The sequence below is a fragment of the Curtobacterium sp. MMLR14_002 genome, from assembly GCF_001864975.1.
Classification (GTDB): domain Bacteria; phylum Actinomycetota; class Actinomycetes; order Actinomycetales; family Microbacteriaceae; genus Curtobacterium; species Curtobacterium flaccumfaciens.
On the sequence record NZ_MJGT01000002.1, the window covers coordinates 15,027 to 70,467 of the forward strand.

The 55,441-nt window shown below is 71.2% G+C and carries 56 protein-coding genes, 1 tRNA gene and 1 pseudogene (1 of these 58 running past the window's edge); 18 read left to right on the forward strand and 40 right to left on the reverse strand.

What is annotated here, in order from left to right; all coding sequences use genetic code 11:
- Positions 1–45: 45 nt before the first annotated feature.
- Entirely contained in the window at positions 46–534 is a 489-nt protein-coding gene (locus BIU91_RS02125; protein ID WP_071404029.1) for a hypothetical protein, read from the reverse strand.
- Positions 534–941 (reverse strand): hypothetical protein, encoded by a 408-nt coding sequence (locus tag BIU91_RS02130; RefSeq protein ID WP_071404030.1) that lies wholly within the window; start codon positions 939–941, stop codon positions 534–536. The genes BIU91_RS02125 and BIU91_RS02130 overlap by 1 nt, the downstream gene beginning before the upstream one ends.
- Before the next feature lie 148 nt (positions 942–1,089).
- Here BIU91_RS02130 and BIU91_RS02135 point away from each other — a divergent pair, with 148 nt between their 5' ends.
- A complete protein-coding gene (locus BIU91_RS02135; RefSeq protein WP_071404031.1) occupies positions 1,090–2,055 on the forward strand; it encodes an NAD(P)H-quinone oxidoreductase in 966 nt (321 codons plus the stop codon).
- Here BIU91_RS02135 and BIU91_RS02140 read toward each other — a convergent pair.
- From BIU91_RS02140 to BIU91_RS02175, 8 genes are all read right to left on the reverse strand, one after another.
- Positions 2,052–2,828: an amino acid ABC transporter ATP-binding protein gene (locus BIU91_RS02140; protein ID WP_071404032.1), complete on the reverse strand. Its 777-nt coding sequence runs from the start codon at positions 2,826–2,828 to the stop codon at positions 2,052–2,054. The two genes, BIU91_RS02135 and BIU91_RS02140, sit on opposite strands and share 4 nt — an antisense overlap.
- Entirely contained in the window at positions 2,825–3,703 is an 879-nt protein-coding gene (locus BIU91_RS02145; RefSeq protein WP_071404033.1) for an amino acid ABC transporter permease, read from the reverse strand. Before BIU91_RS02145 ends, BIU91_RS02140 begins: the two co-directional genes overlap by 4 nt.
- 4 nt (positions 3,704–3,707) lie before the next feature.
- On the reverse strand, positions 3,708–4,529 hold the full coding sequence (locus BIU91_RS02150) for an ABC transporter substrate-binding protein (RefSeq protein WP_071404034.1): 822 nt from the start codon (positions 4,527–4,529) through the stop codon (positions 3,708–3,710).
- Positions 4,530–4,772: 243 nt separating this feature from the next.
- Positions 4,773–5,564, reverse strand: a complete 792-nt coding sequence (locus BIU91_RS02155; protein WP_071404035.1) for a DUF3800 domain-containing protein — start codon at positions 5,562–5,564, stop codon at positions 4,773–4,775.
- A gap of 25 nt (positions 5,565–5,589) precedes the next feature.
- A complete protein-coding gene (locus BIU91_RS02160; protein ID WP_253183664.1) occupies positions 5,590–6,087 on the reverse strand; it encodes a cupin domain-containing protein in 498 nt (165 codons plus the stop codon).
- A complete protein-coding gene (locus BIU91_RS02165; RefSeq protein WP_071404037.1) occupies positions 6,084–7,469 on the reverse strand; it encodes an amidohydrolase family protein in 1,386 nt (461 codons plus the stop codon). Before BIU91_RS02165 ends, BIU91_RS02160 begins: the two co-directional genes overlap by 4 nt.
- Positions 7,466–9,172: an adenosylhomocysteinase gene (locus BIU91_RS02170; RefSeq protein ID WP_071404038.1), complete on the reverse strand. Its 1,707-nt coding sequence runs from the start codon at positions 9,170–9,172 to the stop codon at positions 7,466–7,468. Before BIU91_RS02170 ends, BIU91_RS02165 begins: the two co-directional genes overlap by 4 nt.
- Before the next feature lie 42 nt (positions 9,173–9,214).
- Entirely contained in the window at positions 9,215–10,180 is a 966-nt protein-coding gene (locus BIU91_RS02175; RefSeq protein ID WP_071404039.1) for a PrsW family glutamic-type intramembrane protease, read from the reverse strand.
- Positions 10,181–10,254: 74 nt separating this feature from the next.
- On the opposite strand from BIU91_RS02175, the gene BIU91_RS02180 reads away from it, so the two are divergent.
- Together BIU91_RS02180 and BIU91_RS02185 are read left to right on the forward strand one after the other, a co-directional pair.
- Positions 10,255–10,524, forward strand: coding sequence for a glutaredoxin family protein (locus BIU91_RS02180; protein ID WP_017888006.1), 270 nt, complete (start codon positions 10,255–10,257; stop codon positions 10,522–10,524).
- A gap of 103 nt (positions 10,525–10,627) precedes the next feature.
- Positions 10,628–10,903, forward strand: coding sequence for a GlsB/YeaQ/YmgE family stress response membrane protein (locus BIU91_RS02185; protein WP_027466577.1), 276 nt, complete (start codon positions 10,628–10,630; stop codon positions 10,901–10,903).
- Between the two features lie 221 nt (positions 10,904–11,124).
- On the opposite strand, the gene BIU91_RS02190 is transcribed toward BIU91_RS02185, so the two are convergent.
- Both BIU91_RS02190 and BIU91_RS02195 read right to left on the reverse strand, forming a co-directional pair.
- On the reverse strand, positions 11,125–11,718 hold the full coding sequence (locus BIU91_RS02190) for a TetR family transcriptional regulator (protein ID WP_071404040.1): 594 nt from the start codon (positions 11,716–11,718) through the stop codon (positions 11,125–11,127).
- Between the two features lie 77 nt (positions 11,719–11,795).
- A complete protein-coding gene (locus BIU91_RS02195; RefSeq protein ID WP_084740440.1) occupies positions 11,796–13,778 on the reverse strand; it encodes an MDR family MFS transporter in 1,983 nt (660 codons plus the stop codon).
- A 247-nt stretch (positions 13,779–14,025) separates the two neighbouring features.
- Here BIU91_RS02195 and BIU91_RS02200 point away from each other — a divergent pair, with 247 nt between their 5' ends.
- Positions 14,026–14,976 (forward strand): phosphotransferase, encoded by a 951-nt coding sequence (locus tag BIU91_RS02200; RefSeq protein ID WP_071404042.1) that lies wholly within the window; start codon positions 14,026–14,028, stop codon positions 14,974–14,976.
- Between the two features lie 71 nt (positions 14,977–15,047).
- On the forward strand, positions 15,048–15,437 hold the full coding sequence (locus BIU91_RS02205) for a hypothetical protein (RefSeq protein ID WP_071244081.1): 390 nt from the start codon (positions 15,048–15,050) through the stop codon (positions 15,435–15,437).
- 34 nt (positions 15,438–15,471) lie between these two features.
- Here BIU91_RS02205 and BIU91_RS02210 read toward each other — a convergent pair whose 3' ends face one another.
- Positions 15,472–16,929: an SPFH domain-containing protein gene (locus BIU91_RS02210; RefSeq protein ID WP_071404043.1), complete on the reverse strand. Its 1,458-nt coding sequence runs from the start codon at positions 16,927–16,929 to the stop codon at positions 15,472–15,474.
- Positions 16,930–17,105: 176 nt separating this feature from the next.
- Entirely contained in the window at positions 17,106–17,933 is an 828-nt protein-coding gene (nadE, locus tag BIU91_RS02215) for an ammonia-dependent NAD(+) synthetase (RefSeq protein WP_071404079.1), read from the reverse strand.
- A 454-nt stretch (positions 17,934–18,387) separates the two neighbouring features.
- Between nadE and BIU91_RS02220 the strand changes: the two genes are divergently transcribed.
- Both BIU91_RS02220 and BIU91_RS02225 read left to right on the forward strand, forming a co-directional pair.
- Positions 18,388–18,825, forward strand: coding sequence for a MarR family transcriptional regulator (locus tag BIU91_RS02220; protein WP_071404044.1), 438 nt, complete (start codon positions 18,388–18,390; stop codon positions 18,823–18,825).
- A gap of 249 nt (positions 18,826–19,074) precedes the next feature.
- Complete coding sequence (locus BIU91_RS02225; protein WP_071404045.1) at positions 19,075–20,502, forward strand: MATE family efflux transporter; 1,428 nt, start codon at positions 19,075–19,077, stop codon at positions 20,500–20,502.
- A gap of 203 nt (positions 20,503–20,705) precedes the next feature.
- On the opposite strand, the gene BIU91_RS02230 is transcribed toward BIU91_RS02225, so the two are convergent.
- Together BIU91_RS02230 and BIU91_RS18725 are read right to left on the reverse strand one after the other, a co-directional pair.
- On the reverse strand, positions 20,706–21,311 hold the full coding sequence (locus tag BIU91_RS02230; RefSeq protein ID WP_071404046.1) for a copper resistance CopC family protein: 606 nt from the start codon (positions 21,309–21,311) through the stop codon (positions 20,706–20,708).
- A 41-nt stretch (positions 21,312–21,352) separates the two neighbouring features.
- Positions 21,353–21,520 carry a hypothetical protein gene (locus BIU91_RS18725; protein ID WP_155896891.1) on the reverse strand — a complete coding sequence of 56 codons (168 nt, stop codon included), beginning with the start codon at positions 21,518–21,520 and terminating at the stop codon, positions 21,353–21,355.
- Between the two features lie 222 nt (positions 21,521–21,742).
- On the opposite strand from BIU91_RS18725, the gene BIU91_RS02235 reads away from it, so the two are divergent.
- A complete protein-coding gene (locus BIU91_RS02235; protein ID WP_071404047.1) occupies positions 21,743–22,456 on the forward strand; it encodes an alpha/beta hydrolase in 714 nt (237 codons plus the stop codon).
- A 91-nt stretch (positions 22,457–22,547) separates the two neighbouring features.
- Here the strand turns inward: BIU91_RS02235 and argG are convergent, their stop codons facing one another.
- Positions 22,548–23,990, reverse strand: coding sequence for an argininosuccinate synthase (gene argG / locus BIU91_RS02240; protein WP_042540079.1), 1,443 nt, complete (start codon positions 23,988–23,990; stop codon positions 22,548–22,550).
- A 104-nt stretch (positions 23,991–24,094) separates the two neighbouring features.
- Here argG and BIU91_RS02245 point away from each other — a divergent pair, with 104 nt between their 5' ends.
- A complete protein-coding gene (locus BIU91_RS02245; protein WP_071404048.1) occupies positions 24,095–24,547 on the forward strand; it encodes an HTH domain-containing protein in 453 nt (150 codons plus the stop codon).
- Between the two features lie 77 nt (positions 24,548–24,624).
- On the opposite strand, the gene BIU91_RS02250 is transcribed toward BIU91_RS02245, so the two are convergent.
- The 3 genes from BIU91_RS02250 to BIU91_RS02260 all read right to left on the reverse strand — a co-directional run bounded on the left by BIU91_RS02250 (position 24,625) and on the right by BIU91_RS02260 (position 26,623).
- Positions 24,625–24,696: transfer RNA gene (locus BIU91_RS02250), tRNA-Arg, on the reverse strand.
- Between the two features lie 13 nt (positions 24,697–24,709).
- Positions 24,710–25,813: an epoxide hydrolase family protein gene (locus tag BIU91_RS02255; RefSeq protein ID WP_071404049.1), complete on the reverse strand. Its 1,104-nt coding sequence runs from the start codon at positions 25,811–25,813 to the stop codon at positions 24,710–24,712.
- Positions 25,814–25,897: 84 nt separating this feature from the next.
- Positions 25,898–26,623 (reverse strand): GntR family transcriptional regulator, encoded by a 726-nt coding sequence (locus BIU91_RS02260; protein WP_171907755.1) that lies wholly within the window; start codon positions 26,621–26,623, stop codon positions 25,898–25,900.
- 176 nt (positions 26,624–26,799) lie between these two features.
- On the opposite strand from BIU91_RS02260, the gene BIU91_RS02265 reads away from it, so the two are divergent.
- From BIU91_RS02265 to BIU91_RS02275, 3 genes are read left to right on the forward strand one after another with little or no spacing between them, the layout of a single operon-like run.
- Positions 26,800–27,495, forward strand: a complete 696-nt coding sequence (locus BIU91_RS02265; RefSeq protein ID WP_071404051.1) for an HAD family hydrolase — start codon at positions 26,800–26,802, stop codon at positions 27,493–27,495.
- Positions 27,492–28,559, forward strand: coding sequence for an alcohol dehydrogenase catalytic domain-containing protein (locus BIU91_RS02270; protein ID WP_071404052.1), 1,068 nt, complete (start codon positions 27,492–27,494; stop codon positions 28,557–28,559). Before BIU91_RS02265 ends, BIU91_RS02270 begins: the two co-directional genes overlap by 4 nt.
- Before the next feature lie 7 nt (positions 28,560–28,566).
- Positions 28,567–29,676 carry an alpha-D-ribose 1-methylphosphonate 5-triphosphate diphosphatase gene (locus tag BIU91_RS02275; protein WP_071404053.1) on the forward strand — a complete coding sequence of 370 codons (1,110 nt, stop codon included), beginning with the start codon at positions 28,567–28,569 and terminating at the stop codon, positions 29,674–29,676.
- Between the two features lie 48 nt (positions 29,677–29,724).
- On the opposite strand, the gene BIU91_RS02280 is transcribed toward BIU91_RS02275, so the two are convergent.
- The 12 genes and pseudogenes from BIU91_RS02280 to BIU91_RS02335 all read right to left on the reverse strand — a co-directional run bounded on the left by BIU91_RS02280 (position 29,725) and on the right by BIU91_RS02335 (position 41,633).
- Entirely contained in the window at positions 29,725–30,825 is a 1,101-nt protein-coding gene (locus tag BIU91_RS02280) for a TIGR03364 family FAD-dependent oxidoreductase (RefSeq protein WP_071404054.1), read from the reverse strand.
- Positions 30,822–32,567 (reverse strand): ABC transporter permease subunit, encoded by a 1,746-nt coding sequence (locus BIU91_RS02285; protein WP_071404055.1) that lies wholly within the window; start codon positions 32,565–32,567, stop codon positions 30,822–30,824. The genes BIU91_RS02280 and BIU91_RS02285 overlap by 4 nt, the downstream gene beginning before the upstream one ends.
- Entirely contained in the window at positions 32,564–33,400 is an 837-nt protein-coding gene (gene phnC / locus BIU91_RS02290; RefSeq protein ID WP_071404056.1) for a phosphonate ABC transporter ATP-binding protein, read from the reverse strand. Before phnC ends, BIU91_RS02285 begins: the two co-directional genes overlap by 4 nt.
- A gap of 35 nt (positions 33,401–33,435) precedes the next feature.
- Entirely contained in the window at positions 33,436–34,377 is a 942-nt protein-coding gene (locus BIU91_RS02295) for a phosphate/phosphite/phosphonate ABC transporter substrate-binding protein (RefSeq protein WP_071404057.1), read from the reverse strand.
- Positions 34,378–34,545: 168 nt separating this feature from the next.
- Positions 34,546–35,418 (reverse strand): EamA family transporter, encoded by an 873-nt coding sequence (locus BIU91_RS02300; RefSeq protein ID WP_071404058.1) that lies wholly within the window; start codon positions 35,416–35,418, stop codon positions 34,546–34,548.
- Between the two features lie 354 nt (positions 35,419–35,772).
- Positions 35,773–37,002: a PrsW family intramembrane metalloprotease gene (locus BIU91_RS02305; RefSeq protein WP_084740446.1), complete on the reverse strand. Its 1,230-nt coding sequence runs from the start codon at positions 37,000–37,002 to the stop codon at positions 35,773–35,775.
- Positions 36,999–37,631, reverse strand: a complete 633-nt coding sequence (locus tag BIU91_RS02310) for a hypothetical protein (protein WP_071404059.1) — start codon at positions 37,629–37,631, stop codon at positions 36,999–37,001. Before BIU91_RS02310 ends, BIU91_RS02305 begins: the two co-directional genes overlap by 4 nt.
- Complete coding sequence (locus tag BIU91_RS02315) at positions 37,628–37,816, reverse strand: hypothetical protein (RefSeq protein ID WP_071404060.1); 189 nt, start codon at positions 37,814–37,816, stop codon at positions 37,628–37,630. The genes BIU91_RS02310 and BIU91_RS02315 overlap by 4 nt, the downstream gene beginning before the upstream one ends.
- 161 nt (positions 37,817–37,977) lie before the next feature.
- Positions 37,978–38,682, reverse strand: a pseudogene (locus BIU91_RS19270) (AIM24 family protein).
- A gap of 194 nt (positions 38,683–38,876) precedes the next feature.
- On the reverse strand, positions 38,877–39,371 hold the full coding sequence (locus tag BIU91_RS02325) for an HNH endonuclease (protein WP_027466591.1): 495 nt from the start codon (positions 39,369–39,371) through the stop codon (positions 38,877–38,879).
- Between the two features lie 352 nt (positions 39,372–39,723).
- Positions 39,724–40,695 carry a C40 family peptidase gene (locus BIU91_RS19420; protein ID WP_071404061.1) on the reverse strand — a complete coding sequence of 324 codons (972 nt, stop codon included), beginning with the start codon at positions 40,693–40,695 and terminating at the stop codon, positions 39,724–39,726.
- Between the two features lie 242 nt (positions 40,696–40,937).
- Positions 40,938–41,633, reverse strand: coding sequence for a metal-dependent transcriptional regulator (locus tag BIU91_RS02335; protein WP_071404062.1), 696 nt, complete (start codon positions 41,631–41,633; stop codon positions 40,938–40,940).
- Between the two features lie 184 nt (positions 41,634–41,817).
- Here BIU91_RS02335 and serC point away from each other — a divergent pair, with 184 nt between their 5' ends.
- Positions 41,818–42,933, forward strand: a complete 1,116-nt coding sequence (gene serC, locus BIU91_RS02340) for a phosphoserine transaminase (RefSeq protein WP_071404063.1) — start codon at positions 41,818–41,820, stop codon at positions 42,931–42,933.
- Positions 42,934–43,015: 82 nt separating this feature from the next.
- On the opposite strand, the gene BIU91_RS02345 is transcribed toward serC, so the two are convergent.
- Positions 43,016–43,840, reverse strand: coding sequence for a DUF3027 domain-containing protein (locus tag BIU91_RS02345; protein ID WP_071404064.1), 825 nt, complete (start codon positions 43,838–43,840; stop codon positions 43,016–43,018).
- A gap of 4 nt (positions 43,841–43,844) precedes the next feature.
- Entirely contained in the window at positions 43,845–44,222 is a 378-nt protein-coding gene (locus BIU91_RS02350; RefSeq protein ID WP_071404065.1) for a cold-shock protein, read from the reverse strand.
- 55 nt (positions 44,223–44,277) lie between these two features.
- Here BIU91_RS02350 and BIU91_RS02355 point away from each other — a divergent pair, with 55 nt between their 5' ends.
- The 5 genes from BIU91_RS02355 (at position 44,278) to BIU91_RS02375 (ending at position 50,643) form a co-directional block, all read left to right on the forward strand.
- Complete coding sequence (locus tag BIU91_RS02355) at positions 44,278–44,577, forward strand: hypothetical protein (RefSeq protein WP_128780559.1); 300 nt, start codon at positions 44,278–44,280, stop codon at positions 44,575–44,577.
- Positions 44,578–44,605: 28 nt separating this feature from the next.
- Positions 44,606–46,372, forward strand: a complete 1,767-nt coding sequence (locus tag BIU91_RS02360; protein WP_071404067.1) for a helicase-associated domain-containing protein — start codon at positions 44,606–44,608, stop codon at positions 46,370–46,372.
- Between the two features lie 48 nt (positions 46,373–46,420).
- Positions 46,421–48,118, forward strand: a complete 1,698-nt coding sequence (locus BIU91_RS02365; RefSeq protein ID WP_027466594.1) for a DNA repair helicase XPB — start codon at positions 46,421–46,423, stop codon at positions 48,116–48,118.
- 51 nt (positions 48,119–48,169) lie between these two features.
- Entirely contained in the window at positions 48,170–48,865 is a 696-nt protein-coding gene (locus BIU91_RS02370; protein ID WP_017888045.1) for a response regulator transcription factor, read from the forward strand.
- Positions 48,866–48,945: 80 nt separating this feature from the next.
- Positions 48,946–50,643, forward strand: a complete 1,698-nt coding sequence (locus BIU91_RS02375) for a HAMP domain-containing sensor histidine kinase (protein WP_071404068.1) — start codon at positions 48,946–48,948, stop codon at positions 50,641–50,643.
- Positions 50,644–50,794: 151 nt separating this feature from the next.
- On the opposite strand, the gene BIU91_RS02380 is transcribed toward BIU91_RS02375, so the two are convergent.
- From BIU91_RS02380 to BIU91_RS02405, 6 genes are all read right to left on the reverse strand, one after another.
- Entirely contained in the window at positions 50,795–51,520 is a 726-nt protein-coding gene (locus BIU91_RS02380) for an endonuclease domain-containing protein (RefSeq protein WP_139196513.1), read from the reverse strand.
- Positions 51,521–51,920: 400 nt separating this feature from the next.
- Positions 51,921–53,543 carry a chaperonin GroEL gene (gene groL / locus BIU91_RS02385; protein WP_071404070.1) on the reverse strand — a complete coding sequence of 541 codons (1,623 nt, stop codon included), beginning with the start codon at positions 53,541–53,543 and terminating at the stop codon, positions 51,921–51,923.
- A gap of 257 nt (positions 53,544–53,800) precedes the next feature.
- Positions 53,801–54,004: a cold-shock protein gene (locus BIU91_RS02390; protein ID WP_017888049.1), complete on the reverse strand. Its 204-nt coding sequence runs from the start codon at positions 54,002–54,004 to the stop codon at positions 53,801–53,803.
- 193 nt (positions 54,005–54,197) lie between these two features.
- Entirely contained in the window at positions 54,198–54,809 is a 612-nt protein-coding gene (locus BIU91_RS02395; RefSeq protein ID WP_071404071.1) for a LytR C-terminal domain-containing protein, read from the reverse strand.
- Complete coding sequence (locus tag BIU91_RS02400) at positions 54,806–55,162, reverse strand: DUF3263 domain-containing protein (protein ID WP_071404081.1); 357 nt, start codon at positions 55,160–55,162, stop codon at positions 54,806–54,808. The genes BIU91_RS02395 and BIU91_RS02400 overlap by 4 nt, the downstream gene beginning before the upstream one ends.
- Before the next feature lie 96 nt (positions 55,163–55,258).
- On the reverse strand, positions 55,259–55,441 hold the final stretch of the coding sequence (locus BIU91_RS02405) for a DUF2332 family protein (protein ID WP_071404072.1). 897 nt of this gene lie beyond the right edge of the window; the window shows 183 of its 1,080 coding nt (coding positions 898–1,080); its start codon lies off the right edge, out of view — the gene reads right to left on this strand; its stop codon occupies positions 55,259–55,261.

Below are 55,441 nucleotides of genomic sequence, written 5' to 3' on the forward strand. Positions count from 1 at the left end.
CAGGAGCGGCGGGGCGTCGTCGTGCGTGGCCGGGCGTGCGCCCGCTCAGCTCTTGGCGGGGCAGACCGCCGAGACCTGGTCGAGCGTGGTCTGCACCTCGGACTGGGCCTTCGTGACCTCGGTGGAGTCCTCGGCCGCGCCGGAGCGGATGGCCGAGCTGTAGCCCTTGGCCGCGCCGGAGAAGTCCTCGAACGTGTCGTGCACCTGATCGTTCGAGACCTTCGTCAGCGCCGAGTCGATGCGCTGGACGAACTCGTCGACGAGCGCCGCACGGGCCTTCGGCTCGGCCGGGGCAGAGCTGGAACCCTGCTCCTTGAGGAACGACGCGAGTTCGTTCTCGAGCAGCGAGCAGGCTTCCTGCTTGGTCTGGGCGGGTGCCGCTGCGGCGGTCTTCGAGGCCGACGGTGCGCTCGACGAGCCCGAGTCGCCCCCGGAGGAGCTGCCGTCGGACGAACCGCCGTCGCCGCCCGAGCAGCCGGCGAGCAGCGTGAGCGCGAGGCCGGCGGTGGCGAGCGCGGTGAGGGTACGGCGCATCAGGAGTTGCACTCCTTCTGGAACGCGTTGCCGGCGTCCTGCACCTTGGTGCTGGACTTCGTCAGGGCCGAGACGTCGGCCGACTGCGGGTCGTCGGCGATGTCCTCGATGTCGTCGACCAGGTCGCCGTACGCCTCTTCGAAGGCGTCGCCCTTGGCCTTCAGGTCGTCGTCCGACAGGTCGTCGACGCCGTCGGAGATCTTCTCGTCGAGCTCCTTGAGCTTCGTGACGGCGGCGTCCGGGTCGGACTGCAGGTTCGCGGCCTCGGACTGGACGCCCTGGGCGGCGGACTTGACGGTCTTCTCGAACTGCGTGCACTGCTCGGCCTTGGACGGCCCGGTCGAGCAACCGGCGAGCAGCGTGAGTGCGAGGCCGGCGGTGGCCAGCGCGATGAGCTTCTTGGGCATGGTGGAGAGTCCCCCTCGATCTGTCCGCACTCCCCCGGATGAGGTGCAGATCCGTCATCGAGCGTACAGGGAACATCCACAGGGAGACCGGCCGGGTTGTGGGCGACCGGCACCCGGCCGGAGGCACGTGGCGCGTAGCGTCGAGGGCATGCGAGCCATCACGTTCGACGACGCTTCCATGTCCGTCACCGACCTGCCCGACCCGGAACCCGGCACGGACGAGGTCCTGATCGAGGTCGCCGCGGCCGGCGTCAACAACGCCGACCTGCAGCAGCGCGCGGGGAACTACCCGCCGCCGCCCGGGGCCTCGGAGATCCTCGGGCTCGAGGTCTCCGGCACGGTGCGGGCCGTCGGTGCGGGCGTCACGACCGTGGCGGTGGGCGACCGGGTGTGCGCGCTGCTCTCCGGCGGCGGGTACGCGGCACTCGTGGTCGCGCCGGTCGCCCATGTGCTGCCGGTCCCCGAGGGCGTCGACCTGGTCGAGGCGGCCGGCCTGCCCGAGGCCGCCTGCACCGTCTATTCCAACATCGGCATGCTCGCCGGGCTCCGCCCCGGGCAGACGCTCCTGGTGCACGGGGGTACGGGCGGCATGGGGTCGCACGCGGTGCTGTGGGCGAAGGCCCTCGGTGCGACGGTGATCGCGACGAGCGGCGGCGACCGCAAGGTCGCCGCGTCCCGTGAGCTCGGCGCCGACCTGGTGGTCGACCACCGCACGGAGGACTTCGTGGAACGCGTCATGGCGTTCACCGACGGTGTCGGCGTCGACGTGGTGCTCGACGTCGTCGGACCGTCCTACCTGGAGCGGAACCTGCAGGCCCTCGCCCCGAACGGGCACATCGCGGTCATCGCCTCGGGCAGCGGCCGCACTGCCGAGCTCGACTTCGGGGTGCTGATGCGGACGCGCGCGACGATCAGCGGCACGACCCTGCGCGCACGGCCGCTCGCCGAGAAGGCCGCGATCGTCGAGGCGGTCCGCTACAACGTCTGGCCGCTGGTCGCCGACGGCCGGGTGCGCCCGGTCATCGACTCGGTGCTGCCCCTGGCCGAGGTCGAGGAGGCCCACCGCCGCGTGCGCGACGGCGAGGTGATCGGCAAGGTGCTGCTGACGCCCTAGGCGTGCACGCGGGCGAGGAACTCGACGAGCGCCGGGTGCTGCGGGTGGTCGAGGACGTCGGCGGGGGATCCCTGCTCGACGACCTCGCCGCGGTGCAGGAACACGATCCGGTCGGCGACGTTCCGCGCGAAGTGCATCTCGTGCGTCGTCATCAGGATCGTCGAACCCTGCCGCTTCAGCTCGGTGACCAGGTCGAGCACCTCGCCGACGAGCTGCGGGTCGAGGGCACTCGTGACCTCGTCGAGCAGCAGGAGTTCCGGGTCCGACGCGATCGCCCGGACGATGGCGACGCGCTGCTGCTGCCCGCCGGACAGGCGATCGGGGTAGGCATCGGCGAAGGAAGCGAGACCGATCCGGTCGAGCAGCCGGCGCGCGGTGTCCTCGGCCTGGGCCCGTCCGATGCCGTGCACCTGGCGGGAGGCGAGCGTGACGTTGTCGAGCACGCTCATGTGCGGGAACAGGTTGAACTGCTGGAACACCACGCCGATGCGCGCTCGAACGGCGTCGACGGCGACGCGCGGGTCGGCGATGTCCGTGCCCTGCAGCAGGATCTCGCCGTCGTCGATGCCCTCGAGCAGGTTGACCGTCTTGAGCAGCGTCGACTTGCCGGAGCCCGAGGCCCCGATGACGCAGATGACCTGGTGGCGGTGGACCGTCAGGTCGATCCCGCGCAGGACCTCGTGCTCGCCGAAGGCCTTGCGCAACCCGCGCAGTTCGAGGACCGCGGCGTCCGTACCGGACGCACCACGGGCCTCCAGGCCGGCCTCGCTCATACGGTCCCTCCGATCTGCTCGCGCCGCTGCTGGCGACGCGCGATCGCGTCCGTGACGCGGATCAGCGGCAGGCTGATCACCACGAACAGCAGCCCGGCGACGAAGTACGGCGTGAAGTTGTAGGTCTCGGCCTGCGCGATCTGGGCGGAGCGGACCGCGTCGACGGCCCCGAGGATCGACACCAGACCGACGTCCTTCTGCATCGACACGAAGTCGTTCATGAGCGCCGGGGTGACCTTGCGGATCGCCTGCGGCAGCACCACGAGCCGCAGGGTCTTGGCGTGCGAGAGCCCGAGCGACCGGGCGGCCAGGCGCTGGGAGGGGTGTACGGCCTCCATGCCGGCCCGGAGCACCTCGGCGATGTAGGACGAGTAGGTCAGGGTGATCGCGATCGTGCCCCAGACCTCGGCGGGGAGCCGCGGGAACACCCCGAGCCCGGGGATGCCGTAGCCGACCAGGTAGAGCACGATGATGAGCGGCAGGCCGCGGAACAGGTCCGTGTAGCCGGTCGCGAGCATCCGCAGCGGGAAGAACACCGGGTTGCGCAGGCCGCGGACGACCGCGAGCAGCGTGCCGAACACGGCGACGCCGATGGCGCTGAAGAACAGGATCCGGACGTTCAGCCAGAGGCCCAGCAGGATGTCGGGGAACGTGTCGACCGCGGTCTGCGGGTCGAAGAACGACTGCTGCACCGCTGCCCAGCCGGGGGTGTTCACGACGCCGAAGTACACGACGGCGAGCACGACCAGGGTGGAGACGACCGACACCACGACCGAGCGACGGCCACGCTGGCGGCGGTAGAGCCGACGCTCGAGCTCGACCTGGCTCGGCGCGGGTGCGGCGACCGGGGTGCCGGCCCCTGCTGGCAGGGTCATCCGGTTACTTCAGGACCGGCGTGCCGGTCTCCGACGACAGCCACTTGGTCTGCAGGTCCTGCAGGGTGCCGTCGTCGTCGAGGGTCTTCAGGGCCTTGTCGACCTTGCTCGTCAGCGCCGAGTCCTTCGGCAGGACGAAGCCGAACTGGTCGCCCTTGCCGTCGTCGGGGAACTGCGCGGACACGGTGCCGTCGTCGACCTGGGCCGAGGCCATGTAGAACGCCGTCGGCAGGTCGGTGACGATCGCGTCGATCTGCCCGGACTTGAGCGCGAGCACGGCGTCGTCGTTGGAGTTGAACACCTGCGGCGTGACACCGAGGACGTCCTTGACGCTCGCGATGCTCGTCGAACCGGTCGCGACGCCGATCGCGTCCTGATTGAGGGCAGCGATCGTGGTGTCGCCGGCGGCCTTCGACCCGGAGGTCGTCACGACCGCCTGGGTCGTCGTGTAGTAGGCGCTCGACATGTCGACGGCCTTCTTGCGCTTCGCGTCGATCGAGAACTGCTGGACGTTGAGGTCCCAGTCCTTCGGGCCCGGGGCAATGGCGCTGTCGAAGGTGCTGCGCTTCCACACGACGTCGGACTTGCTGTAGCCCATCTCCTTCGCGACCGCGTAGGCCACGGCGGACTCGAAGCCCTTGCCGGACTGCGGCTTGTTGTCCTCGACCCAGGGCGAGTACGCCGGGTCACCGGTGGCGATCGTGAGCTTGCCGTCGGTCACGGTGCCGTCGGCGTTGCTGCTGCCCCCGGCGGAGCAGGCCGACAGGGCGAGGGCGGCGACCGCGGCGGTGGCGACGGCGAGGGTGAAGCGGAGGGGACGGGTCACGGTCGGGCCTTCGTGCGAGGGGGTGGGGGCAGGTCGAAGTGTACTTCGCGGTGGGATACCAACGCGACTCCGGGCGTCCCCGGTGACCTCCTCTCGTGTCACACACCAGTCGACGGGTCCGGACCGGGCTGGTAATCTGGCGACGCAGGCTGAACCGGGCGCATGCTCGGCTGAGGTCTGAGATCAAGGGGCGTCCCAGCACGGGGCGCCCCCTTTCTGTTTCCTGGACACCCCCGAACGCCGTCACGGCCAGACGACGACGGCGTCGCGCCGTGCGTTCGTCACCTCGGTGCGCCAGACGGGTCGCAGCTCGTCCCACATCGTCTCGTCGCAGACGCTGCCGGTCTTCGTGCCGGGCGCCTGGAACCGCCGGAACCCTGCGTACGCGACCAGGTCGGCCGCCTGGACGAAGTACGACGACCCCGAGTCACGAGGGACCGGATCCTCGACGAGCAGCGGCGCACTGACGCGAGAACCGCCCGGCGCGAAGCTGTGCCGACGGAAGCGCCGGTGGATCGCGCGGACCGTCGCGTCGTCGCCCGCGTCGTGCACCAGGATGATCGGCTTGCCGGATTGCTCGGACCGGATCCGCAGACGCTGGAGCAGGTAGGTCCACGCTCGGTCCTCGGGCCGGTAGTCCATCGGCCGGGCTTCCTTGTCGATCACCACCGCGAAGACCCCCGATGCCACGACGGTCAACGCACCGAGCGACCTCCGGAACACGTCACGCCGCTGGCCGTCTCCGAGCCCGAGGTCACGCAGGTCTCCTCGCCCACGCAGCAGCACGTTCGCCTTGAGCTCATGGCGCAGGAGGATGCCGTAGGTGTCACGGATCTCACGACGGACCCCCGTCAGCCAGTCGAGCCGATCGGTCCAGTCACCGCCCGGGACGAGCACGCACCCCAGTGTGTAGGTACGAGTCGCGCCCGGAGACGCAGCCGGGTCACCCTTGTCTCCGGTCTCGTCCACGTACGCGAACTCGAACGGCGCGTCGAGCGCCGCGCGAGCGAGGGCAGGGACGCGACCGGACTCCATTCAGCCAACATACCAATGTGGTACGTCAGTCGGCCATCGTGAAGTCGTCGAACGAGAAGCCCGGCGACACCAGGCAGCTCAGCAGCACCTCGCCGTCGCCCGGGATCGTCCGCTGCCACACCCCGCCGCGCACGAACGCCTGCGCGTCGTTCACGCGGTCGCGCCCGGCGTCCGGGCCGAGCGTGATCGTCGCGCCGGGCTCGGGGACGTCACCGTCGCCGCCGAGCTGCAGGTCGACGGTGTCCGGCCCGTGCCACATCCAGATCTCGTCGCTCGTGACCCGGTGCCAGGCGGAGGCCTCGCCCGGGGGCAGCAGGAAGTGGATCAGGGTGGCGGCCGGACGGTCCCCTGCGGGGGTGGTGACCGTCGCCGGCGAGGTCCAGGTGCGGACGTACCAGCCGCCCTCGGGGTGCGGTTCCATGCCGAGGGCGATCGCGCGCTTCGGCACGTCGAGCCACTCGATCAGCTCACCGGTGACGGTTCGGCGCGCGGCCATTCCGGGGTGGGGTGCGGACTCGGTCATCGTTCCTCCTGGTGCGGTGTGGGGACGTCCATGTGCGGGGAAGCCGGTTCGGTGACGACGCCCGCCGCGGCGCGGACGACCCCACGGATCACGGTGGCGGCCGCCCGCCCGGCGCCGTCCTCGACGAGCTCGGCGAGCGCGTCCGGCACGGTCCGGGCATCGACGTCGAAGACCGCCAGGTCGGCGCGCGCCCCGACGGCGAGGTGCCCGATGCGGTCCGGCCCGACGGCGAGGCCCATCGCGTGCGCACCACCGAGGGTCGCCGCCGCGAGCAGCCGCTCGTGCAGGTCACGGTGCCCGTAGCCCTGGGCACGAGCGATGCGGTGGAGCGCGGTGACGTCGGCCATCAGGTCGAGGGACGGCGACGACGACAGGGAGTCGGTGCCGATCGCGATCGGGCTGCCCTCGCGCAGGTAGTCGGCGACGGGCGGCGGGTCGAGGCCGATGACGGCGTTGGAGCGGGGGCACAGTGCCACCGCGGTGCCACGCGCACGCAGGAGCGCCCGGTCGGCGGCGGTCATGTACACCCCGTGTGCGATGTGGCAGTCCGGCCCGAGCACGCCGAGGCGGTCGACGAACGCGGTCGCGCTGGCACCGAAACCCAGGGCCCGAAGCGCCCGGAACGACGGCACGTTCGCCAGGTGCCAGTCGTTCCCGTGGCCGACGCCGTCGACCCCGTCGAGCCCGGGGACCGGACCGAGGGCGGTGCGCTCCCCCTCGAACGCCGCTTCACCGAGGTGCAGGTGCAGTCGCAGACCGCGCTGCCGCACGATGTCGGGGAGCTCGAGCAGCGGGGCGACCTCGAGCGAGTACGGCGCGTGCGGGGACAGGCCGGCTCCGGGCGTCGTGGGGATCCGGTCGAGTTCGTCGAGCACCTGGTCGCGACCGTGCGACTGCCAGGCGTCGTTCTCCCAGTCCATCACCTCCCAGTACGCGATGCCGCCGAGGCCGGCGTCCTGCAGGGCGGTCGAGGCCTCGATGTCGGTGACGATGTCCGCGATGCTCGTGACGCCGGCCAGGATCGACGCCCGTGCGCCGTCCGCGGCTTCGGCCCGCCAGTCGTGCGGTTCGGCGTAGTCGACGTTGAACGCTGCGGCCCAGTCCTCGAATCCGCTGTACTGCCGTTGGCCGACACTGGCCATGCCGGTGTACTGGAGGTGCGAGTGCGCGTTCACGAGCCCCGGCAGGAGCGCGCCACGCCACTGCCGCTCGGTGAAGGTCGCGCCGGAACCGGTGAGCTGGTCGATGACCCACGACCGGTCGCCGACGTGCAGGATCCGGCCGTCCTGCACGGCGACCGCGCCGTCAGCGATCGGTGGCGCGGTCATCGGGACGACGACGCGCGCCGAGTGCACCGTGACCGGGTGCTGTCGGGCGCTCACGCCGGGTCTCCGAAACGGTGCGTCCGGACGTCCGGCTCGCGGTCCGCCGGGTGCTCGGCGGGGAGGCCGGGAGGCAGGGGTCGGCTCCCGAAGGCGGCGAGCGCCGTGCGGGCGGTCACGTCGTCGACCGCGGGGTCGATCGGCACGACGGCACGCTCCAGCTCGTCGCCGCGCTCCAGGAGCATCCGGACGGCGCCGAGCTGCACGGCGAACGACAGGTCCATGATCTCGACCGGGTTGCCCTCGGCCGCGGTGATGTTGATGCAGCCACCGTCGTCGAGCACGATCGGCCCACCGTCGACTCCGGGGAACACGAACCGCTCAGCCTTCGGCCCCACGTTCCGTCGCTCGGCCCCGGCGGCGAGGGCGTCGTCGACGGCGATCTCCTGGTCGACCCCACCGGCGACGGCGAGGACCGCACCGTCCGCGCAGGCACGGAGCACCTCGAGGTCGATGGTGTGCGACACCCCGGTGGCGCTCATCACGAGGTCGGCGTCACGCACCGCCTCGACGAGCGGGGCCACGGCGTACCCGGCGAAGCGCGCCTGCAGGGCGCGGACCGGGTCGGTCTCGGCGACCGTCACCCGGAACCCGAGGGCGGTGAGCACCAGGGCGACCCCCTCGCCGACGTGCCCGAACCCGGCGACCGCCGCCGCGCCTCCCGGGATCACCCGGTGCGTGCCGGACGCGAGCCCGTCGACCAGGTCGAGCACCGCGAACACCGTCGACTGCCCGGTGCCGTACCGGTTGTCGAAGAACGTCTTGGTGCGGGCGTCGTTCACCGCGATCACCGGGATGCCGAGCTCGCCGCGCGCTGCCAGCACACGCAGGGGCCGCAGGCCGCTCGTGGTCTCCTCGGCGGCGCCGAGCATCGTCGGCAGCAGGTCGGGGCGTTCCTGGTGGGCGAGCCGGATGACGTGCGAGCCGTCGTCGAGCAGGATGTGCGGCGCGGTGTCGAGCATCGCGAGGGCCAGCTGCTTCTGCTCGGGGAGCGTCGCCGTGCTGCTCGCGAACACCGTCAGGCCGGCGGACCGCAGTGCGTCGGCGACGGCGTCGTCGGTCTCGTCGGCGTGGGCGTAGACGACGACCTCGGCGCCGGCGTCACGGAGGAGCAGGCTCAGTACCGCCGTCTTGGGCTCGAGGAACATCGCGACGCCGATGCGGGTGCCGCGCAGGAGTCCACCGTCGCGGAGCTCCGCGGCGACCGACCGGGCGACCGGCATGGAACGTCGCGCCCAGCGCAGGCGGGCGTCCGCTGCGGGGTCGTCCTCGGGGTCGCGGCCAGTGGACACCAGGAAGACGTCGTCGGAGAGCACCGGGACGGCGAGGACGCCGGGGCGGGCGGGTGTGACGGGACCGAAGGCGTCCTCGTCGACCGCGGGCAGGTACCGGCCGGCGTCGATGACGACCAGGGTGGCGCCGCGTGGGCGGTCGGCGGCCTGCTCGACCGCGGCGGTCGATTCCTCGGGTGTGCCGAGGCACCAGAGCTGGTCGACGAGGTCGGACGGGTGCTGCTGGTCCGACTGATCGGCCTCGTGCGCGCCGAGTGCGGTCAGCAGGTGCCGCAGTGCCGCGGCGTCACGGGGGTCACCGCCGACGATGCGGAACCGTCGGGCGGCGACGAGCAGGTTGGTCGCGGCGGCGAAGCGCCGGACGGCCGCCGAGGCCCAGGCCAGCGTCGCGGGGTCGGGTGCTGGCGGCATGTGCCAATCGTAGGGCGAGCGGCAGCAGCGCTCCGGCGCGGGTCAGCGCAGGCGATCGGGTCCGGGCGTCCCGTCCCACCCGGCGGGTGCCTGCGTCGCGTCCCGCCCGACGGGTGCCGACAGCGCCTCCGTGCGTCCGCGGTGGTGCCGGAGCACCCCGACCAGCACGGCGACGCCGATGAGGCTCACGATCGCGAGCCCGATCACGTAGACGGTCGTCACGATCCCGCCGACCGCCGCCGGCACCATGCCGTACTGCGCGGCCGAGAACGGGACACCGGACACGACGAACGCGATCAGCGTGGCGATCGTGCCGTTCGCGTCCCACAATCCGTGCAGCACCGAAACGACCACGTACGCCACGATCGGCGGCCACGACCAGCGGAAGCGAGCGCGTCCGGTGGCGGCGCCGAACAGCACCGCACCGAGGATCGCGGTCCACAGCACGTGCCCGACCGGCGCCAGCACCGCGCGGACCACCTCGGTCTGCAGGAGCGACGCCAGGTCGATCCCCCGGGCCGTGATCGCCGCGTTGAAGGCGTAGCCGGCGGACTCGAACGCGGCGAACCCGGCCCCGATCGTCGCGCCGAGCAGCGCACCCTGCCTCGCCGTCTTCGGGCGGACGCGCCACCCCACGACGACGAGCAGGACGCCCTTCACGAACTCCTCGACGAAGCCGACGACCAGGTACAGCCCCGCTCCCTGCTCCAGGTCGGCCTCGAGCAGTGAGGCCCCGAGCACCCCGAGGATCCCGCCCACGAAGAACGCCGTGACGAGCTGCATGGTGCTGACCGTGCCGGTGACCCGTTCGATCACGAACAGCACGACGGTGAACGGCACGAGGAAGCTGCCGAGCAGGATGATCGTCGGCACGAGGTTCGTGTTCTGCGTCGACACCGTGACGATGATCGTGACGACCCACAGCACGAATCCGACGAGCAGGGTCTTCCACCACCAGCCGTGGCGGTGGTGGGGGTGTGCGACGGGCGCGTCCCAGGGCAGGCTCATGGGCACATCGTGCTCCGGGCAGGGCGAGGGGTGTCACGGGAATGCCCGGGGGCGCTCCGACGTACTCTCTGCACATGAGCGATGCGACGACTGCCCCCGACCGCGTGACCATGTTCGGTGCCGACTGGTGCCGCGACTGCCGTCGGTCCAAGGCGCTGCTCGACACCCTCGGCGTGGACTACGAGTACGTCGACGTGGAGCAGGACCTGTCCGCGGCCGACCGTGCCGAGGCGATCAGTGGCCGGAAGAACATCCCCGTCGTGGTGCTGCCCAACGGCAAGCACTTCGTCGAGCCGTCGGACGCCGAGCTGCGAGCAGAGCTCGAGGCCTCCGGGGTCGTCTGATCGGCGAACCCGACAGTCCTCCCAGGAAGCACGGAGTTTCGTCGGATGTCGGCCCTGACTCCGGCAACCATGCCGCGGCAACCGCACCCACGAGGAGGACACCGTGCTCGGTCTCATCATCAGCTTGATCATCATCGGACTCATCGCCGGCGCTCTCGCCCGGCTCATCATCCCCGGCAAGCAGAACATCGGCATCCTCATGACGATCGTCCTGGGCATCGTCGGATCGTTCGTCGGCGGGTTCCTCGGGTTCCTGATCTTCCAGCACGACCCGATGGACGGCTTCTTCCAGCCGGCCGGCATCATCGGTTCGATCATCGGCGCGATCATCGTGCTGTTCATCTACACCCGCGTCGCGGGCCGCGGCTCGCGCCGCTAGGCACGACGCTGCCGGTCTGACCGGCGAACGACCACAGTCACCCCGAACCGCGTTCCTGCGCGGTTCGGGGTGATTTTGCGTGTGCGGGCGGACTGCGCGCTGCGAACTGCGACCGGGTCGTGTCGCCCGCCACGGCCTGGAGGCGCGGTGCGGGTCCGACCCGCACCGCGCCTCCAGGCCGTGGTCGCCCCGCGCCGGGGGCGACGCGATGGTCACGCTGGTCAGGCGGTGGCGAGCCGCCCCATCTCGGCGACGACCGCGCGCAGCCGCGCAGCGAGCTCGTCGCGGGAACCGTCCGCCGACCGGTGGGCGGACTCGATCACGGCGGCCATCACGAGGGTGGTCGCGGTCCGCGCAGTGTCCTCGTCGACGCGCTCGGCGGCGACCGCCAGCACGGTCTGCCGTGCGTGCGCCATCCACTGCATCATCGCCGGGACCATCTCGGGGCGGGCTCGGACGAGCTCCTTCATGCGCCGGCGGTCCTGCGGCAGGGTGACCGTGTGCGCGACGAGGTCGCAGAGGTCGGCCACGAGCGGACCCGTGGCACCGAGGAACGCTGCACGCGCCGTGTCCGGGACCGTCGTCGCCGGCAATCCGAGGGCTGCTTCGGCCTTCGACGGGAAGTAGTTGAAGAACGTCCGCGGGGAGACCCCGGCGTCCGCGCAGATCTGCTCGACCGTCACCCCGGCGAGCCCGTGGTCGGTGACCAGGGCGAGTGCCGACCGGTGGATGGCGGACCGGGTCTGCTGCTTCTTGCGTTCACGCAGGCCGCAGTCGCTCGCGACGAGGTCCTCGGTGGTGGTGGGCTGGTGCACGTGCTGCGCTCCGTCCTGCTCTCGGGTCCGTGCGACGCCGGGCCTCCGCGTCGTGTGACGGGGAGGCCCGGCGTGGCTCAGACCTGCGACCGACCGCCCTGGACGGGGATCGAACCGGTGACCGGGGCGGTGGGCGAACCCATCGTGTCCGCGGCCCGCACGGCCTGCGCCTCGAGGTCGTCGGCGGTGCCGGCGTCGTCCGCCTGCTCCTGCAGGGCCGAGCTCTTGCGGAGCGGCGGCGCCTTGAAGAAGAAGCTCAGGACGAACGCGAGCAGGATCACCGCGAAGCCGACCCAGTAGACGGTCACGGCCGAGGCGTTGAACCCGGACATGAACGGCCGGGTCAGGGCAGCGTCCGCACCGTTCAGGTACGACGTGTCGCTCGTCTCGGCGTTCGAGTCACTCGAGTCGTTCGCGCCCTTGTCGATCTGCTTCGACAGTTCCGGTGCGAGCTGGTCCACCCAGTAGGTGCGCTGCGCCGAGTCCGACCAGTCGACGACGAGCCGGCCGTCCTGCACGCTTGCGTGCGCCTTGTCGGCGGCGGCGGTGAGTGCCTGCTGCTGCACGGCGTCGGGAGCCCCGGCGGTGGCCTGGGTCACCTGGTCGGTGGCGGTGTCGAGGCCGGACTGCACCTGCTGCTGGAGCGGGGTGACGATCGGGTTCCAGATCTGGTCCATGACGCCCTGGTTCGCCTTCGCGCTGGCGATCTCCGGGTCGAGCGCCGCACTGAGGGCGGGCTTCAGGTTCGACTCGTCCGCCGTGGCGTGCAGGATGTTCGTCGGCATGAGCGAGAACAGGACTGACAGCAGGACGGCGGTGCCGAGCGTGCCACCGATCTGGCGGAAGAACGTGGCGGACGAGGTCGCCACACCCATGTCACGCGGCTGCACCGAGTTCTGCGATGCCAGGGTGATGCTCTGCATGAGCTGGCCGAGCCCGAGGCCGATCAGGAACATGCCGATCATCAGGAACCAGAGCGGCTTGTCGATCGTCATGAACGTCAGGACGACGTAGCCGAGCGACACCAGGGCGGTGCCGATGACCGGGAAGATCCGGTACCGGCCGGTGCGGGCCACGATCTGCCCCGAGGCGATCGAGGCGATCATCAGGCCACCGATCATCGGCAGCGTCGCGAAGCCGGACTCGGTCGGCGTCAGGCCGGTGACGATCTGCAGGTAGAGCGGGATGGTGAGCATCGCACCGAACATCGCGAAGCCGACCAGGAAGCCCAGGATGGTCGCCATCGAGAACGTGCTCGAGCGGAAGAGCTTGAGCGGGATGATCGCGTCGTCCTGCATGCGGGTCTCGATCACCAGGAAGGCGACGAGGCCGAGCGCACCGATGACGTAGCAGGCGATCGCGCTGGCCGAACCCCAGCCCCACGTGCGGCCCTGCTCCGCGACGAGGAGCAGCGGCGCGAGGGTGACGATGACCGAGGTCGCGCCCCACCAGTCGATGCGCGGCTTGGCCTTGGCCTCGCCGAACTTCGGCAGGTGCAGGAAGGCGATCACCATGAGGAGCGCGGCGACGCCGATCGGCACGTTGATCAGGAAGACCCAGCGCCACCCGGTGATGCCGACGATCGAGCTCGCACCGGCGAACAGGCCGCCGATCAGCGGGCCGATCACGGACGAGATGCCGAACACGGCGAGGAAGTAGCCCTGGTACTTCGCGCGCTCACGGGGCGCGAGGATGTCGCCCATGATCGCGAGGGGCAGCGACATCAGCGCACCGGCACCGATGCCCTGGAACGCGCGGAAGGCGGCGAGCATGGTCATCGACGTCGACAGGGTCGAGAGCAGCGACCCGAGGATGAAGACGGCGATGCCGAAGATGTAGAGCGGGCGACGGCCGAAGACGTCGGAGAGCTTGCCGTAGATCGGCGTGGTGATGGTCGACGCGATCAGGTAGGCCGTCGTGACCCAGGCCTGCTGGTCGAGGCCGTGCAGGTCGTCACCGATCGTGCGGATCGCGGTGCCGACGATGGTCTGGTCGAGGGACGACAGGAACATGCCCGCCATCAGGCCGTAGATGACGAGCAGGATCTGGCGGTGCGACATGATCGGCTTGCCCGGCGTGCTCGCCGGGGAGTCCTGTCGTCCGCGCGACACCTCGACGGGTGCGGTGGCAGTGGACATGCGGAGTTCCTCACAGGGGATGTGGCGTGGTGGTCGTCGGCCTGGTCGGGACCCCGAACGGGTGTCAACCTTGCAGACTCTGCAACTTTACACCGCCAGCACCTTTGCTGCCAACGCAAAGTTGCCGAGCGTGCACGTTTGTGTACGGGTTCTCAGGTACCGTCAGCGCATGGGGCGAACCACCTGGACCGATGTACCGACGACGCTGCGGCAGCAGGTGGAGGGGGTGTTGGGCGGTCCGGTCGTGACCGCCCAGTCCCAGGCGAGCGGGTGGTCTCCCGGCAGCGCCGACCGGGTGACGACCGCGGCGGGACGACGGGCGTTCGTGAAGACCGTGTCGCGCTCGCGCAACGAACCAGCGCTCGAGCTGCACCGCCGCGAGGCCGAGGTCGTGGCCCAGCTGCCGACCACCGTGCAGGCGCCACGGCTGCTCGAGGCGCTCCACGCCACGGTCGACGGCGACGACTGGGTCGCGCTCGTGCTCGACGACGTCGCGGGCCAGCACCCGGGCGGGCACCTCGACGGCTCGGACACGACGGCCGTGCTCGACGCGCTCCACACGCTGCCGCCCGCGACCGGTGGGCTGGTGACGCTCCCCCGCATCGCCGAGGACCTGCGCGGTGAGTTCGGCGCCTGGGACCGGATGCTGGCCGACGACGCGGACGCCGTCCGTGTCGCCGAGGTCGTCCCGCCGCACGTCCTCGACGCCGGCTCCGCCATCGCCCGCGCGGCATCGGGCGCAGCTGCACTCGTCGACGGCGAACACCTCGTGCACGCCGACTGCCGAGCGGACAACCTGCTCGTCGACGACGCCGGGCTCGTCTGGGTGGTCGACTGGCCCTGGGCGAGCGTGGGCGCGCACTGGCTCGACCCGCTGACCTACCTGCTCGACACGCTCGTCCGCGGTGAGGACGCCGACGTCGAACGCCACCTCGCCACGCACCCGGTCTTCGCCGGGCTGCCCGCCACCACGATCGACGCCGTGCTGGCCGGGCTCGCCGGGCTGTTCTTCGAGCACGCCCTGCCCCCGGCGCCGCCGAACATGCCCACGATCCGCGACTTCCAGCGGCGCGAGGGCGTCGCTGCCGCCGAGTGGCTGCTCCGCCGCTGGGCCGCCTGACAGCGCGCCCGCCGGAGCGGGGGACGCGTCTGTCCAGGGAGCGCAGCGCACCGGAGCGTACGGTCCACCGCATGACTGATGAGCACCGCACCCCGCGTCCCGAAGACGACGCCGCGCGCCTCGGTCTCGTCGTCGTCGGAGAAGCAGCAGCCCTGCAGTCCGGCGACGAGGCGGCACTGGACGCGAGCGAGCAGAACATCCGCGACACGATCGACGAACTGGTCGACGAGCCCCTGACCCCGCGGCAGGAAGAGGTCGTCGAGCGACTCGCCGCGGCCGGCGGCACCCTGACCGCCGGACTCAGCGGTGCCCTCGCTGCCCAGAGCGGTCGCAGCGTCGACGACGTGCTCGAGGGTGCGGCCCGCAGTGTCGTCTGGCAACAGCGGCTCGCCGACGAGCGTGAGGACGCCGGCGCGCAGCAGCGCGACCCGCAGAACGAGAACGGGCACGACGAGGGCTGATCCCCCGTCGCGCCCGCTGCAGGGACCCGCTCGGTTACTCGGCCGGTTCGACCTGTGGCACCGACTGCTCGCGCACGACGGCACGGGCAGCGGCCTGACCCGTCGTGGTGCTCTTCACGATGTCGCTCAGGGTGAACCCGGCGGTGGCACCGAGCAGCGCATCGACCTCGCTGAACTGGCTGACGACGCTCTTCGACAGTGCACCGGCGCCGTCGGAGGACACCACGGTGAGCGTGTCGATGTTGCTCATCGGAGCAGCGAGCTCGCGGGCGATGCTCGGCAGTGTCTCGATGGCCTTGACCCGCAGGACGGCCTCGGAGTGCTGTGCGAGCGCGTCGGCCTGCGCCTTGGTCGCATCGGCCTCGGCCTGGCCCTTCGCACGGATCGCGTCGGCGGCGGCTTCACCCTCGGCGCGTGAGGCGTCGGCCGCGAGCTTCCGGGCGTCGGCCTCGGCCTTCGCCTCGGCTGCGACGGCCTCGGCGGAGATCCGGCGGGCCTCGGCCTGGGCGCGGGCGGTCTCGACCTGGGCCCCAGCGGCGGCTTCGGCCTCGACGCGGGTCTTGCGCGCCTGGGCCTCGGCGACGGCGGAGACCTCGGACTCGAGCTCGGCACGGCGCAGCTCGGCACGCTTCTGCGCGGTGATCTGCTCCTGCTCGACGACGCCCTGGGACGCACGCGCCTGGGCGAGCGGGCCGGCGGCAGCGGCTTCGGCGGACGCACGGTCGGCGTCGAGCTGCAGCGCGGCACGGCGGATGGCCAGGGTGTTCTCGGCCTCGGCGATCGCCTGGTCGGCGGTGGCGCGGGCTTCTCGCGCTTCGCGGTCTGCCTGGGCCTCGGCGTTCTCGGCCTCGAGCCGCACGCGTGCACGCTCGGCACGACCGAGGTCACTGATGTACTCGTTGCGGTCCGAGATGCCCTTGATCTCGAACGAGTCGACGTCGAGCCCCTGGCTGTGCAGGGCGTCCTTCGCGACGTCGAGCACGGCGACGGTGAGCTGGTCACGCTTGCGGATGATGGTCGACACGTCGGTCGCACCGATCGAGGCGCGGAGCGAGCCGGACAGGACCTCGCGCGCGAAGTCGTCGATCTTCTTCTCCTGCCCGAGGAACCGCTGTGCGGCCGCCCGGATCGAGGCGTCGGTCTCGCCGACCTTGACGAGCGCGACGGCCTCGACGTCGATGGTGACACCGCGGGAGTCCTGCGCGTTGACGTTGATGTCGATCGCACGCGAGCTGAGCGACAGCTTCGCGACCTTCTCGAAGAAGGGGCGGACGAGCACGCCGGCGCCGAGCACGACCTTGATGCCGGACTCGACGGTCTCGGTGCCGTCGGCGTTCTTGACCTTGCGGGAGCGCTTGCCGGTGATGATGAGCGCTTCGTCGGCACCGGCGTTGCGGTACACGACCTTGGCGTAGATCAGCGCGATCACGGCGAGGACGATGATCCCCACGATGATCAGCGGGACGGCTCCGAGCGCGAACAGGACTTCCATGACTCCCCCTCCGGACCAGGCGCCAGCCTGGATTCCGCATCTGTTGTTCCGTTGGCTCCCATCCTAGGAGCGCACGCGGGCAGCCGGGGCGCGCTGGGGAGCGTTGGGGACAACAGACGGGAGGCGCGGTGCAGGATCACCTGCACCGCGCCTCCCGGCCGGGGTTGCGTCTGCGCCTACGCGCCCGCACGCCACCACTCGTCGAAGGGCGTCGCCGGCACCTGGCGCTTGTGCTCCGTCGCGCGGTAGCGCGACTCGATCGCCTCGGCGACCTCGACCGGCACGTCGTGGCCCTGCAGGTAGGCGTCGATCTCGGCGTAGGTGAGTCCGAGGTTCGCCTCGTCGGTCTGCCCGGGCAGCTCGTCGAGCAGGTCGGCGGTGGGCGCCTTCTCGTACAGGCGGGCGGGTGCGCCGAGGTGCTCGAGCAGCTGCCGCCCCTGGCTCTTCGACAGCCCGGTGAGCGGGGTGAGGTCGACGCCGCCGTCGCCGTACTTGGTGAAGAAGCCCGTGACGGCCTCGGCCGCGTGGTCCGTGCCGACCACCAGCAGGCCGCGCTGCCCGGCGATCGCGTACTGGGCGACCATGCGCATGCGCGCCTTGACGTTGCCCTTGACGAAGTCGCTCAGCTCGACGCCCGAGGCCGCGGTGTCCTGCATGACCCCGTCGACCCCGTGCTCGATGTTCACGGTGACGCCCGGGTCGGCCGCGATGAACTGCAGGGCGAGCTGGGCGTCGTCCTCGTCGGCCTGCACGCGGTAGGGCATGCGAACGGTCGTGAACTCGGCGGGGTGCCCCTCGGCGCGGAGCGACTCGACCGCGAGCTGGGTCAGGCGGCCGGCCAGGGTGGAGTCCTGCCCGCCGCTGATGGCGAGGAGGTACCCCTTCGCCCCGGTCGTCAGCAGGTAGTCGCGCAGGAACCCGACACGACGGGCGACCTCCTGCTCCGGGTCGATGGTCGGCTGGACGTTGAGGTCCGCTGCGATGGCGGCTTGGAGTTCACGCACCACCCCAGTATCACGCCGATCCGGCTCCGTGGACCGGCGGGTTCCCGAAGACGTCGATCGGATCGACCGGGAGGTCCCGGGGCGGCGGTGACCCGATCACCACCGCCCCGGGGATCCGCGACGACCCGAACGCGTCGCGGACCCGGTGAGGCGGACGCCGGTACCCGCCGGCGCCCGTCCTGGTCAGGCGCGACGAACCCGTCGCGCCGGGATCGCGGTGGGTGGTCCGTGGTGTGGCACGGTGCCTCCTCCCCCGACGGGGTCTCCGCCGCTGATCCGCCCCCGGTGGTGAGCCAGGGGATGTGGGGCCCGTCGAACGGGCCGAGGGCGGCTGGTGAGGCCGCTTGCTGTGGAAGGTACCAGGATGCGAGCAGGGCTCGACGCCCCCGTTGTGGGGTCACGACTCGGACTGCCTTCGTTGACAGTTCGATGGCTAACAGTTAGAGTCCTGATCATGCAGGCACCGGACTTCACGACACCGCTCCAGCTCATGCGGTGGATCGGATGGGCACAGCGCAAGGGCGCCGAGGAGTGGGTCCGTGAGCGCGACCTCACCCACGAGCAGTCCTTCGTGCTCGGGTACCTGCAGGAACACCCCGGCGCCATCCAGCGGGACATCGCCGAGGTCACCCGGACCAGCGCGGCCAGCGTCTCGAGTCTCCTGCAGGGGCTCGAGCGGCGTGGCCTGATCGAACGACGACCGGACGCCACGAACGGGCGGACGAAGACGGTGCACGCCACCCAGGCGGGCATCGACCTCATCGCCGGGTTCACCGACGCGATGGTCGCCCTCGACGACTCCCTGCTCGCACCCCTCGACGAGGACGAACGCGTCACCCTGCGGCGACTGCTGCAGAAGGTGACCGCGGAACTCGCGCCGCCGACCCGCTAGCCGAACCACCGCACCACCCGCGCCACCGGCGCCACCCGCACCAGCGCACCACCCGCGCCACCGCACCGACCCGTTCCACGCACCACGCGCCTCCCGGCCGGATCCGCCGGCGCGCCTTCGCGACCCCGCGATCCCGCGCCTTCCCGACCCGCGACCCTGCGATCCCGCGACCCCCACCGGTCGCGCGCTCCCCCCTGCCGTGCCGGCGTCCGTCGGCGCGCCCACCGTCATGCCCGGAAGGGAACCGTCATGTCCTCCACCACCACCGCCGCGGCGACGAACCGCTGGTACCTCTCCGCTGCCCCGATCGCCCGAGCCCTGGTGCACCTGTGCGTGCCGATGGCCGCCGCGATGGTCGTCAGCGCCCTGTACAACGTCATCAACGCGGGCTTCATCGGCGCCCAGCACGACACGTCCCTGCTCGCCGCGATCACCTTCGGCACGCCCCTGCTCGGCCTCGTGATGGCCGTGGGCGGGGTGTTCGGCGTCGGCGGCAGCGCGTTGATGTCCCGGTTGCTCGGCGCCTCGGAACACGATCCCGATAAGGCGCGGGACATCAAGCACGTCGCCTCGTTCGCCCTGTGGGGAGCCGTCGTGACGGGCGCCGTGCTCGGCGTCGTCGGGCTCCTGCTGCTCCGCCCGCTCGTCGCCGTCCTCGGTGCCGACGCAGCAGCCGTACCCGCCACGAGCGAGTACGTCGCCGTGATGCTCGCGTTCGTCCCCGTCCTCGCCGCGTCCTTCGCGCTCGAGCAGATCGTCCGCTCCGAGGGCGCCGCGCGGCAGGCGATGATCGGCCTGGTCCTGTCCACGGTCGGCAACCTGGTGTTCGACGTCCTGTTCATCCTGGGGCTGCACTGGGGTGTCGGCGGCGCCGCACTCGCGGTGGGCCTGGCCAACGTGGTGTCGATCGCCTACTGGGTGACCTGGCTGCAGCGGAACAGCGAGAACGTCAGCTTCGCGCCGAAGTGGTTCACCCTGCGGGCGGACATCCTGAAGCCCGTGTTCGGCATCGGCGTGGGCGAGCTGCTGCAGTCCGCGTTCCTCATCGTCACGACACTCGTCCTCAACAACCTCGCCGCCGCCTACGGTGACGACCCGCTGGCAGCGATGGGCGTCGCGGTCCGCATCGCCCAGGTGCCGGAGTTCCTGGTGATGGGCGTGACCATCGGCGTGCTGCCGCTGCTCGCCTACGCGTTCGGAGCGGGCGACGCCGATCGACTCCGCTCCGGCCTGCGCGCCGCGGCCCTGACCGTCGGCGGCATCGTGCTCGTCTTCTCCGGCACCGTGTTCGTGTTCCGCGAGCAGGTCTTCACGATCTTCTCCGGTGACCACTCCGTGCTCGCGATCGGCATGACGATCCTGACGGCACAGCTCGTCGCCGCCGTCGTCAACGGGTTCACGGGGCTGCTCACCTCGCTGTTCCAGGCGACCGGGATGGTGATGCCCGCGATGGTGCTGTCGATGGCGCAGGGCGTGCTGTTCATCCCGATCGTGATCGCCGGCAACGTGTGGTTCGGTCTCGCCGGGATCATCTGGGCACTCACCGTCACCGAGGGCATCGTGTTCGTCGCCGCCGTCATCCTCTGGCTGGCGACGCGGGGCCGCATCGCCCGAGGCCTGGCCGAGGGCAGCGCGGCACGCGCCGACGCCGCGCTGGAGGCCGCTCCCGTGGCGTGAGGCGCGTCACCCCCGGCGTCACGCACGACGTGCGGACGGGAGGCCCGGTGCCGGTCCGGCACCGGGCCTCCCGTCCGTCGCGTGGTCACGTTCCGTGCGCCGCGTGCGCTGCGTGCGTGTGTGCGCTTCGTGAGCAGGAATGGTCGGGTGCGCGCGTGCGACCCGACCATTCCTGCTCACGAAGTGGGCTGGCGCTGCGCGCGCTACGCGCTACGGCCGCGACCGCGCCGCAGCAGCAACACGACGACCGCGCCGGCCACCAGGACGGCCCCGGTGCCGAGGCCGATCCACACGCCCGGCGCGATGCCCGGCGACGAGGACGGAGCACCGTCCGAGGCTCCGGTGGCCGTCGCGGTGGCACTCGACGTCGGAGCGGTGCTCGCCGTCGGGGTCGGGGTGGCACTCGTGCTCGGGGTCGACACGGGCGCTGCGGCCCGGTACTCGAACGCGAGCGTGCCCTCGATCGGGTGGCCGTCCGGCGACACGTACCGCCAGAGCACCGTGTAGCGGCCCTGGTCGAGGTCGACCGCGCGGCGCATGGTCGTCCCGGAGACCGTCACGTCACCCCTGGCGACGTCGGCACCGGAGGCGTCCGTCACCTGGATCCGGAGTCCGGCGTCGAGGCCGGCGAGCGGCGCCTCGGAGAAGGTCAGGTCGACGGACTCGAGCGGTTCGGTGACGACCGCCCCGTCCGCCGGGGTACTGCTGGTCAGGGCCGAGTGGGCCGACGCGGGTTGGACACCGACGAGCGTCAGCAGTCCCGCCGCGACGATCGCCAGTGCCGCCGCCGTGGTTCGGGCTGTGCGCATGCGCAGACTCTACCGACGGTCGAGCGGTAGCCCGCTGGGGGTCAGAGCTGCTCGCCGAGGAAGTCCGCGTAGGTGGGCTCGTAACGCGCTTCGCTGACGCTGACGAGCTGGTGGCCGGTTCCTTCGAGGCGTTCGGCGACGAGGGCGGCGAGGTCTTCGGGCGAGCGGAGGCCGTGGCGGTGCCAGGCGTTCTGGATGGTGGCGGTCATGGCGACCAGCCCTTCGTCGAGATGATGCGCATCTCGGATCCGTCCGGGCCGACCCGCTGTGCCAGACCTCACAGATCGTGAGGAGCATCGTGACGACGAGTCCCTGATGACTGACCCGGTACCGCAACGATACGGTCGCGCCCGATCGCCGTCGAGGCGGATGCGCTTCGCGGCTGACGGACGCGACGGACCGGCGCGGCGGGTGCGCTGTAGCGTCGGCCCATGGAGATCCTCTTCGTCCACGGCGCGCTCGTCCGCAACGGCGACTGGTGGTGGCAGCCCACCGCCGACCTGCTGTTCGAACGCGCCGGTGTCCGCAGTCGATCGGTGGCACTGCCGTCCTGCGGCGAGGGCCCGTCCGGCCGCCCCGAAGGCGGTCTCGCCGAGGACGCGGCAGTGCTCCGGGCCGCGCTCGACCACAGCGACGGCGCGATCGTCGTCGGGCACTCGTACGGCGGCACGGTCATCGCCGAGGCCGGCCAGCACGATGCTGTCGAGCACCTTGTCTACGCTTCGTCCTACCTGCCCGACGTCGGATCGGCCCAGGCCGGGATCATGTCGGACGAGCCCGACCCGGTGGCGATCGGTGATGCCGGGGACGGAACCCTGGCACTGGTCGGGTACGACGCCTCGTCGTTCGGCGCTCGGTTCCTGCAGGACGCCGTCTCCGAGGTGCAGCGGGCTGCGTGGGACCGCGTCACCGCACAGTCCGCTGCCGCGTTCGTCACGCCGACGACCGCCGCGGGCTGGCAGGGCGTCGACTCCACCTACCTGGTCTGCACCGAGGACCGGAGCACCACCGTCGGCCTCCAGCGAGCGCACGCGGCACGGGCGACGCGGAGCGTCGACGTCCCCACCGGGCACCATCCCTTCATCACCCGGCCCGACCTGGTCGTCGAACAGCTCGAACTGCTGCTCGGGAGCGCCGCGGCCTGAGACGTCGCGACGACGGACGGGAGGCCCGGTGCCAGCTGGCACCGGGCCTCCCGTCATCAGGGGGTCGCGCCCAGGGCACGGGTCCGCTCGATCAGTCGGTGCCGGAGTCGAAGGCAGCGCCCTCGGACGCGAGGTCCGTGCGACGACCCATCGCGTCCTCGGCGTCTGAGGCGACGATCGCGCCGCCGAGGATCTCCTCGGCCTCGCCCGCCTCGAGCTCACCGACGAGCTCGGCCGTCGCGCCACCGATGAGGCCGGCGGCGGCGTACTGCTCGAGCCGCGAACGGGAGTCCGCGATGTCGAGGTTGCGCATGGTGAGCTGGCCGATGCGGTCGTCCGGGCCGAAGGCGGCGTCGCCGACGCGCTCCATCGACAGCTTGTCCGGGTGGTACGACAGCGCCGGGCCCGTGGTGTCGAGGATCGTGTAGTCGTCGCCGCGACGCAGGCGCAGCGTGACCTCGCCGGTGACGGCGGAGGCGACCCAGCGCTGCAGCGACTCGCGGAGCATGAGGGACTGCGGGTCGAGCCAGCGGCCCTCGTACATCAGGCGACCGAGACGGCGACCCTCGTTGTGGTACGAGGCGACCGTGTCCTCGTTGTGGATCGCGTTGAGCAGGCGCTCGTAGGCGATGTGCAGCAGCGCCATGCCCGGAGCCTCGTAGATGCCACGGCTCTTGGCTTCGATGATGCGGTTCTCGATCTGGTCGGACGCACCCAGGCCGTGGCGACCACCGATGGCGTTCGCCTCGTAGACCAGGGCGACCGCGTCGGTGTACTCGACGCCGTTGATCGCGACGGGGCGACCGGCCTCGAACCGGACGCTGACGATCTCGGTCGCGACCTCGACGTCGTCACGCCAGGCGGCGACACCCATGATCGGCTCGACGATGTCCAGGCCGCTCGACAGCTCTTCGAGGCTCTTCGCCTCGTGCGTCGCGCCCCAGATGTTCGCGTCGGTCGAGTACGCCTTCTCGGTGGAGTCGCGGTACGGGAACCCGCGGGCGACGAGCCACTCGCTCATCTCCTTGCGGCCGCCGAGCTCCTCGACGAACTCGGAGTCGAGCCACGGCTTGTAGACGCGCAGGCGCGGGTTGGCCATCAGGCCGTAGCGGTAGAACCGCTCGATGTCGTTGCCCTTGTAGGTGGAGCCGTCGCCCCAGATGTCGACTCCGTCTTCCTTCATCGCACGGACGAGCATCGTGCCCGTCACCGCGCGGCCGAGCGGCGTCGTGTTGAAGTACGTCTTGCCGCCGGAGCGGATGTGGAACGCACCGGTCTGCAGGGCGACCAGGCCTTCTTCGACCAGGGCGCTCTTCGCGTCGACCAGTCGGGCGATCTCCGCGCCGTACTCGTGGGCGCGGCTCGGGACGGCGTCGATGTCCGGCTCGTCGTACTGGCCGATGTCGGCCGTGTACGTGCAGGGGATCGCTCCCTTCTCGCGCATCCAGGCAACGGCGCAGGAGGTGTCGAGACCCCCTGAGAACGCGATGCCGACTCGTTCGCCGACGGGGAGACTGCTCAGGACCTTGGACACGGGGTCAATCGTACGGGGCCAGCGGGCTCGACTACCGTCCGGGGCGACGGTTGTGGAGAACTGACCTGCCACCTGACCCGCCGTCACACCAGGAAGGGAACGAGATGACTGCCGAAGCCCTCGACGTCCGGGCGGAACTCCGCGCGCTGATCGAGCACCGTTCCGCCGCGCTCGACGCGATCGCCCAGATGACCGGGATCTCCGAGTCCACGCTCTCCGCGTACCTGGACGGCCCAGGGATCGAGCACCAGGGTCTGACCGCCCTCGGGACCGGGCTGACTCCCGACGAATCGCAGCGGCTCGCCGTCCTCGCAGCGATGCTGGCCGCAGCTCCGAGCGTGCCCGACGACGACCGCGTCCGCGGCATCCTCGAGGGTCTCACGCAGGTCACCGGGCTGACGGTCGCGAACATCGCGTCGCTCACGGGGATCGCGGAGTCCGACCTCGACGCGTTCTCGAGCGATCCGACCGGGGTGAGCGATGCGGTGAAGTACGCGATCGCGACCCGGACCTCGTTCCTCGTGAACGCCGCCAACCTCGCGACACCGAGGCACTGAGCGGCACCGAGACACTGGATCCTGCTGGTGCCCCTGGACGGCACTGCAGGGACCCGGACCCCTTCGACCTGCTGGTGTGCCCCTGGAGGGACTCGAACCCCCAACCGTTTCCTTAGGACGGAACTGCTCTTCCATTGAGCTACAGAGGCTGGCCCGACCACTCTAGCGGCGGAAGCCCTGCAGGAACGCGTGCAGTTCGTCGACGAACAGGTCGGGCTGCTCGAACGGCGCGAAGTGCCCGCCGCGGTCGAGTTCGTGGTGGAACACGAGGTTCGTGGTGCGCTCGAGCCACTCCCGCGGCGCCCGCACGATGTCGCCGGGGAAGATCGAGAACCCGGACGGCACCTCGACCCGTCGTTCCAGCTGCTCCGCCGGGATCGCCGCGTTCGCGTGGTACATCCGCATCGCCGACCCGATCGTGGCGGTGGCCCAGTACTCGGTCAGCAGCGCCAGTACCTCGTCGCGCGTGTAGACCGACCACAGGTCCCCGTCACAGTCGCTCCACGCCCGGAGCTTCTCGACGATCCAGGCGGCCAGCCCGGCGGGCGAGTCGTTCAGCCCGACGGCCGCGGTCTGCGGCTTCGTCCGGTGCAGCATGGCGTACGCGCCCTCGGCGGTGCGCCACCGATCGGTCGCGGCGACGAACTCCCGCTCGGCGGCGGACAACGTCGACGGGTCGAGGCCCGGCCAGGCGAGCCCGCCGTCGATGCGGTGCACGGCGACGACCCGGTCGGGGTGGTCGAGTGCCAGGTATCGGGCGACGTGTGTGCCGATGTCGCCGCCGGACACCGCGAACCGCTCGTACCCCAGGTCCGTCATCAGCGTCGCCCACATGCCGGCCACCTGCCGGGCGTCGAGGACCTGCGGCGGTACGTCCGAGAAGCCGTACCCGGGCATGTCCGGCACGACGACGTCGTACCCGGCGTCGACCAGCATCGGCAGCACCTTGCGGTACCGCCACCCGGAGTCCGGCCAGCCGTGCGCGAGCAGGACCGGCAGGGCGTCGGGCAGCTGAGCGCGGGCGTGCTGCACGTGGATGCCGATCCCGTCGACGACGACACGGCGCGAGGGCAGCGCGGCGAGCTCGGCACGGTGCGCGTCGAAGTCGAACCCGTCGGCCCAGTACTCGACGAGCGGGCGCAGGACGTCGAGGTCCACGCCGAGCGACCAGCCGACCCCGGCGGGCGCGTCCGGCCAGCGCGTGGCACGCAGCCGAGCGCGTAGGTCGTCGATGGTCGCGTCGTCGATGTGCGGTGTCTCGCCCATGTCGGCGACGCTAGTCAGCGCCACCGACGAACAGAAGGCCACACCGACGAACGGAAGAAGCCACCGACGGAAGGCCGCAGCCGATCAGGTCAGCGGTGCGTCCCGACCGGCCTCGAACAGCACCCGGATGGCGTCCGCCCGGATCCACCGCTCGCTCAGGCAGAGCGGTCGCTCGTCGTCGCGGTCCGACGTCAGGCTCTCGATGAACCAGCCGAGCGTGACCTCGTCGAGGTCCAGGTGCCGGGCGACGTCCTCGGACACCACGTCGGCGGTCGCACGGACCCAGCGGCGGTGCGGCGTGGAACGTCCCACCTGCCGGAGCACCTCGTACAGCGAGTCACTGACCTGCAGCGCCTCGGCGAGCTCGGGCACGATCGCCGGCGGGACCCACTCCACGCCCCACGCTGCCGGCAGCCCGTCGACCAGTGAGCGCCGGGTCAGACGGTGCACGGGCGCTCCCAGCTGCAGGTCGAGGGACTCCGCGATGCGCGGTGGGACTGGGACGAGTGCGCACGACAGCGTCACGCTCGACGGCTTGCCTCCGGCCGCACGGACGGTGTGGCTCCACGACGGTGCCGCCCGCGAACCGATCAGGTAGTCGATGCGGCGTGCGACGAAGCTGCCGACGCCCTTCACCCGGCGGATGCGGTTGCGCCGCTGCAGGTGCTGCAGCGCCGCCCGGGCGGCGGACCGCCCGACGCCGAACCGCGCCGCCAGCTCCGCCTCGCTGGCCACCCGCGAGCCGATCGGCAGATCGGCCAACTCGCCCTCCAGGGCGGCGGCGATGTCGAGGTATCGGGTCTCCGGCACGCTCGGACTGTAGCCGGTCCCCCTGGCGGACCGCATGCCTGTCCGGACAGGCCGTGACGAGCCTCCCGGCGTCGTTCACCTGGCGGACACCTGCGCACCGCCTGCCCGCCACGGCGCACTCCGACGCTGGTCGGACCGCGCCGGTCCCGGCGTGACGGCACGTACCCAGGAGTCCCATGATCTCGCTCGTCTGCCTCGACATGGCAGGAACCACCGTCGACGACGGCGGCGTCGTCCTCGACGCCTTCCGCACCGCGCTCACCGACGTCGGCCTCGAGCACGGGAGCGCCGAGCACGACCGCGCCGTGCAGTACGCCGTCGACACCATGGGCCAGTCGAAGATCGCCGTGTTCACCGCGCTGTTCGACGGTGACGGTGTCCGCGCCGAGGCTGCGAACACCGCCTTCGAGCGCGCCTACGCACGAACCCTCGACCGCGGCGTGCGGCCGGTGGACGGCGCCGTCGAGACGCTCGTCGCACTCCGCGCAGCGGGGCGACGGATCGCGCTGACCACCGGGTTCTCGCCCGCGACGCGCGACGCGGTGCTCGACCTGCTCGGCTGGCGGCCGCTGATCGACCTCGCGCTCTCCCCCGCCGACGCCGGCCGGGGGCGCCCGTACCCGGACATGGTGCTCGCCGCGGTGCTCCGGACCAGCACCGACGACGTCCGTGACGTGGCGGTCGTCGGGGACACCGTCGCCGACCTGCTCACGGGACACCGCGCCGGCGCCTCCGTCGTGGCGGGCGTGCGGACCGGGACGCACCAGGACGCGGACTTCGCGACCGTCCAGCACACCCACGTCCTCGACTCGGTCACCGAGGTGCCGTCGGTGCTCGCCGAGGTCGAGGACGCCGCCCGGGTCCTGGCGTGACGCCGGTGCGCGCCGACGCCCGGTACGCCGTGTGGCACGGCGTCGGCGCCCCGGTCACCGTCGAGTCGCTACCGTCGACGACGCTGCCGGACGGCGGTGTGCTCGTCGAGGTCGAGCTGGCCACCGTGTGCGGCAGCGACCTGCACACCGCGCTCGGCCACCGTCCGGGTCCGACGCCGAGTGTCCTCGGCCACGAACAGGTCGGCCGCGTCGTCGCGGTCGACGCCGTGCCGCCGACCACGGTCGAGGGGCAGCCGGTCCGGGTCGGCGACCGCGTCGTGTGGTCGGTGGCCGCGTCGTGCGGCGACTGCGACCGGTGCGCGTCGGGCATCCCGCAGAAGTGCCGCTCCCTGCGGAAGTACGGCCACGAGGCCGTCACCGCGGACTGGACGCTGAACGGCGGCTTCGCCACGCACTGTGTCCTGCTCCCCGGCACGGCGATCGCGGTCGTCCCCGCGCACGTGCCGGCGGCCGTCGCCGCGCCTGCCGCCTGCGCCACGGCGACCGTGGCCGCGGCACTCGACGCCGCGCAGCGACCGCTCGACGGCGCGCGGGTCCTGGTCACCGGTGCCGGCATGCTCGGGATCACCGCCGTCGCGATGGCCGTCGACGCGGGTGCCACGGTGACCGTCTCCGACCCGAACGCCGGCCGACGTGCCCGGGCGGTCTGCTTCGGCGCGGCGCGGGCCGCTGCCCCGGGTGACGCGATCGGGTCCTTCGACGTCGCGGTCGAGCTGTCCGGCCACCCCGACGCGGTCGAGGCGGCGGTGGACTCCCTCGACGTCGACGGTGTCGCCGTGCTCGTCGGAGCGGTCTCGACCAGCCGTCCGGTGACCATCGACCCGGAGCAGATCGTGCGGCGGCTGAACCGGATCGTCGGGGTCCACAACTACGCGCCCCGGCACCTCGCGACCGCGGTGGCCTTCCTCGCGCGCAGCGAGCTGCCCTTCGCGGACCTGGTCGAGCGGCCGGTCGGCCTCGACGCGGTCGGGCACGCCGTCACGACACCGCCGTCGGACGGGTTCCTGCGCCGCGGGGTCGCCCCCGCGGTCGCCGTGGTGTGATGGCTGCGTGACGACCTTCACCGCTGCCCGTGTCCACCGGGGCGACGGCGGGACGCCGGGCTCGTCCTTCGGCGTGCGCGACGGCGTGGTCGTCGACGTGTCGGACGGACCGGTGGTCGACCTCGGCGACGTCGACGTCCTGCCGGGTCTGGTCGACCTGCACGCCGATTCGCTGTCCCGCTTCGAGCAGCCGCGCCCCGGTGTGCCGGTCCCGCTCGCGCACGCGCTCGAGTCCTTCGCGGCCGACGCCCTGCTCGCCGGAGTGACGACCGCGCTGCTGTGCTGCTCGGTGGAGCACGCGACGGCTCCGGCGCGCAGCGCCGAGCACGCCGCCGCCGTCCTCGATGCGGTCGCCGCGTCCGACCTGCCGGTCGACGTCCGCGTGCACCTGCGCGTCGACGTCACCCACGACGACGCCGTGGCGGCGGCCGGGAGGCTCGTGGCGGCCCATCCGGATCGGGTCGCCCTGGTCTCGTACATGGACCACACCCCCGGCCGCGGCCAGTACTCGACCGTCGCCGCGTGGAGACGGGCCTACCGCGCGCTCGACCGCGCCGATGACGAGGAGCTCGACGCCCGCCTGGCGGCGTTCCACGCCGGCAGCGAGGGCATCAGCCGACGACGAGCGGCCGTCGCCGTGCTCGCGGACCGGGCCGGTGTGGTCGTCGCAGCACACGACGACGAGACACCCGAGGCCGTCCTCGAGGCCCGGCGGCTCGGCGCCCGGATCTCGGAGTTCCCGGTCACCGAGCGCGCTGCGGCCGCGGCGATCGACGCCGGGCTCGGGGTCGTCGTCGGTGCGCCGAACCTGTGGCGGGGCGGGTCGCACGGCTCCGGGCTGTCCGCTCGCGCGGCGATCGCGGCCGGTCGGGCCGACGTGGTGGCGTCGGACTACCAGCTCGGGTCGCTGCTGCCGGGGCTGCGAGTGGCCGCCACCGCCGGGGTCGCACCGTTCGCCGAGCTCGTCGCGACGGTCACCCGGAACCCCGCGGAACACGTCGGGCTTCCGGACCGGGGGCTCCTCGCACCGGGTCGCCGTGCGGACTTCGTCGCCGTGCGCGAGGACCGTGTGGTTGGTGTCTGGCGCGCTGGCCGGCAGCGGCTGTTCCGCGCCTGACGGTCTCCCCCGCCGAAGACCACCGGGGTCAGCCGAGAACCGCCGGGGTCAGCCGAGGACCGTCGGCGCGATGCCGAGGCCGGTCGTCATGCCGATGCCCGTGGTGACCGTCACGACGTCGACGCCCGGGACCGGCTGGTCGATGAGGAACTCCCGCCCAGGGGCCGAGGCGTAGACGCCCTGCCACCGGTCGACCACGGAGACCGGCGCACCGAACAGCCGCTCGGTCTCGGTGACGAGCAGCCGGAAGCCGTCCTCGTCCTGGAACGGTGGCGCATCGACCTCGCGCTCGTGTGTGTCCCCGACGATGACGCTGCCGTCCGGCGGTGACGTGTACATCTGGTTGAGGTCCCAGCGGATCCCCTCGGGCAGGTCGGCGGCGAGCCGGTCCCGCAGGGCACCCGCTCCGGGCATCGCGGCGAACCCCGAGTAGCGGAGCAGCGACCACCCGGTCAACAGCGGTGTGGCGAGCGGGAAGGCGAGCGGGATCGTCGCACGCAGCATGTGGAGCCGGCAGCGGACCAGACCGATCGACTCGGCGAGCTCCGGGAAGAGCTGGTCGAGGTCGTGGTTGGTGCAGACGACGATCCGGGTCCCCTCCACGATGCCGCGACCGGTGCGGACGGCGCCGGTGGTGACCTCGAGCGCAGGGGTCCGCCAGTGGAAGGTGACCCCCTGCCCGGCGAGCCAGCGCGCGATCGCGGGTGCCGCCTCCCGGGGGTCGACCTGCAGGTCGTGCGCGAGGTGCGCGCCGCCGAGGGCCGTAACGGGATCGACCGGCACCGCCGCTGTGATCTCGGCCGCGTCGGCCAGCCGCAGGTCCGCGCCGGAGTCGCGGTACTCCTCGAGCACCGCCAGCTCCTCGGGGCGACGGGCGACGACGTGGGCACCCCGTTCGCGCGCCGTGAACCCGGCGAGCTGCGCGAGTGCGAGCCAGCGGCGGCGTGCCTCCTGCGCGTAGCCGGCTGCTTCGCCGGTCTGCGGGGTGACGCAGGCGTGCCCGAAGTTCCGGACACTCGCACCGACGACCGCTGCCGCACGGTCGACCACCGCGACCCGGGCGCCCTGCCGGAGTGCCTCGTAGGCCATGCCGAGCCCGACGATGCCCGCGCCGACCACGACGACGTCGTACCGTTCCGACGCGCTCACCGGAACACCCGCCGCAGCCACATGGCCAGGCCCTCGGTGACGAGCACCGTGACCAGGATGAGCAGGACGATCGCGGTGACCGACGCGTAGTTCGACCCCTGCGCCGCGTTGAGGAGGTAGTAGCCGATGCCGCCGCCTCCGACGATGCCGAGGATCGTCGCCGCACGGATGTTCGTGTCGAGCAGGTAGAAGGAGTGCCCGAGCATCGCGCGGAACCCCTGCGGCACCGTCGCCGAGGCGTAGCGCTGCAGGCGCCCCGCGCCGGTGGCGGTGACGGCGCGCTCGGGCCCGGGAGCGACCTCTTCGAGCGAGTCCGCGATCAGCTTGCCGAGGAGCCCGATGCCACCGAAGGCCAGGGCGAGGGTGCCCGCCTGCGCACCGAGCCCCGTCACGACGATGAGCACGACCGCGAGGATGGTCTCCGGGATCCCGCGGACGACGACGAGCAGCAGCCGTGCGCCGCCCCGGACTCCGCTCCCGGGAGCGACGTTGCGGGCGGCCAGGGACCCGATGACGAGCGAGAGCAGCAGCGCGAGCACGGTCGCGGCGAGGGCGATCGCGACGGTGTCGAACATCGCGCCGAACATGATGCCGGCACCGTAGCTGCCGAAGGACGGCGGCCAGAACTGCACGGCGACGGCGGGGATCTTGCCCCACACGGTGACCAGGTCACCCCAGGCGATGTCGCAGACCACGACACTGCCGACGACGACGGACAGGGCGACCCAGCACCAGATCGCGTTCCGGACCCGGACGGGGGTCCACGGGCGGCGGAGGGTGCCCTCGACCGTCGCGGCGATGGGTCGCCGCGTGGACGGTGCGGACTCGGCTCGCTGCCGGTCCCGCCGACGCATCCACCGACGGGCAGCCGTGGCACCGATGCCGCGCCCGGCCGGGGCCACGCCGAGCATGGCGGCGCGCACCGAGCTGGAGACGATCTCCATCAGGACGCACAGGCCGAAGATGACGATCGCGTACCCGATGCCGAGTGAGTAGTCGAGCGACTTGAACGCGAAGGACATCTCGCGGCCGAGGCCGACGATGCCGACGTACCCGAGGATGACCGACCCGCGCAGGTTGATGTCGTTGCGGTGCAGGATCGTCGCGACCCACGACGGCAGCACCTGCGGGAGCACCCCGGCGGTGAACTGCTGCGCACGGCTCCCTCCGGCTGCCCGGATCGCGTTGCGCGGTCCCTCGTCGATCTGCTCGATGGCGTCGGCGAAGAGCTTCGAGATCATCCCGACGGAGTGGATGCCGATCGCCAGGATCCCGGGCAGCGGACCGATCGTGAAGACCAGGACGAACACCATCGCGAGGATGACGTCCGGCACGGCCCGGGTCAGGACGCTGACGAACCGCGCGGCAGCGACCCACCCGCGGCCCGGGCTGGTGTTCGCCGCCGCCAGGTACGCGACGGGGACGCTCAACGCGGCGGCGAGCAGGGTGCCGAGCAGGACGAGCCCGACGGTGAGCGCGGTCTGCTGCAGCAGGACCGGTGCGGCCGGGAACCGGACGGTCCCCACACGCTGGAAGAAGTGCTCGGCGTTGGACCACGACGCGATGATGTTCGGGATCGAGATGTCGACCCGGGCGACCGCGACGCACGCCAGCACGCCGAGGGCGACGAGGGTCAGCACCGCCGCCGTGCGCTCCGGCGAGACCCGGCGGCGGGGTGCCCGACGGGCCGCGTCCTCGGCGAGCGCCGCCGCGGTTCCGGGTCGGGTGTCGAGCGTCGTCACGAGGTCCGCTCCCCCGCGTCGAGTGCGTGCAGCTCGGCCTCGATGGTGGCGAACTCGTCGGTGCTCGTCGCGACCTGCCCGTAGATCTCCATGACCTCCGCCTTGCCGAGGCCGTCGGTCCTGGTGTCCAGCACGACCTCGCCGTGCCGGAGCCCGATGATCCGGTCCGCCCACGACAGGGCCAGGTCGACCTGGTGCAGGCTGCAGAGCACCGTCAGCCCACGGTCGGCAGCGATCTCGCGGATGAGGCGCATGACCTGCCCGCTGGACTCCGGGTCGAGCGAGGCGACCGGTTCGTCGGCCAGGAGCACCGTCGGGTCCTGCATGAGGGCCCGGGCGATCGCGACGCGCTGCTGCTGCCCGCCCGACAGGGTGTCGGCCCGCTGGTAGGCGCGGTCGAGCAGCCCGACGCGGTCGAGGTGCCCGAGTGCGGTGCGACGGAGGGGGCGCGGGTACGACCAGAGACCGAGCCGCGGGCCGCGGAGGGTCGCGAGCGCTCCGGTGAGCACGTTCTCGAGCACGGTGAGCGCCGGCACGAGTTCGAACTGCTGGAACACGAACCCGACGCGACTCCGCAGTTCGCGCAGACGACGCCCGGTCAGGCGGTGCACCTCGGTCCCGTCCACCCGGACGCTGCCGGACGTCGGGAGCTCGAGCGCGTCGACGTGCCGGAGCAGGGTGCTCTTGCCGGAGCCCGACAGCCCGAGCAGCACGACGACCTCGCCCTGCCCGACGCGCAGCGACACGTCGCGCAACGCCGTCGTGTCGCCGAAGCGCTTCGTCAGGCCGGTGATCTCGACGGCCGGGGTACCGGCCGGTGCGTGGTTCGTCATGGTGCTCCTCGGGCTGCCGTCTCGCGGTCGCCGGGTCAGGCCTGGCAGGTGGTCGACTTCGTCGTCTTGCAGATGTCGCGAATCAGGTCGTAGTACTCGTCGTCGACGGGCTTGGTGCCGTAGAAGACGCTGCGGAAGCCGTCGCTGTCGGCGCTGGTCACACCGGCGTCGATGATCTGGTCGATGGTGACGTCGGACAGTGCCTTCGTCAGCGTCTCCTTCTCGGCCGACGGCAGGGTGTCGGAGACGACGATCGGGGCACCGGGGACCATCGTCTTCGCGACGACGTGCACGTCGTCGTTCTTCTCGACCTCGCTGTCCTCGGCGAACCCGGCGTCGCACTCGGTGCCCGCCGCGACCTTCTGGACGCTGACGTCGTGCTTGCCGGCGAACACCGGCGTGACGTCGGTCTTCGGATCGACGCCCGCCTTGAGCAGGTTGTAGCTCGGGAACAGGTAGCCCGAGGTCGACGACGGGTCGACGAAGCAGACCTTCTTGCCGGCGAAGTCCTTGAGCGAGTCGATGTCGCTGTCCTTCGGCACGATGGCCTCGGAGTAGTACCCGGGCTTCTGGCCCTCGGCGGTGATGATGGAGGAGATCGGGGTGATCTTCGCGCCGTTGTTCTTCGCCGTGACGTAGGTGAACCCGGAGAACGACGCGACGTCGATCTTGCCCGCGACGGACGCCTCGATGAGCGCGGCGTAGTCGGTCGACTCGTGGTACTCGACCTTCTTGCCGGTCTCCTTCGCGATGTAGTCCATCAGCGGCTGGTAGTTCGTCTCGGTGTCCACGGAGTCGGGGACCACGCCGAACACGATGGTGTTCTCGTCCGCGGCGTACTGCACGGCGTCGGAGCCGCCTGCGGGGCTGCCGTCACCGGTCGCGGCGGTGGAGCCTGCGGAGCAGGAGCTGAGCGTGGCGACGAGGGCCAGGGCGCCGGCCAGCGCGACGAGCGACTTGCGTGCGGAGATGGGCATGATGACCTTTCGGGCGGTTCGGGGGGGGGGGCGGGTCCGGTGCGGACGACCGCAACTGTCGCAGCCGACCGGTGGAGCGGAGTTCCGTCCCGGTACACGCGGCGTGGACGGCAGGTGAACTCGGTTGGCACCTGTCCGGACAGGCCGCCGTCGACGCCGCCGTCGACGTCAGAGCGCGAGCAGCGCGATGCCGCCGAGCACGACCACCGCGGCACCGACCCGGGCGAGCGCACGGCCTTCGCGGAGCACCAGCACCCCGAACAGGCTGACGAGCACGACACTCACCTCGCGCATCGGTGCGACGAGCGCCACGGGGGCGATGCCGATCGCGACCAGCACGAGGATGTACGACAGCGGCGACAGCACCCCGAACGCGAGCACACGCGGCCAGTGCTGCCGCAGCACGGGCAGGACCTCGCGCCGCCGCGACCCGAGGGCCAGTCCGAAGAACACGACCTCGACGGCCGTGCACCCGACCATGAACGCGACCGGTGCGACACCGAGGTCACGGACGACGTAGGCGTCCCAGATCGTGTACGCGGCGATGGCCACCCCGGTGAGCAGACCCGCGACGAGCCCGGGGTCGATCCGCCTCCTCGGGAGCTCCGTCGATGTCGTCCCACGGTCGGCGAGCCCGACGGCGACCACACCGACGAGCACCAGGAGCCCGCCGACCAGGGCGACCCAGTGCGGGCGCTCACCCAGGAGCACGATCGCCAGGACGACGCTGATCGTCGGTCCGGTGCCCCGCGCCGTGGCGTACACCGTCGACAGCCGCCCGACCCGGTACCCCCGCTGCAGCACCAGCATGTACAGGACGTGCAGCACCCCGGACGCGGCCACGCCGAGCACGAACCCGCCGGGGTCCGCGTCGCCGAGGCCCCCGGTGAACGGGACCACACCGATCCAGACCACCACGCTCGACACGGCACCGAGCCACAGGAACGGCATCCCGATCCGGCTCACCCCGTGGGCGATGACGTTCCACCCCGCGTGGGCGACTGCGGCGGACAGGACGAGGAGGACGGCGAGCGGTGTCACGGCAGGACCTTCTGCCCGGCGCGCGGCGCGACGGGCGAGGTCCTCCAGGCTTTTGTCCGTTCAGATGACGGCCCGCGTTCGGTGGCGGACCGTGGCGCCGCTCGGACCAGTCGGACGGGGAGTCCCGGAACCCTAGGCGCTGTCGACCGGGACGCTAACACCGCCGAGGCGGCCGCCGCCAACCTGTCCGGACAGGCACTGACCCGAGTTCATGCGCCGTTCGGCGGACGTTCCCCGGCGTCGTCGGGTCGTGTCCGGTCCGAAGGTGGCAGGCGAGCGGACGGGAGGCCCGTGGCGGGCCCGCCACGGGCCTCCCGTCGGTCGCTGGGCACGCTCACGCGCGAGACGGCCGCCCTACGCGGTCTGCCGAGCGCCGTTCCGCACCCGGGTGACCTCCTGTCGGGTGAACGCGATGTGGTCCGGGTCGTCGACATGCGGGAGCGCTTCGGCGAGGTCGTGGATCGCGGTCAGCAGCACGCGGCGTCGTCGGCGCTCCTGCCGGGATCCGGCCGCCTTGACGTACCGCCGTCGCGCCTTCCGACTGCCGACGACGGCCTCGAGTTCGTCCGTCGAGAGCAGCCCCGCCGCCACCTCGGGCGCGAGCACCGTGCGGAGGTCCTCCTGCTCGGGGCGGACGGCGAACCGGAAGACCCGGAACACCACGAACACGACGATCACGGTCAGGATCGCGATGAACACCAGGTTGAAGGCCTGCAAGGGGCCGACGAGTGCGCCGAGGTCGTCCCAGAGGCCGTGCATGGCCATCGCGAGGATCATCAGCCCGACACCCAGCCCGACTCGTCGGCGCTGGACGGGACTGCCGGCGAGCAGGAACAGCCCCGTCGCGAAGATCGCGGAGTACGCGATGTGCCCGGCGACCCCGGTCGCCATCCGCACCACGAGGGTCTCCGCCCCCGCGAGGAACGGGTGCGCGCCGAAGTTCGCGCCGGAGGTCTGCGCGACGTAGAGCACGTCCTCGACGACCTGGAACCCGAGCCCGAGGAATGCGCCGAGGATGAACGCGTCGAACGTGGTCCGGACGATCCGCGGTGCCAGGGTGATCAGGAGCACCAGACCGATGCCCTTCGACACCTCTTCGGTGAAGGGCGCGGTGAGCCCGGCTGCCCAGTCGGCGGCCCAGCGTTGCCCGAAGGTCTTGCCGTACAGACCGAGGATCGCGTCGTTGGCGTAGATCGCCATGAAGAACGTCGCCGCGGTGGCACCCCACAGGAACGCGTGGACCACGAGGCTGATCGGCAGGGTCGAGTACCGGTCCATCGCACGGGTCGCCCACCAGAACAGGGCCGCGTACAGGACCAGGACCAGGCTGTTGGTCGTGACCGCCGAGGCGAACGGCGCAGCCGCGGACTGCAGGATCGTGACCGCGTTCCAGAGGCCGGCGATCACCAGCCCCCAGAACACCCAGAACGCGGCGTTCCGCGGCTGGAAGAGTTCCATCCGCAGGCCCCATCCGGACCGTTCGAAGACCGCCGTTCGCGCTTGCTCCAGCTCGGTCGGCACCGACGAGGCCGTGACCGTCCCCGTGGTGCGCTCGGGATCCCGTCGGAACAGGTTCAGCCTCATGATCCGGCTCCTTCGACGGTGATCGACGACAGGGTCTGTCCGATCAAGGTGGCCGTCCTCGACGGTGTGCTGTTCGGTGTGCTGATGACGACTTCGACACCGACGCCGTCCGCGACGAACGCGGCGATGGCGCCGTCGTTCCGGACGTCACGGAACTCGCTGATCACCCCGCGCACTCCGGACGCCGTCGTGACCGGGGTCACCGTCGATCGGAGGGCCTGGGTACCGGTGGCCGCGTTGGTGGACTCGATCTGCCGCAGCAGTGCGCGCGGCGTGCCCTCGAAGGTGCCGGTCCGGAGCGTGATCGACGTCGTGCCGTCGAACACGGTCGCGGATGCCGGGTAGGTGCCGCCGGCTTCGGCGTCACCGGTGAGGACACCGTCACTGATGCCCCACCCGGCTGGCGGCGTGAACTCGACGTCCTCCTTCAGCGACATCGTGCTCCCCGCCGGGACCGTCTCGGTGAACGGCACCTGGTCGTTCAGCCACGGCACGCCCCAGTGCATGATCGCGGCGGTCGCCAGCACGATCACCGCTGGCAGGACCGTCCGTCGGTCCAGCCCCCACCACCGTCGGTCGGCGGGAACCCACCGGCGTCGACGCCGGGTGGTGTCCACCCGGAGCGTCATGCGACATCCGCCGATCCGGGCTTCGCTGCCCGGACGATCGGGACGGCGAGCATCCACCACCGACGACGTTCCGTGAACGGTGACGGCGCGGTCCACGCCTCGGCTGTCCAACCAACCTGCCGGGTGAGGAGCAGGCCGACCCAGATCGCTCGCCGGATCGTCCGGGTGCTGCGGATGTCGGTCACGGGTCCTGCTCTCGAGTCGGTGGGACTGCGGACGGTCCTCCGTCAGCACCGGAGGACCAGGACGACACCGGCCAGAGCATGACGCCCCCTCAGGTCTCAGGGGAAGTATGCCCGGATGCCGCGTTCTCCGGCCAGAACAGGTGCGGCCGGGCGTGGCGGGCTCAGTCGCGGTCGTTGCCCTGCGGCTTCGGCAGGTACGGCTGGATCGCCGCCGCGAGGGCTGCCGGCGTCATCGACTGCAGCCAGATCCGACCCGGACCGTGCACCTCGGCGAGGAACATCGAGTCACCGAACACCTTGTTCTTGATGCCCTTCACCGTGGCGAACTCGACCGACATGCCCGCGCGGAACATCGCCAGGTGCCCCGGGTGGACCAGCAGCGACTCCCCCGCGGCGAGCTCGACCTCGGTCAGTTCACCGGCGAGCTGCACCCAGGCCGTCCCCGAGCCCGAGAGCGCCTGGAACACCACGCCCGTGCCACCGAAGATCCCGGCTCCCAGACGCTTCTGGAACCCGACGGAAACGTCCACGTCGGCGGTGCTCGCCATCTACGAACCCGACTGCACCAGGAACTGGTCCGCCGGGTCCACCGTGATCTCGCGGATCGTGCCCGGGAGGCTCGCGGCGAAGGTGACCCGCCCGCCCGCGGCCGACGCCGTGTACTCGGTGAGGAACAGCTGCCCGCCGCCGAGCGCTCGCTTGAGGCCCCCGAGGAACCCGCCGCTGCCGCCGTGCGCGGTCGAGGTGTCCATGCCGAACCCGGGGGTCAGCCAGGCGACGTCACCGCCCTCGGCCACGATGCGTTCCCCCGCGTCGAGCGCGAGCGTCAGGACGGGCATGGTCGTTCCGGAGATCTCGCTGCGCATCGTTGCTCTTCCCTCGTGCCGCCGGACCGTCGGTCGGGGTCCCGACCGACGCCGGTGGCGTCGAGCCCAGGATGGCGGACGCGGCGCGACCTGCCAAGGGCGGGTCGGGCACTGATCGCGCCGGGCGGCGGACTGGAGGCCCGTGGCGGTGCCGCCACGGGCCTCCAGTCCGTCTCGTGGTGCGCAGACGGCCGCTACGCGGCCACGAGGTACTCGTCCCACTCCGCCTGCGGGCGCTCGATGCCGCGCACGACCCACGAGGACCCGTGCGGCACCTTCGGCGGGAACCGGAGGCGCCACCCCATCTCCTGCGGGGTGCGGTCGCCCTTGGTGTTGTTGCAGGCCAGGCAGCAGGCGACGAGGTTCTCCCACGAGTCCTGCCCCCCGCGCGACCGTGGCTGCACGTGGTCGATGGTGGTGGCGTGCCGGCCGCAGTAGGCACAGTGGTTGCCGTCCCGACGCAGCACACCGCGACGGGACACCGGCACGAGCCTGGAGTGCGGGATGCGCACGTAGCGGGTGAGGATGATGACGGACGGACGGTCGTAGCTCGACGTCGACCCAGTGACCGGGTGTTCGACGTCGGCGGCGACGATGGCGGCCTTCTGGTTCATGACCAGCACGAGGGCTCGTCGGAACGAGATCACCGCGAGGGGCTCGTAACCGGCGTTGAGGACGAGAGTGCGCATGGGTTCCCTTCCGACGTGCCTGGACGGCTTCCAGGCGCTGCGGGTGCGTCGGACCGACGAGGCGAACGGGTGAGGACGACCTGTTCACACCCCTGGAACCACGAAGAGCACCACCCGGATGGGCAGTGCTCTCGTCATGCAGGGGCGTGCTCGTGCACGCAGGCTGTGCTCGACCATATGTCGACACGCGCGCGCCGACCCATGGTGCGGGTCGTGCGGAACATCGACATGAGGGTCTCCTGTTCGCGCCGGTGCGGACCGGTGCAGCGTCAGGTTAACCCAGAAACCGGCCCGGCACGAGGGTGCGCGGGCCGGTTCCGGTGAAGTTCACACGCCGGAGGGGCAGTGGTCGCTAGATGCCGAAACGGACGATGTGGTAGTCGCTGGTCCAGATCGGGCGGATCTGCACGGTGCCACCGGGCTTCGGGGCGTCCATGATCATGCCGTTCCCCATGTAGAAGCCGTCGTGCGCCTCGTTGTTGAAGATGACGACGTCACCGGGCTGCGCCTCGGACTCGGGGATCGTCGTGCCGGCCTGGTCCTGCAGCGGCACGGAGTGCGCGAGGTTGATGCCGTACTGGGCGTACACGAACATGATGAAGCCCGAGCAGTCGAAGCCCGACGGGTCCGCGCCACCGAAGACGTACGGGGTGCCGATGTACTGCTTGCCCGTGGCGACCACGGCCGGCAGCGAGAACGGGGTGTCGGCGGCGGACGAGCTGGCCGCGTACTCGGCGGCGGTGGGCCCGGTGTACGAGGAGTACTGCTTCGCGGTCGCAGCGCGGGCGGTCTGGGTCTGCTCGGCCCGCTCGGCGGCTTCCTTCGCTGCGGCGGCCTGGTCGGCGGCGGCCTGCTTCGCGGCCTTCTCGGCGTCGAGCGTCGCGGTGGACGTCGCGCCGAAGCCGTCACGGCTCGTGTCGGCGAGCGCCACGGCGTCGGAGACCGACAGCTCCTGGCTCTGCGTGGCCCGCACCTGACGCTGAGCGTCGGCGACGGCGGTCGAGTTGCTCGAGGTCGTCGCAGCGAAGGCCGGGGCGACCGCGACCGTGCCGAACATGCCGGCGGCCACGGTGAGGACGACCGGTGCGAGGAACTTGCGCTTGCGCGACGAGGAGCTGGCCTTCGCGGTGCTCGCGGCTGCCGCGGCCTGCGCGGCACGACGACCACCGGGCAGCGGGGCGGAGCGCACCGGCACGACCTTGCGGACCGGGCGGCCCTCGGTCTCGCGCACGGCCCGCCGGGTGAGCGGGGCGGTGGTGGCGTTCTCGGTGTTCGTCGGGTTCGCGGGCGTCTGGTCGTCCGCGGCGGTACCGGTCTGCGTCAAGAGGTGTGTCTCCAACGTCTCGTCATCACGCCGCCGTGGGTGTCCGGCGGTGTGCAACCCCATCCGTTCGTCATCGTTTCCGATCGAGGCAGGAGACGGGTTCGAGACGTCCTGCCACGGGTCTCCGGCTCAGGGGCAGCGCGGCGACTCGGACGAGTGTACGGAAGCGTCGTTACCGAGTCGAGACCAAACGCCCCGCAGGTAACGAAACGGTAAAGACTCTCAGGAACGACCAGGAACGGTCAGCCGCGTTCGATGTAGACGTGCTGCGCGACCTCGATCGGCAGCTCGATGCCCGAGTCCTCACCCTCGACGCGGACCGCGACGTAGGCGCCAGCGCGCTGCACGCTCGCCACGCGCCCGGGCATGACGCCGGCGGTGCGGAGCTGGTGCAGGAGTTCCGGCTCGAACTGCACGGGCTCGCCCAGGCGACGGACGACCCCGGTCGTGACGGCATCGGTGCCCTCGGTCGCGGCGACGATGTTCTGGACGCCGTCGAGGAACCCGGCGGCCGCTGGGCCACCGATCTCGGCGAGCCCGGGAATGGGGTTGCCGTACGGCGACTCCGTCGGGTTGCCGAGCATCTCGAGCAGGCGGACCTCGACCTGCTCGCTCATGACGTGCTCCCACCGGCAGGCCTCGTCGTGCACGAAGGCCCAGTCGAGTCCGATGACGTCGGCCAGCAGGCGTTCGGCCAGACGGTGCTTGCGCATCACGTGCGTGGCGCGGGAACGGCCCTCGTCGGTGAGCTCCAGGTGCCGGTCGCCGGAGACGACGACCAGGCCGTCGCGCTCCATGCGGGCGATGGTCTGCGAGACCGTCGGGCCCGAGTGTCCGAGGCGCTCGGAGATGCGCGCGCGCAGCGGCACGATCGCCTCTTCCTCGAGGTCGAGGATGGTGCGAAGGTACATCTCCGTGGTGTCGACGAGATCGGTCACGGTCCGCCTCTCATGTCTGGGCCCAGCGCCGACCACACTACTTGTTCGGACCGACGAACACCGACCGGCGCCCGGGTGCACGTGAGAAAGGGTCATCCGACGCGGTGGACAGGTGGGCCGAACCCTCCCCGTCCGGCCGGTACACGGGCTCGGGCAGGCGGATCGTCGTCGGTAGGATCGGTGCATGGCAGACATCGTCATCCCGGCCGAACTCCTCCCCACCGACGGTCGCTTCGGCTGTGGTCCGTCGAAGATCCGCGGCGCCCAGCTCGAGTCCCTCGTGACGCGCGGCGCCACGATCCTCGGCACCTCGCACCGCCAGAAGCCCGTGAAGGACCTGGTCGGCAGCGTCCGCTCCGGCCTCGCCGACCTGTTCCAGATCCCCGAGGGCTACGAGGTCGTCCTCGGCAACGGCGGCTCGACCGCGTTCTGGGACGCCGCCGCCTTCGGCCTCATCGAGCGCCGTGCCGAGAACCTGTCCTTCGGCGAGTTCGGGTCGAAGTTCGCCAAGGCCGCAGCGGCCCCGTGGCTCGAGGCTCCGCACGTCGTCGAGGCGCCGGGTGGCTCCCTCGCCGCACTCGAGCCGGTGGAGGGCGTGGACGTCTACGCCTACCCGCACAACGAGACGTCGACAGGCGTCATGGCCCCGGTCGTCCGCGCGACCGGTGACGCCGGCGCCCTCACCGTCGTCGACGCGACCAGCGCCGCCGGTGGTGCCCTGTTCGACGTCAGCGCCACCGACGTCTACTACTTCGCCCCGCAGAAGAACTTCGCCTCGGACGGCGGGCTCTGGCTCGCGCTGCTCTCCCCCGCCGCGATCGAGCGGATCGAGCGCATCGCCGCCTCCGACCGGTACATCCCGGAGTTCCTGTCGCTCAAGAACGCCGTCGACAACTCGCGCCTGAACCAGACCCTGAACACCCCGGCGATCTCCACGCTGCTGCTCCTCGACGAGCAGGTGCGGTGGATGAACGAGTCCGGCGGCCTGGCGTGGGCGGACCTCCGGACGAAGACCTCGTCGTCGACGATCTACGACTGGGCCGAGGCCAGCGACTCCGCTACCCCGTTCGTCTCCGACCCCGCCGCTCGGTCCCAGGTCGTCGCCACGATCGACCTCGACGACTCGATCGACGCCAAGGCCGTGGCCGCGACCCTGCGCGCGAACGGCATCGTCGACACCGAGCCGTACCGGAAGCTCGGCCGCAACCAGCTGCGCGTCGCGACGTTCACCGCGATCGACCCGGACGACGTCGCGAAGCTCGTGCGCGCGATCGACTTCACGATCGACGCCCTGCGCTGACGTCGGGGACACCCGCCGGAACGAGGACGGGCCCGGCACCACCCGATCGGTGGTGCCGGGCCCGTCCGTCGGTCCGGGTGGGTCAGGCGCGGTGGAAGCCCGGGTCGGCCTCGCCGGCGTCGAGCTGGTCGACCTCGAGATCGGCGTCGGGCTCGAACGGCTGCACGCGACGGGCACGGCGACGACGGGGCGGCTGCGGGGCCTCGTCCTCGGTGTCGCTGTCGGTGTTGCTGTCGGTGTCGCTGTCGGTGTCGCTCACATCGGCGAGCGCATCGACGTCCACGCCTTCGATGTCGTCGTCGTCCGACTCGTCGAGGTCGTCCTCGTCGGCGTCGAACTCGTCGTCATCGTCGTCGTCCGACTCGTCGTCGTCCTCGTCGTCATCCGAGTCGTCGTAGTCGTCGTCCTCGTCCGAGTCCTCGTCGTCCTCGTCCGAGTCCTCGTCGTCCTCGTCCGAGTCCTCGTCGTCGTCCTCATCCGACTCGTCGTCGTAGTCCTCGTCGTCCGACGCGTCCTCGGCGCCGTCCTCGCCCTCGTGCTCCTGCGCGGCCCGGTACTCGGCCAGTCGCTCGGACCACGGCACCCACTCGGGCGCGACGAGCGAGCCGTCCCCGGGCATCAACTCGACCTCGAGCACGGTGGGTTCGTCGTCGCCGATCTTCGCAACGCTGACGGTCCACCGCCACCCGGGGTAGCCGGGCAGCCGGTTGGCGAACAGGACGGACACGACGCCGTCCCCTTCGTCCACCGTGCCGACCGGTGCGCCGACGGTCGACTCCGGGGTGACCTCGAGCAACGCCTCGCGCGCCAGGTCGGTGTAGTCAACGGACGCTACGTCGATGGACGCTGCGTCGATGGACGCTGCGTCGGGAGCCGTCTCGGCCCCTGCTGTCTCGGACTCGGTCATGGGGTCACGCCTCCAACTGGTCTGCGACGTGCCGCAGGATGGCGGCGATGCGATCGCCGTTCTTCGGGTAGCGGCCGTGACGGAGGTCTCCGCTGATCCGGTCGAGTTCCTTCACCAGGTCCTCGACGATCACGGCCATGTCGTCCGCGGAGCGACGGGTCATCCGCGACAGCGACGGCTGGGGCTCGAGCAGCCGTACGGACAACGCCTGCGACCCCTTCTTGCCCTGGACGACGCCGTACTCCAGGCGCGTGCCGGCCTTGACGGTCACGACGCCGTCGGGCAGCGAGGACGCGTGCAGGAACGCCTGGTCGCCGTCGTCTCCGGTGATGAAGCCGAAGCCCTTGTCGTCGTCGTAGAACTTGACCTTGCCGGTGGGCATGCGTGGACTCCTCGAGGTCGTGGTACGGCCGTGGTGCGTCGGATATCCTGGGTCGATGGCCAAGCCGACCCGATCAACCGGGAACCCGCAGGACTCCGCAGAACCCCCGGTGACGTTCAATCGTACCGAACGCGCTCTGGCGTTCATGATCGGTGGGATCATCATCCTCGGCCTGCTCTGCTTCGTCGCGATGATCATCATGTGGCTCACCGCTCCCAGCGCCCAGGGTGCCATGCCGTGGCCGGTGGTCATGGCGATCCCGCTCTACGGCTTCCCGATCGCCATGGTGCTGGTCTTCACGCTCCTCGGCATCACCTGGACACGTCGCGCACGAGCGAACCGGACGGCTCGCTGACGTCCGCCCCGGACGCTGGCACCGGACGATGACGACCACCGCCGACCTCGCCGCCCGACTCCGGGCGATGCCGGACGATGCCCTCGAGCGCCTCGTCGCGGCGAGGCGACTCCCGACCGCTGCACTCGCCGAGACCGGCCCGCAGCGCATCACCGACTTCTTCGACCTCGCCGAGGCGCTCCGGGGCGACGACGCCGTGGACGCCGCCGTCGAGCACCTGCCGCGCGCCACGATCCTGGCGCTGCGCGACGGCGGCGCCGTCGACGCGCTCGGCCCCGCGATCGAGCTCGGCCTCGCCGACGAGGACGGCGCCGTCGACGACGCGGTCGCCGCACGCGTGGCCGCCCACCCCGACCTCACCTCGCTCGACGAGCAGCCGGGAGGCCCGGAGCAGGTCCGCCCCGCTGCTCCCGCCCTCGACGCCGCGGCACTCGAGCGTGCGCGCACCACCGGCGCGGAGCAGGCGTTCGCGACGATGACGGTGCTCGCCGAGCTGCTGCGGGCGGTCGACGCCGGCGCGGTCCGCGAACTCGTCAAGGGCGGGATCGGCATGCCGCTCGCCCGCACCCTCGCCGAGCGCATCGGCACCGATGCCGAGCTCGTCGCCGGTCGTCTGGCGCTGCTCGACGGCATCGGGTACGCCGACCCCGACACCGGACGCTGGATCGTCACCGACGCCGGGCACGCGTGGTTGCTCGCCGGCTGGCCGGAGCGCTGGGTGTCGCTGGTGGCCGCGTGGTCGGACACGCTCCCGCCCGCCGTGCACCAGGTGCTCGAGCTGGCCGACGGGGACCTGCGCGACCTCGTGCCGCTCGGTCGGTGGGCGTACCCGGCGGGGTCCCGCTGGCTCGACGCCCTGCTGCTCGACGTCGCCGGCACCGCGGCGTCGCTCGGCCTGGCGGTCGACGGCATCGTGACGAGCACCGGTCGGGCGCTCCTCGACGGCGACGCCGAGCAGGCCGCCGACGACCTGCCGGGCACCGTCGAGCGGGTCTACCTGCAGCACGACCTCACCGTCATCGCACCGGGGCCGCTCGCGCCGGTGGACGACGACGCCCTGCGCACCGTCGCCGTGCTCGAGGCACCGGGCCTCGCGGCGCGCTACCGCATCTCCGAGGACACCCTGCGCGCGGCGTTCCGGGCCGGACACTCCCGCGACGACCTGCTGTCCCTGCTCGGACGGCTGTCGGCGACCGGGATCCCGCAGCCCCTCGCCTACCTGATCGACCAGGTGGCCGGACGCGACGGCAGCATCGTCGTCGACCGGGGGCCGGGCGGCGTCGGGACCGAGGTCCGCGGCACCGCCGACCAGCTCGACCTCGTCGGGGTGGACGCCGAGCTCCGGCAGCTCGCGTGGGAGCGGCCCGACCTGACGACGCTGACCACTCGCTACCCGCCGCACGTCGTGCACACCGCGCTCGAGGACCAGCGCTACCCGGCCGTCCTGACGACCGCAGCCCGCCCCGAGGCGCACCACGGGCCTCCCGGCCGGCGCAGCCCCACCGGACGCTCGCCGGAGCAGTCGGCGCACGCACTCGTCGAACGGCTCCGCCTGACGACGCAGCGCGGCGACGCGGAGCCGGAGCAGGAGTGGCTCGGTCGGCAGATCGACCTGGCCGTGCGCGGACGCACGCCGATCCGTGTGACCGTCCGGATGCCGGACGGCTCGGAGCGGCCGTTCTCGATCGTGCCGACCTCGGTCGCGGCCGGACGCGTCCGCGGGCGGGACACGGCCGTCGACGTCGAGCGCACCCTGCCGCTGTCACTCGTGGTGTCGGTCGAGAGCGACGCCTGAGCCGCGCGGTCACCCGCACGCAGGTGCCGACGGCTAGGCTGGCAGGTCATGAACGGACCGCTGATCGTGCAGAGCGACCGCACCGTGCTCCTCGAGGTCGCGCACCCCGACGCCGAGGACGCACGCCACGAGCTCGCGGCCTTCGCCGAGCTCGAACGCGCTCCCGAGCACGTGCACACCTACCGGATCACCCGCCTCGGACTCTGGAACGCGCGCGCCGCGGGCCACGACGCCGAGGCGATGATCGACACCCTGGAACGCTTCGCGAAGTTCCCCGTGCCGCAGAGCGTCACGGTCGACATCCGCGACACGGTCTCGCGCTACGGACGGCTCGTGATCCGTCGCGAGGAACGACCCGACGCGCCCGTGATCGCGAACTCCCCCACCGAGGAACTCGAGCGGCTGCCGCTCCTGCTCCTCACCGCCGAGGACCCGTCGGTGCTGGCCGAGGTCATCCGGTCGAAGCGCATCAAGCCGTTGCTCGGTGACATGCGGTCCTCGACCGAGGTCGAGCTGCAGCCGTGGGCGCGGGGGCAGATCAAGCAGGAGCTCGTGAAGCTCGGATGGCCGGCGGAGGACCTGGCGGGCTACACCCCGGGCCAGCCGCACCCGATCGACCTGGACACCGCCGAGTGGCACATGCGGCCGTACCAGGAGCAGGCGGTCGACACGTTCTTCGCCCAGGGCTCCGGCGTCGTCGTGCTGCCCTGTGGCGCGGGCAAGACACTCGTCGGCGCCGGTGCGATGGCGACCGTGAAGGCGACCACGCTCATCCTCGTGACGAACACCGTCTCGGCGCGGCAGTGGCGCACCGAGCTCCTCAAGCGCACGACCCTGACGCCGGAGGACATCGGCGAGTACTCGGGCAGCGTCAAGGAGATCCGGCCGGTCACGATCGCGACGTACCAGATCCTCACGGCCCGTCGGAAGGGCGAGTACACGCACCTGTCGCTCCTCGACGCCCTCGACTGGGGGCTCATCGTCTACGACGAGGTGCACCTGCTGCCCGCGCCGGTGTTCAAGCTGACCGCCGACCTGCAGGCCCGCCGACGCCTGGGCCTGACGGCGACGCTCGTGCGCGAGGACGGCCGCGAGGGCGACGTCTTCTCGCTCATCGGCCCGAAGCGGTACGACGCCCCGTGGAAGGAGATCGAGGCGCAGGGCTACATCTCGCCGGCGTCCTGCTACGAGGTCCGCATCGACCTGCCGCACCAGGACCGCCTGGAGTACGCGGCGTCGAGCGACGACGAGCGCTACCGGCTCGCCGCGACGTCCCCGGCCAAGACCCCGGTGGTGCGGGAACTCATCGAGAAGCACCGCGGCGAGCAGATCCTGGTGATCGGGCAGTACATCGACCAGCTCGACGAACTGGCAGCGTCGCTCGACGCCGCGGAGATCACGGGGGCGACCCCGGTCGACGAACGGGAGCGGCTGTACGACGCGTTCCGGTCCGGCGAGGTCGACGTGCTCGTCGTCTCGAAGGTCGCGAACTTCTCGATCGACCTGCCCGACGCGACTGTCGCCATCCAGGTCTCCGGCTCGTTCGGGTCCCGGCAGGAAGAGGCGCAGCGGCTCGGCCGGCTCCTCCGCCCGAACAAGGACGGCCTGCCCGCGTCGTTCTACACGCTCGTGGCCCGGGACACCGTCGACCAGGACTTCGCGCAGAACCGGCAGCGGTTCCTGGCGGAGCAGGGCTACTCGTACACGATCCTCGACGCCGACCAGGTCCAGACGCCCGTGGGCTGACGCACGAACCGCTCTCAGGAAACCCCGAGGGAACAGCCAGAAGATAAGACCATGAGCGATGGCCCCAAGATCCTGATCGTCGACGACGAGCCGAACATCCGCGACCTCCTGACGACCTCGTTGCGCTTCGCCGGCTTCGCCGTGCGTGCGGTGGGCAACGGAGCACAGGCGATCTCCGCCGTGCTGGAAGAAGAGCCGGACCTCATCATCCTCGACGTGATGCTGCCCGACATGAACGGCTTCGGTGTCACCAAGCGCCTGCGTTCCTCGGGCTACACCTCGCCGATCCTGTTCCTGACGGCGAAGGACGACACCGAGGACAAGATCACCGGCCTCACCGTCGGCGGCGACGACTACGTCACCAAGCCGTTCTCGCTCGACGAGATCGTCGCCCGCATCAAGGCCATCCTCCGTCGCACCATGAACGACGAGGAAGACGCGATCATCCGCGCCGGCGAGCTCACGATGGACCAGGACACGCACGAGGTCACGATCGGCGACGCCCAGATCGAGCTCTCGCCCACCGAGTTCAAGCTGCTCCGCTACCTGATGCTCAACCCGAACCGCGTGCTGTCGAAGGCGCAGATCCTCGACCACGTGTGGGAGTACGACTTCAACGGTGACGCGGGCATCGTCGAGAGCTACATCTCGTACCTGCGCCGCAAGCTCGACCAGTACTCCGCCGAGCCGATCATCCAGACCAAGCGCGGCTTCGGCTACATGCTGAAGGCGTCCAAGGCTTCGTAGGGGGCCGGGGTCCCACGGGGCTCGACTTCACGGCGGTCGTCCGGTTTCACCGGGCGGCCGCTGTCTATCGTTGGGGCAGCATGCACACGCGAATGAACCACTGGTGGGACGGGATCTCCCTGCGCACCAAGATCACCGGGATCACGGTGCTGCTCGTCGCGCTCGGATTGCTCGTCGCCGGACTCGGCACGATGACCGTGCTGTCCACCTACCTCATGCAGCAGCTCGACAACACGGTCAAGCAGACGACCGAGCAGCTCGAGGGCCAGAACATCAGCGACGGCGAGCAGTACTGCAAGCTGTCCGTCGTCGTCTCGCAGAGCGCCTACGTCGCCGCGTACGACGCCGACGGCGACCGGATCTGCCAGACGAAGGCGTCGAGCCGGCCCGACGTCCGCGAAGCCACCCTGGTCGAGGCCTCGCAGGCGAACCAGCGCATCTCGCTCTACGACAGCCAGCACAACCACGAGTGGCGTGCGCAGATCATCCCGGCGTCGCTGCAGAACCAGTCCGACGGCACCACCGAGACCGGCTACGTGCTCATCGCGGTCTCCAGCGCCGGCACCGACGAGACCATCGGCAAGTTCACCGCGATCTTCCTCGGGTTCGGTGCCTCGGTCATCCTGCTCGGCGCCATGCTCACCCGGCTGCTCGTCACCGCGACCTTCGACCCCCTGCGCGACGTCGAGGACACCGCTGCACGGTTCGCCGCGGGTGACTTCAACCAGCGCCTCGAGGCCGACACCCCGAACACCGAGGTCGGCCGCCTCAACCGCTCCCTCAACGTCATGCTCGAACGGATCGACTCCGCGTTCGAGGACCGCGAGCGCACCATCGCCCAGATGCGCCGGTTCGTCGGGGACGCCTCGCACGAGCTCCGCACGCCGCTGGTGTCCCTGCGCGGGTACGCCGAGCTGTACCGGATGGGCGCCCTGCGCAAGGAAGAGGACGTCGCCCAGGCGATGGAGCGCATCGAGAAGGAAGCGCAGCGGATGGGCCTGCTCGTGCAGGACCTGCTGCAGCTCGCCCGCATCGACGAGTCGAAGCCCCTCGAGCTCGGCCCGGTCGACCTCGTCGCCATCGCCCGCGACTCGGCGCTCGACACGATGGCCTCCAACCCCGACCGCGAGATCCAGGTCCTCGTCGAGGACTCCCTGACCGGCGAGAGCGTGTCCCAGGCCGTGCGCCCATCGGCGTCGTCGTCGTCCATCGGCTCTCCGGACTCCGGCGAAGCACCGCCCGTGTCGCCCACCTCGGCGAACACCACCGGGCCGATCGCATTCTCGCGCCAGACCATCGCGCGTCTGCGGGCCCGTCGGACCCGCGCCATGAACATCGACGCCGGTGCCGCGCCGACCGACGAGACCACCCCGCTGCCCACGGTCGTGCTGCCGAAGCGCCCGCCGATCGTCCTGGCGGAGGAGAACAAGATCCGCCAGATCGTCACGAACCTGATGGGCAACGCCATGCGGTTCACGGCGAACGACGACCCGATCGAGATCGGCATCGGCGTGGACGACGAGCGCGCCATGGCACACCTCGACGTGATCGACCACGGTGAGGGCATCCCGCCGCAGCTGCGCGAGAAGATCTTCCAGCGCTTCTGGCGTGCGGACACCTCCCGCGCCCGGGACACCGGCGGCTCGGGCCTCGGGCTCGCCATCGTGTCCGGCATCGTCGCGGCGCACCACGGCTCGGTCGAGGTCTTCGACACCGAGGGCGGCGGCGCCACCTTCCGCGTCTGGCTCCCCCTGCTCCCCCGCGACTTCGCCGCCTGACCCGCGCGCCGGCCGCTGCCCGAGGTAGCGCTAACTGCCGCCCATCCCGCGCTCTCACGGCGCAACGTGCGACCTGGGTGACGAACGCACGGCGTGTTGTGCGACCGCCGCAAGCAAGCGTCGGACCCTTCGGAGGGACAACCCGCCGACGTCACGACGAGCGCGAGACGAAGGCCTGGCGCAGACGCTCGAACAGCACAGCAGGGCGAGCGGCATCAGCCCGCGTCGCATGCAGGACGAGCCAGCCGTTGACAGCCATACCGTTGTCACGCCGCTGGTCGTACTGGAAGACATCCTGCTCGCGGTGGTGATCGCCGTCGTACTCCAACGCGATCCGACGTTCCGGCCAGGCCATGTCCACGCGTCCGAGGAACCGGCCGTGGTGATCCGTCACCTCGACCTGCAGTTCCGGCTCGGGGAAGCCCGCGTCCACCACGGCGAGCCGAAGCCAGGTCTCCATCGGTGACTCGGCACCGACGCGCACCCGCGCGATCGCGGCACGAGCGACCGCGATCCACCGAGATCCGGGCACGATGCTCTTGGCGAGCGTGTCGATCGTGCAGAGTCTGCTCTTGCCCACCAGGAAATCGCCCACCGCGACGAGTTGCTGCACGCTGAGCAGACCGGCGCACTCCCGCCACGCAAGCTCTGGAGTGCTGAGCCGCATCCCCTGCCGCTCGCAGCTGGTAGCTCCGGACCGGCGACGGTGTCCTTTGACCTGTGGACGTCGCATCACCGGGCCGGTTCCGTCGGTCGTGACGTGGACGGGGACTTCGGCACCGTGCGGGAGCGGTGCTCCCCACAGCGCGGCGGCCGTCGTGTGGCTCAGGTACTGGTCCGGACGGAGCACCAGGCCGACTGCCGCGACGATCGACATCGTGGCGTCGGTCGACCGGACGCCATGCACGGGACGGACGAGATCACGTCGACGGAGACGACCCGGATCGACGCCGAACCCGATGGCGTCACGGACCAGGAAGCCGGCGGAGTCGAGCGTCTCAGGGAGCGGACGAGGCTTCGGCATGTCCCGAGTGTCGCGACCCGGCTGCCCACGCGACCCCCTCGGGAGCGCATCTGTGGAGAACGACCGGTGCCGGGCCTCCTGTGCGCTTCATGCTGATCGCGCAACATGCCGTCTCCAGCACGCCGTGGTCGCACAAACTGCCGGGACGGCCTCCGCGAAGCGGCAGTTCGTGCGATCTCGGACCAACCGGCCCGACCCCATACGCAGAAGGGCCCCACACGCGCAGCGTGCGGGGCCCTTCCGTCAGGCGGACTTAGAAGTCCATGCCACCCGTCGGGTCGCCAGCCGGAGCAGCGGGGGTGCGCTCGGGCTTCTCGGCGACGACGGCCTCGGTGGTCAGGAACAGACCGGCGATCGACGCAGCGTTCTGCAGCGCCGAACGCGTGACCTTGGCGGGGTCGATGATGCCGGCGGCGATCAGGTCGACGTACTCGCCGGTCGCGGCGTTGAGGCCCCAACCCGACTCGAGCTCGCGGACCTTGGCGGCGACGACACCCGGCTCGAGACCGGCGTTCAGCGCGATCTGCTTGAGCGGCGCGTCGATGGCCACGCGGACGATGTTCGCACCGGTCGCCTCGTCACCCTCGAGCTCGAGGGCCTCGAGTGCGACGGCACCGGCCTGGATGAGGGCGACGCCACCACCGGCGACGATGCCCTCTTCGACGGCAGCCTTCGCGTTGCGGACGGCGTCCTCGATGCGGTGCTTGCGCTCCTTGAGCTCGACCTCGGTCGCGGCACCCGCCTTGATGACGGCGACGCCACCGGCGAGCTTCGCGAGGCGCTCCTGGAGCTTCTCGCGGTCGTAGTCGGAGTCGGTCGCCTCGATCTCGGCACGGATCTGGCGGACACGACCGGCGATCTGCTCGGCGTCGCCGGCACCCTCGACGATCGTGGTCTCGTCCTTGGTGATGACGACCTTGCGGGCACGACCGAGCAGGTCGAGCGTCGCGTTCTCGAGCTTGAGGCCGACCTCTTCCGAGATGACCTGGCCACCGGTCAGGATCGCGATGTCCTGCAGCATGGCCTTGCGGCGGTCGCCGAAGCCCGGGGCCTTGACGGCGACGGACTTGAAGATGCCGCGGATCTTGTTCACGACGAGCGTGGCCAGTGCCTCGCCGTCGACGTCCTCGGCGATGATCAGAAGCTGCTTGCCCGCCTGGATCACCTTGTCGACGACCGGCAGGAGGTCCTTGATGTTCGAGATCTTCGAGTTGACGATCAGGATGTAGGCGTCCTCGAAGACGGCTTCCTGACGCTCGGGGTCGGTGACGAAGTACTGCGACAGGTAGCCCTTGTCGAAGCGCATGCCCTCGGTGAGCTCGAGCTCGGTGCCGAAGGTGTTCGACTCCTCGACGGTGACGACGCCTTCCTTGCCGACCTTGTCGATGGCCTCGGCGATGAGCGCGCCGATGGTCGGGTCAGCGGCCGAGATCGACGCGGTCGCGGCGATCTGGTCCTTGGTCTCGATGTCCTTCGCGTTGGCGAGGAGCTGGTCGGAGACGGCGGCGACGGCCTTCTCGATGCCGCGCTTGAGCGACACGGGGTCGGCACCGGCGGCGACGTTGCGCAGGCCTTCGCGGACGAGCGCCTGGGCGAGGACGGTCGCGGTGGTCGTTCCGTCACCGGCGACGTCGTCGGTCTTCTTGGCGACCTCCTTGACGAGCTCCGCACCGATCTTCTCGTACGGGTCGTCGAGCTCGATCTCCTTGGCGATGGAGACACCGTCGTTCGTGATCGTGGGGGCGCCCCACTTCTTCTCGAGGACGACGTTGCGGCCGCGCGGGCCGAGCGTCACCTTCACGGCGTCGGCCAGCTGGTTCAGGCCGCGCTCGAGGCCACGGCGGGCCTCCTCGTCGAAAGCAATGATCTTAGCCATGTGGTTTTTCGTCCCTCCCGGACGTCGTCTTGGGGGTCGTGCTGGCACTCAGCGTGAGCGAGTGCCAACGCCGATTCTGGCACTCGCCGGGTGTGAGTGCAACACAGTCGGGAGGCTCGTGACGACTTCCCAGGACACGTCGCGTCCGGTGGACCCCGCACCACCGCCGCGGTCGCGCTCCCCGCGCCGGTCACCGTCCCCGCACACGACGAACGCGCCGCCCCTGACGGGACGGCGCGTTCTGGAAGTGGTCGTGCTCAGGCGGGGCGGACGGACTCTGCCTGCGGGCCCTTCGACCCGGTGCCGACGTCGAACACGACGGCCTGGCCCTCCTCGAGGACCTTGTAACCCGACATGTCGATGGCCGAGTAGTGCACGAACACGTCCTGGCCCCCTCCATCCACGGTGATGAAGCCGAAGCCCTTTTCAGCGTTGAACCACTTCACGGTTCCGTTGGCCATGATCTCTTGCTCCCTGGTACTGCAGTGCGGAACGACGTGATCGTCGTCTGCATGGGACTCTGACCGAACCCGTCCGATCAGGCAAGAGGTGTGACGTTGTTTCACGTCGATTCCGTCAGAAATCAACGTGCTCGAAACACGGCCGTCACACAATGCGCGGAAAACGCGGAGCGACGGCCCGCAGAACGACCGATCAGCCGGTGTAGTCGGCGCCGAGGACGACGCTCACGTCGGCGTTCGGGAACGCCGCCGACTGCTGCACGGCCGTGACGCCGAGCTGCTTCGCGATGCCCTGTGCGACCGCCGCCTGCGACGCCTGCTGGTAGTAGACGATCGTCGACGTGGAGCCCGTCGTACCGGCGTCACCGGTGGAGGCGACCTGCCAGCCGGCGCCGGTCAGCGCCGCACTCGCCCGGCTGGCGAGGCCCGTGGTGGTCGTGCCGTTCAGGACGACGACGGTGGTGGTGCCCTGCTGCGCCGGCGTCGCGGCCGCAGCACTGCCCGACCCCGACCCTGCTGAGCCCGAGCCGGCCGACGAGGACGCGGACGGCTTGGACGTCGCCGAGGGCTTCGCGGTGGCGGACGCCGATGTGGAGGCCGAGGGGGAATCCGAGCTGTTGAAGGAGTAGCTGCCGTTCAGCAGCGCGAGGACGAGCACCCCGATGCCGACGAGCACACCGGTGGCGAGCGCCGCCCAGGCGAAGGCGATCCAGCCACGGCCGCGACGCTGGGCACCGCGGTGCGCACCGACCCGCGGGCCGTCGGCGACGTCGTCGAACCGGTCTCGGGGGAATCTCGTGCTCATCGTTCCTCTTCACGTCCTTCGGGAGCCGCACCGGGCGCGACGAAGCTGCGCGTCGCCCGGGCGCTGGTGCGCGCGTGACGGAGCCGCTGCAGCCGGCTGACGAGCTGCGGGTCGTACGCGAGTGCCGCGGGCGAGTCGATCACGCGGTTCAGCACCTGGTAGTAGCGCGCCGCCGACATCTCGAACTCGACCCGGATCTCCGCTTCCTTCGTGCGGTCGTGCCGTGCCCGGTTCTGCTCGAACGTCAGCACGTGCTTCGCGAGCTCACTGAGCTGGTCAGCACCGAGCTGGTCAGCACCGATCTGGTCAGCACTGAGCTCGTCGACGCTGCGTTCGTCGGTGGGGCTGGTCACTGCGGTTCCGATCACGGTCGGGTAACGGGTCTCGCACATCGTAGGGGTGGAGTCGATCCGGACCCTGGCACGGCGCTGGACTGTCGCGAACACCGGTCACAGGTTCGGCGCGCGGAACCAGCGCACACGCCGACCGAACGGGTCGGAGACGGCCACCGCGACCCCGTCGAGCGAGACCGTCGCGAACGAGTCCGGATCCGCCGCGTCGACGTCGTCGGGCAGCGTCGCCGCCACCCCGCGCAGGATCCCGGTGCGTTCGAGGGCGATCCAGTGCACGCC

What these genes read in the sequence shown, in the direction of transcription:
- groL (WP_071404070.1), bottom strand. Translation starts at nt 53,543, where the DNA reads ATGGCTAAGATCATTGCTTTCGACGAGGAGGCCCGCCGTGGCCTCGAG.
- BIU91_RS02310 (WP_071404059.1), bottom strand. Translation starts at nt 37,631, where the DNA reads ATGACGCTCCGGGTGGACACCACCCGGCGTCGACGCCGGTGGGTTCCC.
- BIU91_RS02155 (WP_071404035.1), bottom strand. Translation starts at nt 5,564, where the DNA reads ATGGAGTCCGGTCGCGTCCCTGCCCTCGCTCGCGCGGCGCTCGACGCG.
- BIU91_RS02255 (WP_071404049.1), bottom strand. Translation starts at nt 25,813, where the DNA reads ATGGGCGAGACACCGCACATCGACGACGCGACCATCGACGACCTACGC.
- BIU91_RS02235 (WP_071404047.1), top strand. Translation starts at nt 21,743, where the DNA reads ATGGAGATCCTCTTCGTCCACGGCGCGCTCGTCCGCAACGGCGACTGG.
- phnC (WP_071404056.1), bottom strand. Translation starts at nt 33,400, where the DNA reads ATGACGAACCACGCACCGGCCGGTACCCCGGCCGTCGAGATCACCGGC.
- BIU91_RS02210 (WP_071404043.1), bottom strand. Translation starts at nt 16,929, where the DNA reads ATGGAAGTCCTGTTCGCGCTCGGAGCCGTCCCGCTGATCATCGTGGGG.
- BIU91_RS02135 (WP_071404031.1), top strand. Translation starts at nt 1,090, where the DNA reads ATGCGAGCCATCACGTTCGACGACGCTTCCATGTCCGTCACCGACCTG.
- BIU91_RS02225 (WP_071404045.1), top strand. Translation starts at nt 19,075, where the DNA reads ATGTCCTCCACCACCACCGCCGCGGCGACGAACCGCTGGTACCTCTCC.
- BIU91_RS02220 (WP_071404044.1), top strand. Translation starts at nt 18,388, where the DNA reads ATGCAGGCACCGGACTTCACGACACCGCTCCAGCTCATGCGGTGGATC.
- BIU91_RS02205 (WP_071244081.1), top strand. Translation starts at nt 15,048, where the DNA reads ATGACTGATGAGCACCGCACCCCGCGTCCCGAAGACGACGCCGCGCGC.
- BIU91_RS02170 (WP_071404038.1), bottom strand. Translation starts at nt 9,172, where the DNA reads ATGCCGCCAGCACCCGACCCCGCGACGCTGGCCTGGGCCTCGGCGGCC.
- BIU91_RS02130 (WP_071404030.1), bottom strand. Translation starts at nt 941, where the DNA reads ATGCCCAAGAAGCTCATCGCGCTGGCCACCGCCGGCCTCGCACTCACG.
- BIU91_RS02245 (WP_071404048.1), top strand. Translation starts at nt 24,095, where the DNA reads ATGACTGCCGAAGCCCTCGACGTCCGGGCGGAACTCCGCGCGCTGATC.
- serC (WP_071404063.1), top strand. Translation starts at nt 41,818, where the DNA reads ATGGCAGACATCGTCATCCCGGCCGAACTCCTCCCCACCGACGGTCGC.
- BIU91_RS02200 (WP_071404042.1), top strand. Translation starts at nt 14,026, where the DNA reads ATGGGGCGAACCACCTGGACCGATGTACCGACGACGCTGCGGCAGCAG.
- BIU91_RS02140 (WP_071404032.1), bottom strand. Translation starts at nt 2,828, where the DNA reads ATGAGCGAGGCCGGCCTGGAGGCCCGTGGTGCGTCCGGTACGGACGCC.
- BIU91_RS18725 (WP_155896891.1), bottom strand. Translation starts at nt 21,520, where the DNA reads ATGACCGCCACCATCCAGAACGCCTGGCACCGCCACGGCCTCCGCTCG.
- BIU91_RS02345 (WP_071404064.1), bottom strand. Translation starts at nt 43,840, where the DNA reads ATGACCGAGTCCGAGACAGCAGGGGCCGAGACGGCTCCCGACGCAGCG.
- BIU91_RS02265 (WP_071404051.1), top strand. Translation starts at nt 26,800, where the DNA reads ATGATCTCGCTCGTCTGCCTCGACATGGCAGGAACCACCGTCGACGAC.
- BIU91_RS02160 (WP_253183664.1), bottom strand. Translation starts at nt 6,087, where the DNA reads ATGACCGAGTCCGCACCCCACCCCGGAATGGCCGCGCGCCGAACCGTC.
- BIU91_RS02295 (WP_071404057.1), bottom strand. Translation starts at nt 34,377, where the DNA reads ATGCCCATCTCCGCACGCAAGTCGCTCGTCGCGCTGGCCGGCGCCCTG.
- BIU91_RS02365 (WP_027466594.1), top strand. Translation starts at nt 46,421, where the DNA reads ATGAACGGACCGCTGATCGTGCAGAGCGACCGCACCGTGCTCCTCGAG.
- BIU91_RS02355 (WP_128780559.1), top strand. Translation starts at nt 44,278, where the DNA reads ATGGCCAAGCCGACCCGATCAACCGGGAACCCGCAGGACTCCGCAGAA.
- BIU91_RS02375 (WP_071404068.1), top strand. Translation starts at nt 48,946, where the DNA reads ATGCACACGCGAATGAACCACTGGTGGGACGGGATCTCCCTGCGCACC.
- BIU91_RS02380 (WP_139196513.1), bottom strand. Translation starts at nt 51,520, where the DNA reads ATGTCGATCGTCGCGGCAGTCGGCCTGGTGCTCCGTCCGGACCAGTAC.
- BIU91_RS02180 (WP_017888006.1), top strand. Translation starts at nt 10,255, where the DNA reads ATGAGCGATGCGACGACTGCCCCCGACCGCGTGACCATGTTCGGTGCC.
- BIU91_RS02145 (WP_071404033.1), bottom strand. Translation starts at nt 3,703, where the DNA reads ATGACCCTGCCAGCAGGGGCCGGCACCCCGGTCGCCGCACCCGCGCCG.
- BIU91_RS02390 (WP_017888049.1), bottom strand. Translation starts at nt 54,004, where the DNA reads ATGGCCAACGGAACCGTGAAGTGGTTCAACGCTGAAAAGGGCTTCGGC.
- BIU91_RS02395 (WP_071404071.1), bottom strand. Translation starts at nt 54,809, where the DNA reads ATGAGCACGAGATTCCCCCGAGACCGGTTCGACGACGTCGCCGACGGC.
- BIU91_RS02175 (WP_071404039.1), bottom strand. Translation starts at nt 10,180, where the DNA reads ATGAGCCTGCCCTGGGACGCGCCCGTCGCACACCCCCACCACCGCCAC.
- BIU91_RS02325 (WP_027466591.1), bottom strand. Translation starts at nt 39,371, where the DNA reads ATGCGCACTCTCGTCCTCAACGCCGGTTACGAGCCCCTCGCGGTGATC.
- BIU91_RS02125 (WP_071404029.1), bottom strand. Translation starts at nt 534, where the DNA reads ATGCGCCGTACCCTCACCGCGCTCGCCACCGCCGGCCTCGCGCTCACG.
- BIU91_RS02350 (WP_071404065.1), bottom strand. Translation starts at nt 44,222, where the DNA reads ATGCCCACCGGCAAGGTCAAGTTCTACGACGACGACAAGGGCTTCGGC.
- BIU91_RS02195 (WP_084740440.1), bottom strand. Translation starts at nt 13,778, where the DNA reads ATGTCGCACCGCCAGATCCTGCTCGTCATCTACGGCCTGATGGCGGGC.
- BIU91_RS02230 (WP_071404046.1), bottom strand. Translation starts at nt 21,311, where the DNA reads ATGCGCACAGCCCGAACCACGGCGGCGGCACTGGCGATCGTCGCGGCG.
- BIU91_RS02370 (WP_017888045.1), top strand. Translation starts at nt 48,170, where the DNA reads ATGAGCGATGGCCCCAAGATCCTGATCGTCGACGACGAGCCGAACATC.
- BIU91_RS02360 (WP_071404067.1), top strand. Translation starts at nt 44,606, where the DNA reads ATGACGACCACCGCCGACCTCGCCGCCCGACTCCGGGCGATGCCGGAC.
- BIU91_RS02305 (WP_084740446.1), bottom strand. Translation starts at nt 37,002, where the DNA reads ATGAGGCTGAACCTGTTCCGACGGGATCCCGAGCGCACCACGGGGACG.